This window comes from Kitasatospora sp. NPDC058048 (genome assembly GCF_042885555.1).
GTDB classification, from domain to species: Bacteria; Actinomycetota; Actinomycetes; order Streptomycetales; family Streptomycetaceae; genus Kitasatospora; species Kitasatospora lactacystinica.
The window spans coordinates 149,267-205,619 of sequence record NZ_JBHVRT010000009.1 but is presented as its reverse complement, the minus strand read 5'-3'; the positions used below and the strand labels follow the sequence as shown (position 1 = coordinate 205,619).

The following is a 56,353-nucleotide window of genomic DNA, read 5'->3' as shown; positions in this document are numbered from 1 at the left end:
TTGCCTAGGTTTCGCCGGGTGGCCCCGTCGGGCCGCGATCAGTCAGTGGAAAGGCAACAGCCCATGCAGTTCGGGATATTCAGCGTCGGCGACGTGACGGTCGATCCGACCACGGGACGGGCGCCGAGCGAGCGCGAGCGGATCAAGGCGATGCTGGCGATCGCGCTCAAGGCCGAGGAGGTCGGCCTGGACGTCTTCGCCATGGGTGAGCACCACAACCCGCCGTTCGTCCCGTCCTCGCCGACGACCATGCTCGGCTGGATCGCCGCGAAGACCGAGCGGATCGTCCTGTCCACCGCGACCACGCTGATCACCACCAACGACCCGGTGAAGATCGCCGAGGACTACGCGATGCTGCAGCACGTCGCCGACGGCCGCGTCGACCTGATGCTCGGCCGCGGGAACACCGGCCCGGTCTACCCGTGGTTCGGCCAGGACATCCGCCAGGGCATCCCGCTCGCGATCGAGAACTACGCGCTGCTGCACCGGCTCTGGCGCGAGGACGTGGTCGACTGGGAAGGCCGCTTCCGCACCCCGCTGCAGGCCTTCACCGCCACGCCGCGCCCGCTGGACGGCGTGCCGCCGTTCGTCTGGCACGGCTCGATCCGCAGCCCCGAGATCGCCGAGCAGGCCGCGTACTACGGCGACGGCTTCTTCCACAACAACATCTTCTGGCCGCAGGAGCACACCCGGCGGATGGTCGAGCTCTACCGCGAGCGCTACGCGCACCACGGCCACGGCACGCCCGAGCAGGCGATCGTCGGCCTCGGCGGGCAGGTGTTCATGCGGAAGAACTCCCAGGACGCGGTGCGCGAGTTCCGTCCGTACTTCGACAACGCGCCGGTGTACGGGCACGGGCCCTCGCTGGAGGAGTTCACCGAGCAGACCCCGCTGACCGTGGGCAGCCCCCAGGAGGTCATCGAGCGCACCCTCGGCTTCCGCGAGGCCGTCGGCGACTACCAGCGCCAGCTGTTCCTGATGGACCACGCCGGCCTGCCGCTGAAGACGGTGCTCGAGCAGCTCGACATCCTCGGCGAGGAGGTCGTGCCCGTCCTGCGCGAGGAGTTCGCCAAGGGCCGGCCCGCGACCGTCCCCGACGCCCCCACCCACGCCACGCTCCGGGACGCCGTCCCCGCCGCCTCCTGACCAGGATGGAGTCCCCCATGGAACCGAACTCGCCGATCACCCTCGCCGTGATCTCGGGCGGGCTCAGCCTGCCCTCCTCCACCCGCCTGCTGGCGGACCGCCTCGCCGAGGCCACCTCCGCCCACCTGGCCGACACCGGCCGTGAAGTCCGGGTGCGCCTGCACGAGTTGCGCCCGCTGGCCACCCCCATCGCGCACCACCTGCTCTCCGGCTTCCCCTCGCAGGCACTCGGCGACGTCCTGGAGGAGGTGGGCACGGCCGACGCGCTGATCGCCGTGTCCCCGATCTTCTCCGCGTCCTACAGCGGCCTGTTCAAGTCGTTCTTCGACCTGCTCGACCCCGGAGCCCTGGCGGGCAAGCCGGTGCTGATCGGCGCGACCGGCGGCACCGCGCGCCACTCGCTGGCCCTGGAGCACGCGCTGCGCCCGCTCTTCGCCTACCAGCGCGCCTTGGTGGCCCCGACCGCCGTCTTCGCGGCCTCCGAGGACTGGGGCGGGGCGGGCGACGCGCGCACCGACAGCCTGCCGGCGCGGATCGAACGGGCCGGGGGAGAGCTCGCGGCGCTGACCCGCTCGGCCCTGGCGAATCCGCGGCCCGCCGACCGGCCGGCGGTGACGCCCTCCGCGCTCGGCTTCCACTGACCCGGCGCACGCCGGTCCCCGCGCGCCTGCGAGTCGGCGCGGCCTTGCGTCCGGGGCGTCGCCTCGTCGCGCCCGCGTTGTCGCGTTCTCGTGCCCGTCGTCGTCCGACTCCCGCCGTCACCTTCGCGACGGCGGGAGTGTCGGCGCCCGGTGCGTTCCACCTGGCCGGACCGGTCCGGGACGCGGTCCCGGGTAGGGGTCCGGGTGGCGTCAACGCTTCGTGAGGATTGTCCGGGTGCGTCGCGACGGACTGTCGGATATCGCTTTTCCCTTGATGGCGGCGCCCGGTGGTGGGTGCCGATGACGGGGGACTCGTCGTGGGCGAACCGGTGAACTCGCGGTTCCCCCGGCGCTGCCGGGCCGGCGGTCGAAAAGCGGGCCGGGGGAATCGATCGGTATCGGTGCGAACCGGTGCGTGCGCGGTGGCCGGCGGGCGCGGGTGACGGTCCGCCGTCCCGGCCGCTGCCTGCGCGGGGCCGGTCCCGGATGCGGCCGGGCGGGTTCGGGGTCGGTGCACTCCGTTGTCGCGGGCGGAAAGTTCGTGCGTGAAACGTGATAAAAGCGGCTGGATCAAGCTCTGCCACAAACGTGATCGCGCCGTTTTCCGCGCGGTGAGTCGGTTCGTGTCGCTACTGGGTGAGGATCGGACCGGGACGGGAACGTCACGGTATTCCCGCGGAAATGCGGATCCGGTGGCCCCGGGCGGCGATGCCCGGGCGGGGGAGGCGGGCCCGGGCCGGCGCCGCGGGTGGACAGGACGAAGGGACGGGATCGGATGCTCCTGGAGCGCGACGAGGTTCTTGGCATGACTGCGACAGCAGCGGCGGCCGTACGGGCGGGCAGCGGGCGCTCGGTCCTGCTCTCGGCGCCCGTGGCCGGCCGGGGCCGGACCGCCGCGTTGGAGGCGATCGTCCGGCAGCAGGCCGACGGCGACGCCATGCGCGTCGGACGGGCACGCGGCGTACCGGAGGAGACGGCGTTCCCGTTCGGCCTGGTCCGGCAGCTCTTCGCGGACGACGAGGCCGTTCCCTTCTCGGCACCGGGCGGACCGGACGAACAGCGGCTGTTCCACCGGCTGGTGACGCGCCTGGCCCGGTCGGCCGCCGAGCGGCCGGCGCTGCTGGCGGTGGACGACCTCCACCACGCCGACGAGCCGTCCCGGCGCTGGATCGGCTACCTCGCCCGCCGCATCGCCGACATCCCCGTCCTGCTGGTGGCCACCGAGTGCGCCGACCGGTCCGGTCCGGCCGCCTTCCCGCCCGCCACGGGCGTGTCCGTCGCCCTGCACCCGCTCAGCGTGTCGGCGGTCATCCGCATCGCCCGAGCCGCGGGCCTGGAGCAGAAGGCCGTTGTGACCTGCGTCGAGGCGGGTGTCGGCAACCCGGCCCTGGTGCGGGCGCTGGTCGCCGACCTCGGTGACGGGCCGCTCCCTCGCCCGCCGTCCGCCCGGTCGCACAGCCGCTACCGCGACACGATCGCCGACTGGCTGCGGAGGGCGGACCCCTGCCTGCGCCACGCCTGCCTCGCCGTCGTCGTCGCGGCCGAGGAGGGGATGCCGGCCGGCCCCGGCCTCCTCCGCCGGCTCTCCGGTCTCTGCACGTCCCGGCGCCCCCCGGGCGAGCGGTCGGTGCGCCGCCTGAGCAGGCTGCTGAGCCACCCCCTCGCGAGGGAGGCCGTGCTCGCCGCCGCCGAGCCGGAGGAGGTCGCCGAACTCCACACGCGCATGGCGGAACTGCTCGACGAGAGCGGTGCGCCGGCGACGGCCGTGGCCTCCCGGCTCCTGCGGGTGGACCGGCCCAGCGAGGTGTGGATGGCCCGTTCGCTGGCCGACGCCGCCGAGGAGGCGATGCGCGCCGGCCAGGTCGCGGAGTCCGCCGCGTATCTGCGCCACGCGCTGAGCGGCCCGCTCGATCCCGACCGGCGTGCCGCCCTCTGCCTGCGCCTCGGCGCCCTGGAGCTTCCGAACAACGCGACCGCCGGCATCCGCAGGCTCCACACCGGGCTGGAACTGCACACCGATCTGCGGGAGCGGGCGACCGCGGCGACCGCCCTGAGCGCGGCCCTCGTCGCGGGCCGGGATCCCGACACCGCCCTGCGGGTCCTTCACCAGGTGAGCCGTGCCGCCGACGACGACGAGCTCGTCCAGGTGCTGCAGGCCCTCGGCGCGCTCGTCTCCTCCCACGACAGCGACGCCTGGCGCGGCGCCGTCGCGGGTCTGCGCGCGCTGGCCCCGACGGTGCCCCCGGCCATCGAGCCGCTGGTGTGCGGACTGATCACCGAGTACGAAGCCGGGGCCGGCCTCCGTTCGGCGGCCGAGGTGCTCGCCCGGGTCCGGCCGCGCCTGGCGGTGCCGGTGGACCCGCGGCTGCGGACCGCCTGGCTCGGCAGCGCGGCCACCCTGCTGCAGTGGGCGGACCGCCTGGAGGAGGCGCGTGAGCTGACCGGCCTGTGCCTGCCCGTCCCGCCCGTCCCCCCGGACCTGACGGACGTGGGTCTGCAGTGCCTGCTCAGCGTCCGGGCCGAGGCGGCGCTCTGGGCGGGGGAATTCGACCGCGTCATCGCGGAGAACGCCGCCCTGGTGGCGGCGACCGCGGGGCAGGGCGTGCGACTGCCGCATCTGGCGGCCATGGTGGCGACGGCCCTGTGCGAGACGGGCCGGCGCGCCGGGGCGTGGGAGGCCGCGGCCCTCGCCGGCCCGTCCGGCAGCGACAGGTCCTGGGAGTGGAACGAACTCAGCTACACCCGGGCCCTGCTGCACGCGGCGGACGGCGACTGGCAGGCCGCCCTCGACGACTACCTGCGCTGCGGAGCCGGCCAGAGCGCCCGTGACTTCGTCAGTCCGGTCGCCACACCGTGGCGTTCCGGGGCGGCGCTCGCCCTGGTGCGGCTCGGGCGGCGGGAGGAGGCGCGCGAACTCGCCGAGGAGGAGCTGCGCCACGCCCGGACCTGGGGCACCGCGCGTACCGTCGGCCGGGCGCTGCGGGCGTACGCCGCGACCGTGGGCGGCAGGCTGGCCCTGTGTTCGCTGACCGAGGGCGCCGAACTGCTCAGGCCGGCTTCCGCGCCCGTGGAACTCGTGGAGATCCTGGTCGATCTCGGCCGGGCCCAGCTCGGAGCGGGCAACGGCCGCAAGGGGCGTGACACGCTGCGCGAGGCGCACGCCGTGGCCCGGCGACTGGCCGCACCCGCGCCGCAGGCCGGGGCGTCGGCCGCCGTCGGCCGTCTCCTCGGCCTGACGCAGGAGGCGTTGCGCGAGGGCGGGGTGCGGAACAGGGACGGCGGACACGCCCTGACCCCCGCCGAACGGCGCGTGGCCGAACTGGCGGCGGCGGGGCACACCAACGCCCAGATCTCCTCCGCGCTCTGCCTCACCCGCCGCACCGTGGAGACGCACCTCACCAACGCCTACCGGAAGCTGCGGATCGCCCGGCGCACCCAGCTGGTGGCGGTGTTGGAGCGGTAGCGACCGGGTCCGGGTCCGGGGCCGCGGCGGACCGGGGACCGCGCCGCCCCCGTCCGGGGTGCGGGTGCACCCGGCCCGGACGGGGGCGGCGCCGGTTCATGCGGTGCGATCAGGACTTCGACAGGGTGAAGGACACCGCGGCGTTGTCACCGCCGCCCCCCTGCCAGGTGCACTTGTACCCCGCCGGGGCGTCGCAGCTGTAGCTGTTGCTGCCGGTGTAGGGGTTGTTCCAGTGCACCTTCACCTTGTTCTGCTCCCCGAGCACGTCGAAGGTGACGTCGCCCTCCGTGCCGGTCATGAAGCCGTCCGACTCGCTCGCCCACTTCGCGGTGACACCGGACTGGACCATGGACGGGGGCATCCCGCCGTCGGACCAGATCCCCCACTGCAGGCTCGCGCCGGAGCGGGTGAGCAGCTTGCCGGAGTTGTTGGTCAGGTTGACGGAGGTGCTCCGGGCGGCGGAGAGGAGGCTGGGCGACTCCGCGGCGGCCGGGGACGCGGCGGCCAGGGACGCCCGCCCGATGCTGAACGTCACCGAGGTGTTGTCCCCGCTGCCGCCGCTCCGGGAACAGGTGTAGCCGTACGGGACGGAGCAGCTGTAGTCGTTGCTGCCCCAGTAGGGGTTGTTCCAGTGCAGCTTGACCTCGCCGCCGTCGGCGAGCGTGTACGTGATGTTCCCCTCGGTCCCGGTCGCGAAGCCGCAGGACTCGCTCTGCCAGCTGGAGGACTTGGTGTTGGGGACGTAGTCGGACGGCAGCATGTCGTTCGTCCAGCAGCCGTGGTCGAGCTTCTCCCACGTCTTGGTCAGGCCGGACCCGCTGTTGTTGGAGAGGGTGACCTTCGTGGAACGGTCCGCGGTGATCCGCGGCACGCTCGCCGACTCGCTCTCGGCGGCCGGGCGCTGCGCCGCGGACGCCTGCGGCCCGGTCTGTCCGGCCGCGGCCTGGGCGGACGGGGCGAGGGCGACCGCTCCGGCCGCCATCAGCAGGGCGGTGAGGGCGCCGGCGGCCGTGCGGCCCAGACCGGTGATGGACGTCGTACGCTGCATGGGTCTACCAACTCTCTTCGAGGCCGGGCGAGCGGACGTGTCTCACGCTCGCCTTGTTTCCGTCCGGAGGGCGTCTCGGCTCGATGCCGGCGCCGGGGGACTCACTGGATGTAGAGGTCCCACCGGTACGCGCCGTCGACCACGACCTGCTCGATCTTGTCCTTGATGGCGCTTCCGAGGCCGTAGAGCACCCAGTAGGCCGCCTGCGCCGCGACGAACGAGTCGTACCGGCCGGCGTAGTGCCAGATCTCGATCGCCTGCGTCGAGGTGCCTTCCTGGACGGCGGGCGTCGCGGCGGCGTGCGCCGGGGCGGGGGAGGCCGCGGCGGCGTAGGCCTGGGCGGTGCCGCCGACGAGAACCGCGGCGGCGAGAGCGGCGCAGAGCGAAGCCGCGCGAATTCGCCTGTTCATGACAAGTCCCTCCTGGTGTTCCACGTGAACGGCCGGTCACCCGTGGCGGATCGGTCCCGCCCCGGCCCGGCCGTGGGGTGCGGTGGTGGTCACAGACTGGCACGCGACCGCCACGCTCGGGCATCGTGGAAAACCGCGAACTTGGCACGGAGCGCGCCCCCGGCCGCCGGCGCGGACGGGGCGCGGGTCGGTCGGCGTGGGCCGGGGCCTGTCCCGCACAACAGGCCCCGACGGCGGGGTGGAGGTCAGGCCGCGGTGTCCAGCCGCCGGCGCTGCTCCTCGTCGAGGACGAGGTCCAACGCGGCCAGGCTCTCGTCCAGTTGGGCGACGGAGCCGACGCCGACGACCGGCACGGTCGGGACGGGATGGCCGATCAGCCAGGCGAGCACCACCTGGTTGACGGTGGCGCCGGTCTCCTCGGCCACCTCCGCCAGCGCGGCCAGCTGCGCCCGCGCCGCCGGCCATCCGTACTGCTCGGGCAGCGGCCGGTCGGGGCGGCAGTACGAGCCGCCGAGCAGCGGGGAGTAGGCGAGCAGTGTCAGCGCCGGCCGGGCCGCGAGGTGGGAGAGCAGGGCCTCGTCGGCGTGCCGCTGGATGCCGAAGTCCGCGCCGGGCCGCGGCCGCAGGTAGCTGTGGCGCTGCTGGACGTACCGGTAGCCGGGCCAACTCCGTTCGGCGGCGAGGTCGTTGGCGGCGGCCAGGTCGGCGACGCGGTGGTTGCTGCAGCCGAGGGCGGTGACCTTGCCGTCGGCGACCAGCCCGGCGAAGGCGCCCATGGTCTCTTCGAGCGGCGTCGCCGGGTCGGTCACGTGCGCGTAGTACAGGTCCAGCCGGTCGGTGCCGAGGCGGCGCAGGCTGCCCTCCGCGGCCTCGCGCAGCGTGCGGGCGGACAGGCCCTCGACGTGTTCGGGGAAGGGCAGCCCGGGCACCGGGCGGGCGCCGGCCTTGGTGGCGAGCACCAGGTCGTCGCGGTTGCCGCGCCGCGCCAGCCAGCGGCCGAGCAGTTCCTCGCTCTCGTAGCCGTTCGCGCCGGGGGCCCAGAAGGCGTAGTTGTTTGAGGTGTCGATGAACGTTCCGCCGGCTTCGGTGAACCGGTCGAGGATCGCCGTCGCGGTCCGCTCGTCGACGGTGGTGCCGAAGGTCATCGCGCCGAGACAGATCGACCTGACGGGCCGTCCGTCGGGTCCGGGGCTGCGATCGCGCATCAGTCTTCCCTCCAGGGTGTCGTCCAAGGGGTCGCCGGTGGTGACCCGGTCACCGGAATCATGACGCGGCGCGGCCGCCGGGCGGCCGCCGGTCCGCCGCGACCGGACGGCGGCTGCCCGGCGGCCGCATCCCGGCGGTCACCTCGCGGCCGCTCGGAGGTTCACTCGGCGCGGGGGAGGTAGGCCAGGCCGTGGGCGCCCGGGTCGGCGAGCTTGGGGACGGTCAGGCGGGAGACGGGGGTGAGGGTGGCCAGGTCGACGACGTCGACGGTGGAGGAGACGACGCTGGCGACGTAGGCGAGGCCGCCGTCCGGGGAGGAGGTGATGGTGAGGGGGAAGAGGCCCACCTCGACGGAGCCGAGGCGGCGGTGGTCGTCGGTGGCGAACACGGTGAGGCGGCCAGGGAGTTGGCGCCCCAGGGCGGAGCCGGGGGCGGGGGCCGGCCGGACCTCGCCGGCCAGGAGCAGGCCGGTCGGGGTGAGGTGGACCGGCAGGGCCGGGGAGTCCGTGGGGAGGACGGCCGTGACGGTCGCGGTCGGGACGTCGATGACGCGGATGCCCGGCGCCGCGGCGGGGGCGGCGGAGGTGGAGAGGTACGGGCCGGCGGCGTAGACCCGGGTGCCGTCGGGGGAGACGGCCAGGCCCTCGCTGCCGGGGACCTCCACCTTGGCGGTCAGCGTGCCCCGTTCGAGGTCCACCACTGAGACGAAGGGTGCCTCCTTGTTGGTGGCGAAGCCGGTCCGGCCGTCCGGGGAGACGGCGAACCAGTGCGGGCCGGGGGCGTCGGTGTCGATCCGGCCGAGCGGGCGGCGGGTCGCGGTGTCGATGACCACGACGCCGCCGGGGCGGTCCTCGCCGCCCTCCACGCTGACGTAGAGGCGGCCCCGGGCGGTGTCCAGTGCCAGCCCGTGCGGACCGTGCTCGGGGGCGAGGTCGATCACCTCGACGATCCGGCGGGTGTCCGCGTCGATGACGGTCAGCTCGGTGCGGCGGCCGCTGTTGGCGTGGTAGTAGCCCGAGTGGTACGCGCTGCTGCACCAGAGCAGCCGCTGGGTCGGGTCGAAGCACAACTCGTGTGGCTCGGCGAGGACTTGGAGGGTGTCGAGGTGCCGGTCGGTGGCGGCGTCGAAGAACGAGACGGTCGGGCCGCTCTGGCTGACGACGGCGAGGACGTCGCCGGCGCGGGCGGCGCGGGAGGGCTGGGACACGAGGGCTCCGAGGGGTGGTCGTGGAGGGGCAGGTGATCACCTGTCACCTCCACCTTCGGGGGCCGGCGCCGGCAGGAACAATGCAAGGATCGGCATCGGATAGTTGCGCGGAACGCAAAGACACAGCTCAGGAGCGTGTGATCGATGGACCTCAACCTGCTGCGGGCCCTGGAAGCCCTGCTCCAGGAGAACAGTGTGACCCGTGCGGCCGAGCGGCTCGGCACCTCGCCGGCCGCGGTCAGCCGGATGCTGGCACGGCTGCGCCGCGCCGTCGAGGACCCGCTGCTGGTGCGCGCCGGGCAGGGGCTGGTCCCGACCCCGCGGGCGCTCGAACTGCGGGAGGAGGTCGGCGCGTTGCTGCGCGGCTGCGACAGCGTGCTGCGCCCCGGCGCCGGGTTCGACCCCGTGCACCTCGACCGCTCCTTCACGGTGCAGGCCGGTGAGCTGATGCTGGCGCGGACGGCCGGCGCGCTCGCGGAGCGGATGCGGGCCGAGGCGCCGCGGGTCGACGTGGTGTTCCTGCCGGAGACCCTGGAGGGCGGCCCGGCGCTGCGGCAGGGCCTGGTGGACGTCGAGCTCGGCGTGCTCGGCCACCTGGACCCCGAGGTCCGCACCCGTCGGCTGATGAGCGTCCCGCTGGTCGGTCTCGCCCGCGGCGGCCACCCGCTGCTCGACGGCCGTCGGATCACCGCCCGTCGCTTCGCCGCCGCCGACCACATCGGCGTCTCCCGGCGCGGCAAGCGCCTCGGCCCGATCGACACCGCGCTGGCCGCGCTCGGGCTGAAGCGCCGGGTGGCGGTCGTCGTGCCGAGCCACACCGGTGCGATGCTGCTGGCCCGGGACAGCGACCTGATCACCCTCGCCCCGGCGGACTGGCTGCCGGACACCATCGCCGCGCTGGGCCTGCGCACCTTCCCGATCCCGCTCGAACTCGCCCCGCTGGAGCTGGGGATGGCCTGGCACCCGCGCAACGCGGCCGATCCGGGCCACCGCTGGTTCCGCGAGCACGTGGCGGCGGCGGTGCTGGGCGCGGACCAGCACGCCACGGAGTGAACAGGAGGGCGGCCCGGCCCGGCCCGGCCGGGCTCGGCCGGCGGCGTAAGGTCGGGATACCCTGCGGGGGTACATATGGCGGGCGTCGGGGACGGGAGGCGGAGGATGGCGCGGTCGCGGCCGTTCGGTCCGCCGGTGCCGTGGGCCCTGCGCCTGCTGCTGCTCGCCGCGCTGCTGCTCGGCGTCGTGACCATGCACACGCTCGGCCATCCGGTCGGCGGGCACGGCGGGTCCGCCGGACACAGCGGACAGAGCCGAGCGATCGGCCACGGCGGGCAGAGCGGGCACGAGGGCGCCGGGACGTTGGCCCCGCCGCCGCACCCGTCGGGCGCCGTCCGGCACGGACCGGCCGCCGGGCCCGCCGCCGGCCGGCCCGACCCGGTTCACCTTGCCGCCGACCACCTCGCCCCCGTCCACCGGGCCGCCTCCGCCGTCGGCGCCCTCGACCCCGCCGCCCCCGGCGGCATGGACCCGATGGCGGTCTGCCTCGCCGTGCTGGCCGGCTGGACCCTGGTGCTGCTCCTCACCGGCCCGCTGCTGCGCCGCAGCGGCGACGCCGCCGCCGAGGTGCGGGCCCGGCTGCTGCGGGCCGTCCGCGCGCTGCCCCCGCCCGGAGGCGGACGGATCCTCCTCGCCCGGCTTTCGGTGCTGCGTCAGTAGGCGCGCGCCCGCCGTCCCGTGCCCGCGCCCGCTCGGGAGCGCCCGCGCACACCTCCATGTGCCCGCTCGCGCCCCGCGGCACCCGCGCACGGAACGGCCGACGCGACGCCCTGTACACCCACCCACCGCACGAGGTGCACTCCGTCATGCGCACACCCACCCGTCGTACCGTCCTCGGCGCCGCGCTCGCCGCCGCCGGGACCGGCCTGCTCGCCGCCTGCTCCTCCGACTCCATGCCGGGCATGGACCACGCGTCCATGAACCACGGCCCCACCACCGGAGCGACCGGCCCGAGCGGCTCGTCCGGCCCGTCCGCCGCCCCGGCCGGCTACCTCACCCCGAACGGCCCCGAGGTCGCCGCCGCCGAGGCCGCGCGCAACCCCGGCCCCGAGCGCAGGATCGCGCTCACCGCCACCGAGGCCACCCTCGACCTCGGCGGCCGCACCGTCCGCAGCTGGGCGTACGGCGACCGGCTGCCCGGCCAGGAGGTGCGCGCCACCCTCGGCGACACCCTCGCCGTCACCCTGGCCAACCACCTGCCGCAGTCCACCTCCCTGCACTGGCACGGCCTCGCCCTGCGCAACGACATGGACGGCGTGCCGGGCGTGACCCAGTCCGACATCAGGCCCGGCGGCTCGTTCGAGTACCGCTTCGCGCTCTCCCACCCGGGCACGTACTGGTTCCACCCGCACTCCGGCGTCCAGCAGGACCGCGGCCTCTACGCGCCGCTGATCGTCGAGGACCCCAGGGAGCCGCTGGTCTACGACAAGGAGTGGGTCGTCGTCCTGGACGACTGGGTGGACGGCGTCGACGGCAGCACCCCGGACGCCGTCCTCGCCGAACTCGCCAAGGGCATGGGAGGGATGGACCACTCGGGCGGCTCCGGACACGACATGCCGGGAATGCCGGGAATGTCGGGGACGCCCGGGACGGGAGGAAGCGCCCCGAGCGGCGCGGCCCCCGGCCGGATGCTGATGGGCGCCCGGAGCCCGCTGCTGGGCGGTGACGCGGGCGACGTCGCGTACCCGTTCCACCTGGTCAACGGAAGGCTCGCCACCGCGCCCGAGACCTTCGCCGCCAAACCCGGCGACCGGATCCGGATCCGGCTGATCAACGCGGGCGGCGACACCGCCTACCGGGTCGCCCTCGGCGGCCACGAGCTGACCGTCACCCACACCGACGGCTTCCCGGTCGAACCGGCCACCACCCAGGCGCTGCTGCTCGGCATGGGCGAGCGCTACGACGTGCTGGTCACCGCCGGGGACGGCGTCTTCCCGCTGACCGCGCTGGCCGAGGGCAAGAACGCCACCGCCCTGGCCGTGCTGCGCACCGGCGGCGGTGCCGCCCCCGGGGCCGCCGTCCGCCCGGCCGAGCTGGACGGCCGGCTGGTCACCGCCGGGCAGCTCAGGGCGGCCCCGGGCGTGCGGCTGCCCGCCAAGGCGCCGGACCGCACGGTGAAGCTGGAGCTCACCGGCGGGATGGCGAAGGCCGACTGGGCGTTCAACGGCCGCAGGTACGACCCGGCGCAGCGCCACCCGGTGGCGGCGGGCGAGCGGGTGCGGCTGGAGTTCCGCAACAGCACGACCATGTGGCACCCCGTCCACCTGCACGGCCACAGCTTCGCGCTGCCCGGCGACGGCCCGCGCAAGGACACCGCGGTCGTGCTGCCGGGCGCGACCCTGGCCGTCGACTTCGACGCGGACAACCCGGGTCTGTGGATGGTGCACTGCCACAACGTCTACCACGCGGAGACGGGCATGATGACCGTCCTCGGCTACCGGGCCTGACCCGGGGCTCCCCCCCCCCGAGGAAGGGGACGCCGGACTTGACCCCCGAAATGACCCCGAACCGGCGGAACGGTTCGGGGTCATTTCCTCCCCGGGCACCCCTCCGGTCGCACCGTGCCACCCCGTGCCACCCCGTGCCACCTCGGCCACCCGCGCCGACCTGCGCCGTAATGACGTTTTCTTAACGCGGCCCGATGACGGATCCTTAACGGCCGTCGCATAGCGTTTCGCACGGCCGTCGCCCGACGGCGTTTTACGGGGTCTTTAAACAAGAGGTGCAAGGTGGTTTCGTCGGGTACGACGGGGACGGCGGAGACGGACGCGCCGTCGGCGCGAATACGCCTCCGCAGCTGGCTGCTGGAGGACGTGACCGCGGAGAAGCCCGCGCAGCCGACCGCGGCGGAGGACGGCCCGGAGGCGTTGCCCGAGGGCCCGGCGGCGGGGGACTCCGCCGGGCACGGCGCGCAGGCCGGCCAGCGCTGGTGGCGGGTGATGTGCCTGACCGGCCTGGACTACTTCTCGACGCTCGGCTACCAGCCGGGCATCGCCGCCCTCGCCGCGGGCGTGCTGTCGCCGATCGCCACCATCGTGCTGGTGGTGGTCACCCTGCTGGGCGCGCTGCCGGTCTACCGGAGGGTGGCCAAGGAGAGCCCGCACGGCGAGGGCTCGATCGCGATGCTGGAGCGGCTGCTGTCGTTCTGGAAGGGCAAGCTGTTCGTCCTGGCGCTGCTCGGCTTCGCGGCCACGGACTTCCTGATCACCATCACGCTGTCCGCCGCCGACGCGAGCGCGCACCTGGTGGAGAATCCGCACCTGACCGGCTTCCTCGGCGGCAAGCAGGTGGTGATCACGCTGGTCCTGGTGGCGCTGCTCGGCGCGGTCTTCCTCAAGGGCTTCAGCGAGGCGATCGGCCTGGCGGTGTTCCTGGTCGGGACCTACCTGGTGCTGAACGTGGTCGTGGTGGCCGTCGGCCTCTGGAAGATCGTCGAGGCGCCGCACGTGGTCACCGACTGGTCGCACGCGCTGACCCTCCAGCACGGCAACCCGATCGTGATGGTCGGCGTGGCCCTGGTGACCTTCCCGAAGCTGGCGCTCGGCCTGTCCGGCTTCGAGACCGGTGTCGCCGTGATGCCGCACATCAAGGGCGACCCGACCGACACCGAGGCCGAGCCGGCCGGCCGGATCCGCGGCACCCGCAAGCTGCTGACCACCTCCGCCGTGATCATGAGCTGCTTCCTGATCGCCACCAGCTTCATCACCACGCTGCTCATCCCGGCCGACCAGTTCAAGCCCGGCGGCGACGCCAACGGCCGCGCCCTGGCGTTCCTGGCGCACGAGTACCTGGGCGGCGCCTTCGGCAGCGTCTACGACCTCTCCACCATCGCGATCCTCTGGTTCGCCGGCGCCTCCGCCATGGCGGGCATGCTCAACCTGCTGCCCCGCTACCTGCCGCGCTACGGCATGGCCCCGCACTGGGCGCGCGCGGTGCGGCCGATGGTGATCGTGCTGACCCTGATCGGCTTCCTGGTCACCTGGATCTTCGACGCGAACGTGGACGCCCAGGGCGGCGCGTACGCGACCGGCGTGCTGGTGCTGATCAGCTCCGCCGCCATCGCGGTGACCATCGCCGCCTACCGCAAGCGCGAGCGCGGCTGGACCGTCGCCTTCGCGGTCATCTCGGCGATCTTCCTCTACACCACCGTGCTGAACGTGCTGGAGCGGCCGGACGGTCTGAAGATCGGTGCCTGCTTCATCGCCGGGATCATCCTGGTCTCGCTGCTCTCCCGGCTGCGCCGCGCCTTCGAGCTGCGTGTCACCAATGTGGCCATGGACGATGTGGCGGAACGTTTCATCAGGGACTACGCGCACCGCCCGCTGCGGCTGATCGCCAACGAGCCGAGCCACCGCGACGTCGCCGAGTACCGCGACAAGATCCGCCAGATCCGCGCCGACAACGACATCCCGGGTGAGGACGACCTGGTCTTCGTCGAGGTGACCGTCCGCGACGCCTCCGACTTCGAGGCCGAGCTCACCGTGCGCGGCGAGGTGCTGCACGGCCGCTACCGGGTGCTCACCCTGGAGAGCTCCAGCATCCCGAACGCGCTCGCCGCGCTGGCGCTGAACATCCGGGACCGCACCGGGCAGCAGCCGCACCTCTACTTCGAGTGGACCGAGGGCAGCCCCTTCGCCCAGTTCCTGCGGTTCTTCCTGTTCGGGCAGGGCGAGGTCGCGCCGGTCACCCGCGAGGTGCTGCGCGAGGCCGAACCGGACCGCTCGCGCCGCCCGCGCGTGCACGTCGGCTGACCGGGGCCCGTCCGCCCGGTCCGACACGCCGACGGCCCGTCCGCTCCGAGTGAGCGGGCGGGCCGTCGGCGTTTCGCGCGGGAGCGGCGTGAACGACGGACCGCCGCCCGCGCCGGGGCGGGCGCGGGCGGCGGGTCGGTGGGGCGGTGAAGGGGTCGCGGGCGGGGGCGGGGTCAGGAGGGGAGGTCGAGGACCAGACCGGGCTCGATGAGGTCCGGGTCCTCGCCGACGGCGGCGGCGTTGAGCTCGTACAGCGCGGGCCAGCCGCCGGGGACGCGCAGGACCTCGGCGATGCCACCGAGGGTGTCGCCCTCGCGGACGGTCCAGGTGCCGTCCTTGGACACGGCCCTGGCCGGGGCAGCGGTCGGCGCCGGCAGGACGCCCTCGCGGCCGTGGCCGCGGGTGGCGCGGGCGCCGCAGACGGGCCAGGGGGAGAGGCCGCGTTGGCCGGCCAGGTGCTCGGCGACGGCGATCTGCTGCTCGCGGGTGGCGAGGTCCGCACGCGATGCGTAGGCGAGGCCGCCGTTCTCCCGCCACGTGGGCCGGTCGAACTGGAGGCCGCCGTAGTAGCCGTTGCCGGTGTTGATGCGCCAGTTGCCGCTGCTCTCGCAGGCCGCGACGCGGTCCCAGTCGTAACTGCCGCCGTCCGCCCTTCCGGGGTCGGACCCGCCGTCGCGGCCCGGTGGCGCGGCGTGGGCCGCCGGGGCGACGGCGAGGGCCACGGTGAGGGCGCAGAGCGCGGTCGGGACGATGCGGCGCAGACAGACGGTGGGAGGCATGGGCGGCTCTCGGACTGGGGGACAGAACCTGCGCCGTCCGCGGACGGCGCCCTTCCACCCATGCACGCCGGACGGGGTGTTCCGGCGCCGACACGTCGGGCAGGTCACCCGCACGGCGGCCCGGTACCACCTCGGTGGCCCGCGGCCGATCGGCCGTCGTCCTCGTCGTCCGCCGGTAGCGGGCCTGCCACCGCTGCCCACCGAGGGCCCGTCGCGCACCGTGCGCAGCGGGCCCGGGCGGGCTCTCCAACTCGCCTGCGGTGCAAGGGAATCGAAAATACATCCGGTGGTGTCGGGCCTCTTGTCGAAGGTTAGGGAAGTTTCCTAACTTGATGTCATGTCCGAGACCGAGACCCCACGGCACTCCCGGCGCGACCTCCTCCGGGCCGGCGCGGCGGGCGGCGCCGTCCTCGCGACCGGCGGCCTGCTGCTGCCCGGCACGGCCCTGGCCGCCCCGCGCCCGACCACCCTCGACGCCCCGACCGCCCGCGCCGCCACCACCGGCCCCGCACCCCGGAGCGAGCGGACCGCCGGGTCCGCGCTGCGACCCTTCGGCCGTCACCTCGCCTTCGGGGCCGACCCCTCCCAGCAGGTCGTCGTCTCCTGGCAGGTGCCGGACGCGGTGACCGCGCCCTTCGTCCGGATCGGCGTCCAGCCCGGCGACTTCGGCGCCCCGATCGCCGCCGAGGTCCGCACCCTGGTCAGCAAGCTCTCCTGGCAGCACCCGGTCGAGGACCAGCCGCTGATCAAGCCCACCACCGTCACCCAGTACTACCTGCACGCGCAGCTGGACCAGCTGATCCCGGACACCACGTACTACTACGTCGTGGGCCACCAGGGCTACGACCCGGCGGGCCAGGGCGCCCGGCTCGGCGACGTGGCGAGCTTCCGCACCGCACCCGCCCCCGGCCGCGGCGGCGGGTTCACCTTCACGGCCTTCGGCGACCAGGGCATCGGGTACAACGCGGCCGCCACCGGCAACCTGATCGCCGGCCTCGACCCCGCCTTCCACCTCCACATGGGCGACCTGTCCTACGCCAACGCCGGCGGCAGCGGCAAGACCAGCGACGCGTACGACGCCCGCCTGTGGGACTCCTTCTTCGTGCAGAACGAGCCCGTCGCCGCACGGACCCCGTGGATGCCGGCGATCGGCAACCACGAGATGGAGCCGTGGTACGGGACGGACGGCTACGGGGGCATGCGCGCCCGGTTCACGACGCCCGACAACGCCTGGAGCCGGTCCACCGGCATCTACTCCTGGCGGTACCAGAACGTCGGGCTGATCAGCCTCGACGGCAACGACGTCTGCTACAACACCCCGGCCAACCTCGACTACACCAAGGGCAAGCAGAAGAAGTGGCTGGAGAGCCGGCTCACGGTGCTCCGCGCCGACACCGGCATCGACTTCATCGTCGTCTACCTGCACCAGTGCACGTACTCCACCTGCCACGACAACGGCGCCGAACTCGGCGCGCAGCAGGACTGGGCCCCGCTGTTCGACAAGTACCAGGTGGACCTGGTGCTCAGCGGTCACAACCACGTCTACGAGCGGACCGACCCCATCCGGGCCGGCAAGGCCACCCGCAAGGCCGCCTCCGGCGACACCGTCGACCCCGCGAAGGACGGCACCACCTACGTCGTCGCGGGCGGCGGTGGCGGCGGGCTCTACTCCTTCCCGGCCGCCGACACCTACCTCGGGCACGAGAGCGCCGACGACAAGCCCGTGCCGATGGTGGTCGCCGACCGGAGCGGCCACAACCAGACCGTCAAGGTCACCTGGTCCAGGGTCCGCTACACCGGCTACTGCCTGGTCGCGGTCGAGGTGACCCCCGCCGCCGCGGGCCGGCCCGCCCGGATGGAGGTGCGCTCGCTGACCGAGGACGGCACGGCCGTGGACCGGGTCACCGTGCAGCGCGGCTGACCCGGCCGGCACCCGGCCCGGTCTGAGTACGGCTACTCAGGCGGCCGGCGGCGGCGCTCCGCGAGCATGGAGGTGTCACTTCGCCGCGGGACACGGGGGAACAGCCATGCTCAGCACGATCGCCGCCGCCCTGGTACCCGTCCTCGGCCGGCTGTCCGTCACCTCCGAGACGGCCGGCCCGGTCACCCCGGGCAGCATCGTCGCGGCCAACCACAGCTCCCTGGCCGACCCGGGAGTGGTGCTGGCCGCACTGCGCCGGCTCGGCGCCGAACCGGTGGTCATGGCCGCCGCCGGGCTGTGGCGGGTACCGGTGCTCGGCAGGGTGCTGCGGTCCGGCGGGCACATCCCCGTCCACCGCGGCACCGCCCGGGCGGCCGAGGCCCTCGACGCGGCCGCGGCGGCGCTGGCGGCCGGCCGGGTCGTCCTCATCTACGGCGAGGGCGGCCTGCCGAAGCACCGGGACTCCCGCGACGCGGAACCGCGCGCCTTCCGCACCGGCCTCGCCCGGCTCGCGGCGGCGACCGGCGCCCCGGTGGTGCCGCTCGGCCAGTGCGGCGCCCGCCGCCTCAGCTCGGGCAGCACCGCCAAACAGCTCGCCGGCTTCGCCACCGCCCCCCTGCGCCGCCCCGCCCTGCACGTCCACCTCGGCACCCCGCTCCACCTGCCCGGCGACATCCCCGAGGCCACCGCCGCCGCCCACCGGGCCGTCACCGCCGCCTGGCGCATGGCGGCGCGGCACTGCGGCCGCCGGAGGTGACGGGGTGTCGGTGCGGCGTGAGACCGTACGGGGCCTGGGTATTCCACGCAGCGAACGGGTGATCGGGGAGGCGATTGTGAGCGGGGAACCGACCATCGACTGGGAGCCGCAGTACCGGGGCGCCTCCTCGAATCTCCAGGTCGCCGAGTGCTACGAGCGGTTCGTCGCCACGTCCGACCCGGGGTGGCTGGCCGCCCTGAAGGAGCTGGCCCGGGCCGAGGGCGCGCAGGTGGGGGACCTGCACGCGCTGGCGTCGGCCCACCTGCTCGCGGGGCGGCCGGCGGAGGCCGTCCCGCTGCTGGAGTTCCTGGCGTTCCTGGAGCCGGACGATCCGGCCGTGCGGTACGACCTGGCCGGAGCCTACGTCCGGATCGGCAGCGTGGACCGGGCGGGGCGGGAGCTGGAGCGGATCCTCGCGGACCGGCCCGGATGGGCCCCGGCCGTTCTTCAACTCGCCGAGGTCCGGGCCTGGTTGCGGTGGCACGAGGACGCCGTGCACCTCCTGCGGCAGCAGGCCGAGGTGCTCTTCTCGCTGACCGCCGACGGGGCCGGCGGCCCGACCGGCCACCTCGCCCTCGGCAAGGTGCTGTACCAGCTGGCCGCGGTCCCGCGCAGCGGCGTCGACTGGCCGGACGTCGTGGGCGCCCTGGAGCGGGCGCACCACCTCGACGACGGCAACGAGCAGGGGCTGGAACTCCTGGCGGCGGCAGCTCACCACGCGGGCGCCGAGGCGCGGTGGCACGCGGCGCTGCTGGCGCTGGAACGGGTCGCGCCCGGATCCGAGCACCTCGATCACTGGCGTTCGGCCCCGCCCGCCGCGCCGCCGAATCCGGACCGGCTGCTCGCGATCGCCGCCTCCGAAACCGAGGACGCCCACGGCGCCCTCCGCGACCTCCGGGCGCAGTACCGGACGGCTCCGAACAACCCGGACGTCCAGCGCTGTCTGGCACAGGTGGAGGTCGGCATCGGAAACGTGGCCGAGGCACTGTGGCTGGCCGAGGGCCTCGCCGCCACCGAGGGGCTCGACTGCTACGGGCACGGCGCCCTGATGGTGGTCTACGGGATCCTCGGCGACGGACGGGCACGCCGGCACCTCGCCGCGGCCCTGGAGCTCGCGCCGGACCAGGCCACGACGGCAGAACTCCTCGACCAGTACGACCAGTTGAGCGCCGGATGACGGCGGATCGAGCCCTCGGTCCGGGTGATTCCTCCGCCGGCCCGCGGACTGCGCCGGCCGGCATGGACTGGCTGGATCGGGTGGCGCGGCTGAGGCGCTGGACGAAGGGCGGCGAGCGTGCGCCGCACAAGCCGCTGCTGCTGCTCTACGCGCTCGGCGGGTACCAGCGGGACGCGGAGGGCGAACTGCGGTACAGCGCGGTCGAGGAGGAGCTGAAGCGGCTGCTCGCCGAGTACGGGCCGCCGCGTCCGACGACCCCCGCCTACCCCTTCCACCACCTGGTCAGCGACGGGGTGTGGGAGGTCCGCACCGATCAGGGGACGGGAAGCCCCGGCAGCGGGGTCGGGATCCTCCGGTCGAGCGGGGCCGCGAGCAGGCTCGCGCCCGCGCTGCGGGCGGCGCTCGGCGAGGAGCCGGCCCTGCTGGGCCGGATGGCCAGGGTGCTGCTGGACGCCCACTTCCCGTCGTCCCTGCACACCGACCTCTGCGAGGCGGTCGGCCTCGACCCGGAGCGGGCCGAGGCCGGGGCCGTGGGCGGGCCCGAGGCCGCGGCCCGGCGGCAGCGGGACCGGCGGATGCGTGAACTGATACTCACCGCCTACGAGTTCCAGTGCGCCTTCTGCGGATACGACGGCGCCCTTGGCGGGAGACCGGTCGGGCTGGAGGCCGCGCACGTGCGCTGGTGGTCGCACGGCGGGCCGGACGAAGTCGACAACGGCCTGTGCCTGTGCTCGCTGCACCACAAGCTCTTCGACAAGGGCGTCCTCGGCCTGGGCGAGGGCCGTCGCATCCTGGTCTCCGACCGCTTCGTCGGCCGCAGCGAGGCCAGTCGCCGCCATGTGCTCGCGCTGTCCGGACGGCCGGTCATCGGCCCGCAGCCGGGCCGTCCGCCGGTCGCGGACCGGCACCGGGAGTGGCATGCGGACCAGGTGTTCCACGGCGTTCCGCGCCAACCCGTGGAGTCGGGGGCCTTGGCCTAGACAAGAGCGGATCCGAGGTTCCGGCCCGCCGAAGGGTCGAGGGTGCTGCGCGTCGCACCGACGGGCACCCTGCTGATCGGAGCCTCGGTTGCCCGGGGCTCGTCGCCCATGGCCATGGGCAGCAACCAACGGCCCGTTCAGTGGATCGGCATGCCTCCGTGCGGACTGTTGACCACCATGAGATCCACTTCGCCGTACACGGGGTCGCGGACGAGTCCCACGCGGTCGGCACTCCTTCAAGATCGGAATCCCTGATGCCAGTGAACCTGAGCGGGTGATGTCGGGGGAGCGGTGAGTGTGCCGGTGCCCCGGACTGTTCCGCGGGCGGCTGCTGCGTCAAGATGAGCGTATGGCCGAGAGTGAAGCGGATCTGCTGGCGTTGCTGCGAAAGCTCGATGATCCGGCGTGGCTGGAGTGGCCGCAGCGCTACAGCCGTCGCGAGACCGCGGTTCACTTCGGTGCTCTGGTGGCTCGGCTCGAAGGCGACTTCGCGGTTCCCTGCCCGGCCGAGCAGGACGCCCAGGACTCCAGCGAGTACGGACGCGTCGTCGTTCCCGGGGACGCGACTGTCTGCGGAACCCGGATCGTCGTCTGCGTCAGCAAGTTCGGCTCACTGGCTCTGGTCTGCGCCGAAAACCCGGGCGTCTTCCTCGGAACGGAGGAAGCCCAGGTCGAGGGCGAGTTGGACGGCGCGGACCTCGCCAAGGTCACCCGGGCGCTGGTCGAACTCGGCTATGTCGTGGTTGCCGAGGAACTACTGGAGAGCGACTACGACGGGCCGAGCCGACTGCCCTCGTACATTCAGCGGCCCACCTGGTCGGATCGTTTCTTCGGCTACTTCTGACGACCACGTCGACAGGGCCGGTCCGGCACCCGTCGGGCGACCGTCGACCACCTCCGGCCGGTACCACCGTCGAAGCGATTCACAGCCCGGAACCGGACAAGCCCGGGAAGAGCCGCCCGAGGTGGTAGCGCAGGACGGCGGTCGCCTGGTCCGCCGTCCGCTGGTCGAGCAGGACGCTGAGGCCCAGGCCGGCGGAGACGGCGAGCAGGACGACGGCCTCGTGGCGCGCGTCCAGGCCGGGTTCGGCGGCTCCGGCCTGCTGGGCGGCGGTCAGCTGGGCGGTGAGGAAGGCTTCCATCTCGTCGGGCGCGGCGAGGAACTGGGGCCCGCCGAGCGCCGGATCGGTGACGGAGAGCACCGCGTACTCGGTGTGGATGAGGTGGAAGGCCCGGCTCTCCTCGTCGGTGGGGACGGCTTCGAGCAGGACGGCTTCGATGATGCCGCGCGGGTCGGCGGCGCCGCTCGCGCGGACGCGCCGCTGGACCCGTTCGCCCATGCGGGCCGTCAGCCGGGTCATGGCGGCGAGCAGCAACTGCTCCTTGGTGTCGAAGTAGTACTGCACGAGGCGCACCGAGACGCCCGCCTCGACCGCCACTGAACGCATGGTGACGGAGTGCAGGCCGCTGCTCGCCGCCGAGCGGAGCAGCGCGTCGATGATGTGGGCCCGCCGTTCCTCGTGATCCACCAGCTTCGGCATTGGGTTCCTTCCGGATATTTTTGTGGTACAACCATACCATCAAACAGGGGAGGGATCATGACCAGGACCAGCGTCGGACACTTCGTCAGCGAGGCCGCCCGGGCGAAGTTCCTTGCGGCGTACGACCGGGCGATGGAGCTGTGGCCCGGCCCGCGCCAGGAACTCGACGTCGAGACCGGGTACGGCAGCGTCCACGTCCACCGCTACGGCGCCACGACCGGCGAACCCATCGTGCTGCTGCACGGCCACGCCGGACACCCGTCCAACTGGTGCCCGCAGATCGCGGCGCTGGGCGAACACCACCCCGTCTACGCCATCGACACCCTGGACGACCCCGGCCGCAGCGTGCAGCGCGCCGTCGCGGCCGGGTCGCAGGAGAACGCGGCCTGGCTGGGAGAGGTCCTGACCGGCCTCGGCCTGGAACGGGTCCACCTGGTCGGCGTGTCGTACGGCGGCTGGCTGGCGCTCAACCAGGCGATCCACGCGCCCGAGCGGCTGGCCTCGATCACGCCGCTCGACCCGGGCGGGATCGAGAAGGTCCCCGCCCGGTTCTACGCCCACATGATCGGCGGCCTGTTCGGGATGCTCGCCCCGCGCCCGCTGCGCCCGGCGGTCGGCCGACTGCTCGCCAACCCCGCGCTCAGCGCGCCGCGCGAGATGATCACCCCGCTGATGCTCGCCATGCGGAGCTACAAGCCGGGCAGCCGCCCGCCGGCCCGGCCGTTCACGGACGAGGAGCTGGCGTCGATCGAGCTGCCGGTGCTGGTCCTGGTGGGCAGGCGCAGTGCGCTGCTGCGGCCGCGCCAGGTGGTGGAGCGGGTCACGAGGCTGGTGCCGGGCGTGCGGGCGGAGATCCTGGAACGCGCCGGGCACGGGCTCAACCTGGAGCGGCCGGAGGCGGTCAACGAACGGCTGCTGAGCTTCATCGGCGCCGTCGGGCGGTAGCTCGGGAAGGCCCGAAGGGCCCTCGCGTGGAGCGGAGGGCCCTTCGGGTTTCCGTGCGGTGTGTCAGGAGAACAGGCGGGCGTCGTTGTTCGCGGCGCTGTTGAGCGAGCCCGCGTACCCCGATCCGAAGGCCACCCAGAGGCCGTCGCTGATCCTGCTGACCCACACCGTGTGGTCGGTGTTGTTCACGATGGAGGCGGCGTTGTTGTACATCGTCACCCCGTAGCCGGAGCCGTTCGCGTAGCGGGCGAACGTGTAGTTGTGCAGGTCGAGGTTCTGGTTCGGCGAGAAGTTGTCGAACGATCCCCAGCCGACTCCCGGTGAGTTGTAGTACAGGCAGACGCTGCCGTTGGGGCAAGCCTCCACCCCGCCCGGCCCTGCGGCGTAGGCGCTCCCGGTGGCCATGGCCACCGCGCCGGCCGTCATCGTGGCCACGGCCGCGATCGCGGCCGTGCGCCGTCCGATCTTGATGCGCATTCCGTACTCCCGTCCCAGTCGACAGTGCAGGAAGGCCGGGCGGGCCGAGTCCCGTGCGGACCACTGCCCCCGAGGCCTCGAACAGGCTGGCACGGGGGCCCCGTTCGCGCTACGGTTGCGCGCGGTTCCGCTTGTGAACAGATCTGGAGGGCGCCGGCTCGGGCTCAGGCGGCTTCGGCCCGGCTCGCCGCGGCGGCCTCCGGCCGCGCGAGCCGGATCAGCCGGGCGGTGACATCCGGCCGCCTGGAGAAGTGACGTACGGCCCGCTCGGGTGACGCGAGGGTCATGCGCGTCCGCCCGTCGACGCCGATCACGTGGGTCCGGCCGTCCGAGTCGGTGAGCCCTCAGGCCGCGACCCACCCGTCAGCGTCCTCGCCGCACACCTGGACGACGGCGAACAGTCGGGACGCGGTGTCGATCACGAGCCCGCGCAACTCCTGGTCGAAGGTCAGGCCGACCGGCGGGCGGGCCGTGGCCGAGTGGGATCTCATTGCCTGCATCGAGAAGGACATCTGAGAGGAAGCGCGCATGGCATCTCTCAACCGGCAGAATTCCATTTACAGTTCCGAGTCGGCCAACTGCATCTACCTTGTCGTAGCCCCCGAAGGCGGCATCAAGCTCCGTGAGAGCGATGACCCCGACACCGTCCTCACCGCCTCGCCCGGCGCGCTCGGCGCGTTCCTGTGCGGCGTCAAGGCGGGGGAGTTCGACCACCTGACGACGTGACCTGTGCGGTGTGCATCTCTCGGCCCGTGCCCCAGGCGTCCTGGGGCGCGGGCCGCCGTCATCTCCCGGTACGCGTGGGAAGTCGGCCGGGTCGACTTCTCACGCACACGCAGCAAACTGCCTCTCATGCTCCAGCTGCAGATCGTGATCACGTAGCGAGACCGCATCGCGGGCAGTCCGCCATGTGATCGGTCGGGTCAGCGGATCACGTCCGAAAGATCCAGTTGCTCCATGCGGTCCAGGCACCGGCCGATCTCGATGCCGAGATCGTCGGCGCTCAGGGGAAACTCCTCGGGCCCTGTGGACAGCAGTTCCGCGATGTTCCCCGCATCGTCCTCGACGGAGACGCCGGCCAGCATGTCCGTGCCACTGGCCCTGAACCTGATGGACAGCTCGAAGACCACTGTGAGGTTGCCCGCCAGCCCGAGCACGTGGCCATCGGTGTAGGAGGCATCGTCCGGGGCGTCCGAGTACTGCCAGAGCGGCCCCAACGACTCACGCCCGCGTGCCGCACCGGCCGGTGCGCGTTCCTCCCAGGCCTGGGCCAGCCGTTTCAGCCTGAAGTGGGCATCTCGAAGGGCCACTGCCAGTGCGACGGCACCCTGCCCCGTGTCATCCATCACGTTCCGCTCCCCGCCCGGCACTGTTGGCCGAGTCTTCGACAGCCCGCCTCGCGCCCCCACGGTTCTGTCTGCTGGGCGCTTCCGGAGGTGGAGACGACCACCGTTGATCATCGTCGGTTGTGTGGACAGACGAAGATCAGCCGGTGGCCGTGGGCGACAGCGTAGACCCCGCCCGGTGGCAGCACGTCTTCGAGGGCCTGATGAGCCGGGTGGCGGGCCGGTTCTCCCGAGTGGAACCGCGCCGCCGTGCACGGGCGTTCGTGCTGGGCCTGCTCGCGGACCTGCCAAGGAAGAACTGCTGGACGAGTTGAAGATCAAGATCTGCAGCTGGAGTACTGACTCGCGGCTGCTCCGGACAGCACTGTCAGGATCCGTGAGAGCGATCACCCCGACACCGTCCTCACCGCTTCGTCCGGCGCGCTCGGCGCGCTCCTGTGCGGCGTGAGGGTTGGGGAGTTCGACCACCTGACGACGTGACCTGTGCGGTGTGCATCTCTCGGCCCGTGTCCCCAGGCGTCCTGGGGACACGGGCCGCCATCGTGATCCCGGTGTGCGTGAGAAGTCGGCCGGGTCGACTTCTCACGCACATCCTTGGGGTGAGACCGGTCGGTCAGGCGGCCGACCGCACTGCCATGGCTGTCCGGGCCTCGTCGTAGCGCTGCAGGACCAGGCGGGCGACGGACGGGTGGGCGCCCAGCGGGCGCTGGTCCAGGTGGCCGTCGTGGCGGCGGCGCGGCGGGCGAAGTGGCCGGGGGAGAGGAGGTGGCTCGCGAGGGCGATCTCGGGGTGGTCGGCCCGCCGGAGGTCGGCGACGGCCTGCCGCGGGGTCGGGGCGGCGGCCGACAGATGCGACGGGGTGACCGGGCGGCCGAGGTGGGCGGCCAGCATTTCCGCCATCCGGGTGGTGTCGGCGAGGGCCGTGGGGTCGGAGGAGCCGGCGCCGGCCAGTACCACGGGGGCGTGCGGTGGGGCGCCGGCTTCGGCAAGGCGGTCGGCGAGGGCCTCGGCGAGCAGCGGGTGCGGCCCGAGGGCGCCGGCGAGGTGGGTGGGCGGGAGACCGGCGGCGGAGAGGGCTGCGGGCAGGTCGACCCGCAGGTGGTAGCCCGCGCCCAGGAACAGCGGCGCCAGGGCCGGTCGCGAGTCAGCGAGTTGGGAGAGAACCTCGGGGAGGGATGGCCGGGCGAAGTCCAGGAAGCAGCAGCGGACCGGATGTTCGGGCCGCAACGAGCGAACTGCCCACAGCAGCGCACGAATCGAGGTGACAGTCGCCGGATCGCGGCTGCCGTGCGCGACGGCGAGCAGTATCAGCCCGCCGCCAGCCGGTAGCCGCGCTTGGGGACGGTCCGGATCAGCCCCGCGTGCGACCCGAACGCTGCCCGCAGCTGGCCGACCGCCGCTTCCACCGCGTGTTCGTCGGCGCCCGGTTCGAGCCAGGCGGCGCGCAGGAGTTCGGCGCGACTGAGCACCCGGCCGGGCCGCTCGGCGAGTGCCCGCAGGACGGCGGCGCCGCGCGGGCTGAGCCGGTGGCTCTCGCCGTCGACCAGGGCGGCGTTCCCCTGGAGAGCCAACAGGTGCCCGGACAGCGGGACTTCCCGCCGGGATCGGCCTGGCAGGGTGTACTCCAGCAGTCGTACCAGAGTGCCGAGCCGTCCGCGTTCCTCGCCTTCCGGCAGCCCTTCCTGGCCGGCGGCAACGGGGACGCGGCGTACACGGGGTTCCTGGTGGCGTACGCGGGCTGCTCGGCGCTGACCTGGGCGGTCTGGCTCCGGTGGCGGTGGCGGTGGCGGTGGGGGTGACGGGGCGGGGCGCAGGGCGATGGGCTGTTGGTATGACGGTCGGGATGGCCGGGCGAGCGGGCGAGCCGCCGGGCGGTTAGCGTCGGCCGCAACACGTTCTCGGACCGGGAGGTTGCAGTGCAGCGGTGGATGATCCTGACGGTACTCACCTCGGCGCTCACCGGACTCACCGGCGCCGCCGTACCCGCCCTGGCCGACGATCCGACACAGACCCCCGACACCGCGGCCACCAGCGTCACCATCGGCGACGCCAAGATCGACCCCAGGCTCCCCGGCCGGATCCGGGTGGATGTCGACTACCTCTGCACCGTCGCCGACGACGCCCGCTCGCTCACCGTCACGGCGGAGCAGAAGGACCCGGAGGACACCTCGTCGATCGCCTTCGGCTCCAGCCGGACGGCGGAGACGGACGTGATCTGCGACGGGACACCGCAGAAACGGCAGATCGTCGTCCAGTCCAAGACCACCAACTGGCTCCCGGACGTCGACGCCGTCCTCACCGCCACCGTCTCCAACATCGGCGCCACCCCGTCGGCCGCCGCCGACGCCAAGCGGGTCAAGCTGGCCACCACCGCCTGATGCGGTCGCCCGTCCGGGCCGCCGCCCTCCTGCTGCTCGCAGCCGGCCCCCTACTGACCAGCTGCATCAGCTCGTTCGTCGTACCGGGGCCGGAGGAGACCACCAGCCCGGTTGTGGCGCCGTCCGCGCCGTCGTCTCCGGCCCCGTCGCCCACCCCCTTCACGGGAACGGTGACGATCCGCGACTTCTCCTTCGAACCCGACAACTTCACCGTCAGCCCGGGCATGGTAGTGACCGTGACCAACACCGGCACCACCACCCACACCCTCACCGCCCAGGACGGCACCTTCGACACCGGCCCCATCGCCCCGGGCGCCGGCGCCACCCTGACTGCCCCGAGCGAACCGGGCGCCTACTCGTACCTCTGCACCTTCCACCACTTCATGCGCGGGATCCTGACCGTGGCGTGAGGGGCGATTGCCCTACGCTCGTGCCCTGCACACGGGGAGGGCACGAGGGATGGCGGACCACACGGCGAAAACGGCGAACACGGTGAACGGCCCGGTGCACGGGACGGTCGTGCAGGCCGGGAGCATCGGGGCTGTCTACGTGGGCGGGAATCAGCCCCCGGCGGTGCCGGACGGGGCCGACGAGTGGGTGCGGGCCGCTACGGACTCGCGCGTCTGGAAGCACGTCCGCGAGGGCACGGACCCTGAGCCGTATCAGCGGGTGGTCATCGCGGCCGTGGGCGAGCTGGCCCGGCTGCGGGACGCGACGATGCTCGCCGAAGACCCCTGGCAGGACCCCGGGATCGCGGAACGGTTCACGAAGCGAGTCGGCTGGCTGCTCGGCGAGGAGTCGCTGAAGCTCTACCCGGCCGAGGCCGCGCTGCTGGCCGTGCTCCCGTTCCTCTACCGGGTCCGTTCGCTGAGGCTGGCGATGGCGCGGTCCGCTGTCGGCCCGACCGACCTCGCGCCGTCACCCGAGCCCAATGCCGACCGATCGGCCTACGAGCAGTTCATCGAGTCCTACGACCTACTCGTGGGCCGCACCCGAACCCGCCCCGCCTCCGCCGCACCGCTCGGCTGGTGGCTCTTCCACCGCTGGCTCGACCAGCACGAGGACCTTGCCGACCCCGACGGCGTCCAGGAGATCCTCGACCAGCTGCCGGCGCTCGCCGAACTTGAGGAGACCTTCTCCCTCAAGCGCGTCTGCGCCCTGCTGCACGGCCTGCGCCGGGGCCCCGACGTCGGCAACCGCGACTACCTCGCCGGCCTGAGCGCGGACAACCACTTGCGGGCCCCCGGCGAACAGCACGTCCGGGAGCCACGGTTGGCCCTGCTGCTCGCGCTGGCGTACGGGACGGCGATCGAGATGACCGCCCTCCCGGAGATCGTGGCTGAGCACCTCGGTATCCCGGACGAGGTCGACCTCGCCGACCTGCGCCGGACACTCGAACTGGCGGTCTGGGGCGGCTCCTACGACCTTCCCGTCCTGCGTGCGGAGTGCCACCACGAGGCGGTGGTCGAGGGCCTGCGCGAGTACACGGCCAGGGCCGACGAACTCCTCCACGCCGTCCGCCGCATCCTCCCGTCGCACCCACTCCCTACCCGGCTCACTTCGGACGAAGCCGCCCCCGCCGCTGGCGCCTTCACGGGCTGGGCGCGCTTCCGCATGGACGAACGCCGGGTCCGCAGCCTGCTGATGGGGGTCGAGCTCTACCGCGACCGGGACCTGGCCGTCCGCGAGCTCTACCAGAACGCCCTCGACGCCTGCCGGTACCGCCGCGCCCGGACGGAGTACCTGGACCGGACCAATCCCATCGCGACCTTCACGTATGACGGTCGAATCGAGTTCCGCCAAGGCGTGGACGAGGACGGCCGCGCCTACCTGGAGTGCCAGGACAACGGCGTGGGAATGGGCGAGGAGGAGTTGCGGGGAGTCTTCTCCAACGCCGGTGCCCGCTTCGCCGAGCAGTTGGACTTCAAGCTCGAACGTGCCGAGTGGCGCAAGGTGGATCCGCCCGTCGAGCTGTATCCCAACAGCCGCTTCGGCATCGGCGTGCTGAGCTACTTCATGCTCGCCGACGAGATCCGGGTGACCACGTGTCGCCTGGACGCCTCCGGCCGGTTGGGCCCTCAGCTTGAGGTCTCCATCTATGGTCCGAGTCACCTCTTCCGCATCGCCGAGCAGCAGGATCGAGGCCGCGAGCCGGGCACCACCGTACGGCTGTTTCTACGGGACGACATCGAGACGGCGGAGTCGTGGTCATGCCTGGACGTTCTCGAACGCCTCCTGGCCGTCGCGGAGTTCACCACCTTGGTGGTCCACGGCGACGATCGGGAATCCGCGTGGGAGCCCGGTGTGCTGAAAGCGCGGCAGGCGCCGCCGGGTGAGACCTTCGGTTTTAACGCCTGGGGCCGGACGACGCCCTGGGCCGAAGCGCCGGAAGGCGCGCAGGTGATGTGGTGCGAGCGCGGCGGGGCCCTGTTGGTGGACGGCCTGGTGGTCGAGCCGGAGTTTGTTCGCGGGGTCATCTCGCCCGGCGGTCTGTCAGGGGTGGTGGTGAACCTCGCAGGACGGTTCTCGCCTGGCAAACTGTCGGTGGACCGCCGCCGAATCATCAGCGACCCGGCGGCGACTGTGAGGGAACTGCTGGAAGGAGCGGTAGCCGAGTTTGTGAGTGGCGACTCGGCCGTTCTGAGCATGGACTGGATCCACCGTGTGACGGAGGGAAGCTGTCAGCTCGCGGATCTGGTGGCCACGGAGGCCATTCGGCAGGGGCGGCGGTTCGAATTTTTCGGACTCGAATGTGAAACCAGCCGCACAGGCTGTTTCTGGGCCGATGAAGAAATCATCACGCGGCTCCAGAGTCATGGGGAATCCCTTGGTAGGAAGGTGACCGGTGGAAGCCTGCCTGATCACATCCTGCTCTGGCGGATGATGGCCCACGGACTGGATCGATGGGTCCCGGAACTCGCCTTTCTCTGCCCGGAGCTGCTCACACCTCAGGCGACTCGTCCGGCGATGCCGTCCGACATCGAGGTGTTGGCGCCGGTGATTCATGCCGTTGGCTTTAGGGCATGGGACTTGGAGCGCCAGGGTGAGGAATGGCTTCTGAAGCTCGCCTCGCATCTCGGTGTCACGCCGGACCGTGCTCGGTCCCGTGCTGCTGGGCTAGGTGTCGGTCCCAGTCGTTCATTGGCATCCGATCTTGCGGTAGCGGATGTCAATGTCAGCCACACCACGGTGGATTGGGACGAGACCTCGGTGGGGGAAGCGGCGAGCTCCGGAAGCGAGGACCTGGATATCCGTCAGGCGGTGGACATGTGGCGGATGTTTCCCATGGCGCGGACCTTCGTCCAGATCTTCTCATTGACGCGATGGGGTGGGCGCTCGCTGCATGAAGTGATCGACCGCCTCCGAGCCCATGGCGTGGCGATCTCGATTGATGTGCCGAAACAGCTCACCAGGTTGGACGAGGAACTCCTCTCGCTCGACAGCGCGCTGCAGTGGGGCGATCTGCGAACGGGGGACCCGGTTCCGTTCGCTCGCTTGATCACCGCGGCTCGTACGCTTCAGCGGCACCCCAGGGAGATGGCCAGCCATCTGAGGAGCCGTGGGATCGTCACATCCAGTGATGACTTGCCGCCCGGGCTGACGTTGGACGACGCAGTGGCCCTTATCCGGCGCGACCACGCCTGGCCCATCGTCTGGTCGTCGGTCGGGAGTATCGGCCTGATGGACCTGTTGAATCTGTCGATGAGGACAGGGCGCTCGATGGCCCAGATCACCGAGTGGTACCAGGATTGGGGTATCACGGTTCCCGACGCCGCCGAGCTGATCCGTGCAGCCCTCGCCCGCGTCCCCATGGCCGACCCGTCCTGAGCACCGAATCCACCCGTGAACAGGGCTGCTGTGTTCCGCCTCCTTGTTCTACAGTTCTGTAGAACTAAACGAACGGTGATCGGGGACGAGCATGGACAGGTCGCTTCGGCTGCCGCAGCAGAATCGGGCGGACTTCGAGACGGAGCTGGGACGAGCACTTTCCGCTCCGCAGGTGCGGGCGGCGCTGCGGGCGGGCGGGGACGAGGCTCGGGGTGCGGAGCGCTTGCGGCGGGCGGCGCGGGAGAACGCGGAGTTCGTGCTGGCCGCGGCGGCGCCGGAGTACGAGCGGTATGCGGCGTTGCGGGCGGACGCCGATGCGGTGGCGCGGCTGCCGGTGGCGGCGCCTCCCCGGGAGCGGGCGTCGGGGTGGTGGGGGGTGCTGGGGGTGGTCGTGCCGATCATCGCGGTGACGGCGGCGGTGATCTTCCTGCTGCTGGGCCTCGTGCTGGGGCTGGTGGAGGACCTGGAGGTGCTGGCGCACGCGCTGGTGGAGGCCGGGTGGGTGTCGGCCGGGGTGGCCGCGGCGAGTCTGCTGGTGGGCGGGCTGGGGCTGCTGGGGGCGGCCCGGGCGAGGGGCGCGGAGGCCGGGGAGGCGGCGGACGGGCCGGGGGAACTGGTGCTGGCGCGGGATGCCTGGCGGTCGGCGCTGGCGGAGCGCGGGCTGGTGCCGTACCTGGTGGCGCAGGCGAACGCGGAGACCGGTCGGCGGCGCTGATCAGGCCCGGTCGAGTCTCGTCGAGCGGGCGGCCTCGACCAGGAGCTGGGCGGCGTCCTGGGGGATGGCGAGGCGGCGGGCGATCCAGGGGGCGGGGCGGCCGGCCCGGGCGAGCATCCAGGCGGAGTACAGGTGGCCGAGCTGGGGTGCGTTCTCGGCGAGCAGCAGGGGGCGGACGGCCTCCATCGGGAAGCCTTCGAGGGCGCGGGCGCTGTACTCGCGGCCGTTGGGGCCGGGTGGGGGCAGCGGGAGCGGGCGGCGGAGGTCGATCCAGCGGCTGAGCAGTACCGCGCCGACGACCAGCAGGCCGGTGCCGGAGGCGCCGATCAGGATGCCGCCGATGACGGGGCGGTCCTCCTCCTCGGTCATGCCGAGGGCGATCTCCTCCAGGACGAGCAGGCCGAGCACGGTGAGCAGTACCGCGGCCTCGGCGGGGCGCGGGTGGGTCCGGGACGTCGTCATGCGGAACCTCTTCCTCGGCGGGGCGGCCGGGGGTTTCGGGCGGGCGCGGCGATTCACCTTCCGTACAACGGCGGTGGGCGGCCCGGGGCACGCGTCACGGCTCAGGCGGTGAAATCGCGGATCATCATTGACGGACCGTCAAGTACGCGATGCGGGCGGCAGGTTGGCCGCGGCAGGTCGGCCGTCCTGCGGAGGTCGGGACCGCGCCTCCTTCCGGTCGGGAGCGCCTGGGTGGCGTGTTCGTCGACGGGGCGAGGGGCCCGGCTGCGGGCGGGCTTCGGGCCAGCATAGCCCGGGCATGTCACCTTCGACAGGCTTGTCGAAGGTGCGGAACCCGGGCTGCCGGTGGGCATGTCGAGGGGTGGCGGCCCGGCTACTTTGAGTGCGGAGCTCCGCTTCCGCGGTCGGGGCCGCAGGGGTGGGGAGGCCGGGGCCGGTGGGGCTCGCAGGCCGGTTCGACACTTCCAACTCGGCCGCGAGGAAGAGTACTTGCTCCGCCTGCCCCCTGCATGGCCGAGCGCCCACCCGCGCGCCCGGGTGTGATGGCCGGGGCGTGCGGGTGGGCGCTGGGGCGGGGCGCTCGCAGGTGGGGCGGCTGGACGGCTGGGCGGCTGGGCGTTCGGGCGCGGGGAGGCGCGTCGTCAGCGGGCCAGCAGGGGGAGCGGGGCGCCGGTGCGGGCGGGCAGTTCGAGGCGGGTGAGCAGGGCGGAGGGCGAGACCTCGATCACCCGGCAGCCGGCCCGGTGGCGGCAGTGGCGGGCGACGGAGCCGTGCCGCAGGCGGTCCAGGCGGCGGCGGGTGGCGGCGCCGAGGACGAGCAGGTCCTCCGGGCCGGTGACGGCGCCGATCAGGGCGGGGCCGGGTTCGGCGTTGACCACCAGCGGGTGGATGACCAGGCCGGACGGGTAGCCGCCGTAGGCCTGTTCGAAGGCGATGTCGAGGCGCCGGCGGGCGGCGTGCTCCAGCTCGGAGGGCGGGCGCCGGCCGTCCCGCTCGATCGCGGTCCAGGCGGCGACGGGCACCAGCGTCGCTTCGTGCCGGGCGGCTTCGCCGACGGCGTGGTAGAGGGCGGCCAGACTGCTCAGTGACCCGCTCAGGCCGACGATCACTCGGGTGGTCCCGGTCATGGCCGTTCGCCTCCGTCTCTCCGGCGGCTCTCTCCATCGGGCTCCGCCGGTTCGGCACTCCTTGCTTCGGATGAATCAAGTGAACCCCGGAACGGACTCCTCCGTACCGCCGCTGACACCACCATGACGCAGGTCGCACACATCTTGACGGCCTTCTGACAGGGCGCGTCGGCGGTGGTGCGGCGGGGCCCTCCGGCCGGTGTCTCCCGGCACGTTCGGCCGGTGTCGTCCGGCCGGTGTCTCCCGGCACGTCCGGCCGATGTCTCCCGCCGGTGTCTCAGCCCAGCCCCGGGACGAACTGGATCAGCAGGTCGATCGCCTTGATGCCGAGGAACGGCAGCACCAGCCCGCCCAGTCCGTACACCCGCAGGTTGCGCCGGAGCAGGTCGGTCGCGGAGGCCGGCTGGTAGCGCACGCCGCGCAGGGCGAGCGGGATCAGGGCGACGATGATCAGGGCGTTGAAGATGATCGCGGAGGCGATCGCCGAGGTGGGGCTGTGCAGTTCCATGATGTTGAGGTGGTGCAGTCCGGGGTAGGCGTTCGCGAACATCGCGGGGATGATCGCGAAGAACTAGGCCACGTCGTTGGTGATCGAGAAGGTGGTCAACGCGCCTCGGGTGATGAGGAGTTGCTTGCCCACCCGGATGATGTCGATCAGCTTCGCCGGATTGGAGTCGAGGTCGACCATGTTGCCGGCCTCCTTGGCGGCCGGGGTGCCGGAGTTCATCGCGACGCCGACGTCGGCCTGGGCGAGGGCGGGGGCGTCGTTGGTGCCGTCGCCGGTCATCGCGACCATGTTCCCGGCGGCCTGCTCGCGCCGCAGGTGGGCGAGCTTGTCCTCCGGGGTGGCCTCGGCGAGGAAGTCGTCCACCCCGGCCTCGTCGGCGATGGCGCGTGCGGTCAGCGGGTTGTCCCCGGTGACCATGACCGTGCGGATGCCCATCCGCCGCAGCTCGGCGAAGCGTTCGGCGATGCCCTCCTTCACCACGTCCTTGAGCTCGACGACGCCCAACGCCCGTGCGCCGTGCCGGTCGTGGACGGCGACCAGCAGCGGGGTGCCGCCGGACCCGGCGATCCGGTCCACCAGCGGCTCGGCCTCCATCGGCAGCCGTCCGCCGGAGTCCACCACCCAGCGGGCGACGGCGCTCGCGGCGCCCTTGCGGATCAGGCAGGTGGTGCCGTCCGACCAGGTGAGGTCCACGCCGCTCATCCGGCTGTGCGCGGTGAACGGCACGGGCCGCTGTTCGCCGAGTTCGCCGGGGGAGCGCGGCGGCACCCAGTACTGGCGGTTGGTCAGTTCGACCAGTGACCGCCCCTCCGGCGTCCCGTCCGCGACGGAGGCCAACTGGGCGGCCTCGGCGAGCTGTTCGGTGGTCGCGCCGGGCAACGGGTGCAGGGCGACGGCCCGGCGGTTGCCGTGGGTGATGGTGCCGGTCTTGTCGAGCAGCAGCACGTCCACGTCCCCGGCGGCCTCCACCGCCCGGCCGGAGAGCGCGACCACGTTGCGCTGCACCAGCCGGTCCATGCCGGCGATGCCGATGGCGGAGAGCAGGGCGCCGATGGTGGTCGGGATGAGGGCGACCATCAACGCGACCAGCACGATGGTGGTTTGCGGCGCGTGGGCGTAGATGGCCATCGGCTGGAGCGACACGACGGAGAGCAGGAAGACGATGGTCAGCGAGGCCAGCAGGATGTTGAGCGCGACCTCGTTCGGCGTCTTCTGCCGGTCGGCGCCCTCGACCAGGGCGATCATCCGGTCCACGAAGCTCTGCCCGGGCCGCGAGGTGACCCGGACGACCAGGTGGTCGGAGAGGACCTTCGTCCCGCCGGTGACGCCGGTGCGGTCGCCGCCGGACTCCCGGATCACCGGCGCGGACTCCCCGGTGATCGCGGACTCGTCGACGGCGGCGACGCCTTCGACCACCTCGCCGTCCCGCGGGATCACCTCGCCGGCCGGCACGAGGACGATGTCGTGCAGCAGCAACTGCTCGGCGGGAACGGCCTCGTGGCGCAGGTCGCGGGTGCCGACCCGCCAGTGCAGGAGCCGTCGCGCCGTGGTGGTGGACCGGGCGCGGCGCAGCGATTCGGCCTGCGCCTTGCCGCGGCTCTCCGCGACGGCCTCGGCCAGGTTGGCGAACAGCACGGTCAGCCAGAGCCAGAAGGAGATCACCCAGGCGAAGACGCTCGGGTGGAGGACGGCGCTGACGGTGGTGAGCGCGGAGCCGCACTCGACCACCAGCATCACCGGGTTGCGCGTCATGGTGCGCGGGTGGAGCTTGCGGACGGCGGCGGGCAGTGCCTCGGCCAGCTGGCGGCGGGTGATCAGCCGGCGGCGGACGCCCGGCGAGGTGGGCCGGTGGCCGGGCGGCGGCCCGGGCGCACGGTCCGGGCGCCGGAACAGGTTCTGCTGGTCGGTGGTGTCCGGGGTGGTGAGGGCCGAACGGCGCATCGTCTCGGGGACCTTCCGGGCCGCCCGGTCGGGTGGGGCGGCGGTTCGGTGGGGCTGCGGGGACGGCGGACAGCCCACCACCGGAGCACCGGGGGACATGCCGGCCTTGACGAGGCCTTGGCGGCGCGGCGGCCGTCCTTGACAGACTCCTGACACCGCGGACGGGCCGCCGCAGGGCCACTGTCAGGAGGGCGTCAAGGACCGGGCCCGGGACGTACGTCATGCGTCAAGGACGGGTGCGGTCGGTGTGCGGAGGGTCTCCACTGGAGGTGTCCGGCCGTACGGGCCGCCGCTGGAAGGGACCTGCCATGACCACTGTCACCGCCGTCATCGACGTCGACGAGCCGCTGGAGCGGACGGTCCGCCCGGTGCCCGTCGCCTGGCGCCGGGACCGCCCCGAGCCGCCGGAACCGGCCCCGGCGGCCGACCGGGAACGCACCCGTCCGGCGCACTGCCGGTTCGCGATGCACTACGAGGACTGACACCCGGACCGATACCCGCCGGAGCATCCCGCCGCCCACGCGCCCGCCCACAGGAGTAGCCGCCATGACCCAGCTCGCCGCCCGGCCCGTCACCGCCCCCGCCCCCGTCACCGCCCCCGCCTCCGTCACCACCTCCGCCGACGCGCTCGGCGGCCCCTGGCCGGCCTCGGCGCGGCCCGGCCGGGGAGGCGAGGTGCTGGTCGGCGGCGTGGGACTGGCGGAGGCCGCCGAGCGGTTCGGCACCCCGCTGTACGTGCTGGACGAGGCCGAGGTCCGGGGCCGGGCCCGGGCCTACCGGCGGGCGCTGCCGCACGCCGAGGTGCTGTACGCGGCCAAGGCCTTCCTGTGCAGCGCGATGGCCGACTGGGTGGAGCAGGAGGGGCTGGGGCTGGACGTCTGCTCGTCGGGCGAGCTCTGGCTGGCCGTCTCGGCCGGCTTCCCGGCGCAGCGGATCCTGCTGCACGGCAACGCCAAGTCCCCGGAGGAGCTGCGGCTGGCGCGCCGGCTGCGGGTCGGGCGGATCGTGATCGACGGCCCGGCGGAGATCGCCCGGCTGGCCGCGCTGGTGGCGGCCGACACACCGCAGAAGGTGCTGGTCCGGGTGGTTCCCGGGATCGCCGCCGGGCACCACGCGGCGGTGCGCACCGGGGTCGGCGGGCAGAAGTTCGGTTTCCCGATCGAGGGCGGTGACGCGGCGGACGCCGTCTCCCGGGTGCTCGACCAGCCGGGCCTCGAACTGGCGGGACTGCACTGCCACCTGGGCTCGCAGATCACCTCGGTCGACCCGTACCTGCTCGCGGTGGACGCGCTGGTGCGGCTGCTCGCCGAGGTGCGGGAGCGGCACGGCGTGGAGCTGCCGGAGCTGGACCTCGGCGGCGGCCACGGCATCCGCTACCTGGCGGGTGACGAGGCGCTGGACCTCCCCGAGTTCGCGGTGCGGGTGACCGACCGGCTGGCGGTGCGCTGCGCGGAGGCCGGACTGGAGGTGCCCCGGCTGATCGTCGAACCCGGTCGCGCCGTGGCCGGTCCGGCCGCGGTGGCCGTGTACCGGGTGCTGTCCGTCAAGCACTCGGCCGACGGCCGCTGCTTCGTCGCGGTGGACGGCGGCATGAGCGACAACCCGCGCCCGGCGCTGTACGGATCGCCGTACGCGGTGCGGCTGGTCGGCCGCCGCTCGGAGGCGGGGGAGGCGAGGGTGGACGTGGTGGGCCGTCACTGCGAGGCCGGGGACGTGCTGGTGCGGGACGCGGCGCTGCCCGCAGACCTGCGCCCGGGCGACCTGTTGGCGATGCCGGCGGCCGGTGCGTACCAGCTGTCGATGGCGTCCGGCTACAACCTGGTCGGCCGCCCGGCCGTGGTGGCGGTGAAGGACGGCCGGGCGCGGCTGCTGATCCGGCGGGAGACGGTCGAGGACTTCCGTCTGCGCGAGGTCGGCCGCTGACGGCTGAAGGCTGAAGGCTGAAGGCTGAAGTCGGACGGCTGACGGCTGACGGCGGACGGCGGTTGCGCGGGAAGTCGGCCCGGCCGACCTTCCCGCGCCGAAAAAGCAGGTGGGAGGCCGTGTCCGCCGTTGATAGGGTCCCGCCCCGTGACGAACTGGCGAGAGATCCATGAGAACGACTGCGCACTCCCCCCGGGGCGCGGGCTGGACGACCTGACCGCGGAGCTGGCGGAGGCTCTGGGGAGCCCGGACCCCGAGATCAGGGACGGTTACCCGTACGCGGTGCTGGACACCTGGATACGGAGCGGGGTGATCGACCGCGAGCGGTGTCTGGCGCTCGGCGACCTGATGGCGGGGCGCTTCACCGATCCGCGGATCGAGGCGCGGACCTTCGCCCCGCTCGTCCTGAGGATGATCGTGAACCAGGGCGGCACCAGGCCCGGGTGGCTCGACGCGTTCGCCGCCTGGTACCGCGCGGAGGCCGACCTGCGGGGCCGTGACGACACGCTCGGCTGGCTGCACGCGGTGGCGCACGGCGCGGACCTGCTGGGGGCCTTCGGTCTGCGGCCCGAGGTCGACCCCGGACCGCTGCTCGTGCTCGCCGCCGAGCGCCTGCTCGCCCCGACGGAGTACCTGTTCGCGGAGCGGGAGGACGACCGGCTCGCCAAGGCCGTGGCCCTCGTCCTCACCCGCCCCGACCTGACGCTGGAGCGGTCGACCGCCTGGCTGGCACCGATCGCCGAGGCCCTCGCCCCGCACGAGTACGGGCCGATGCCGGTCTGGGCCTCCAACACCGTCCGCACCCTGCGGGCCCTGTACCTGCTGGCGGACCTCGGGGTCTGCGCGGAGCGCGGCGGCCGCCCCGTCCCGCTCGCCCACGGCGAGGTGGTCAAGGCCCGGGTGGCCGAGGTGCTGCGCCTGTCGCCCCGATAAGCCGGGGACGGGATCCCGACCCGGTCCACGGTGCGCCGAGCGTCCCCCAATGTGAGGGAACAGGACCGCTTCTGTCGGTTTGTCATCCCTGACGCCTGAGGTAATTGATGCGAACTCGACCATTTGTGGCGGGCCGCTGTTAGGCTGCGCGACTGAATACGAACTCTCCACGATGTAAAAGGACTTGGAAGAGAGGGTGAAGGATCGCTCCTTCGCCGCCGCCGCCGACGCCCGAGGAGCCATGTGAGACCCGAAGACGTCCCCCTGCTGTTCCAGGAGTTGGCCCGCGAGTTCGCCGACGTCACCGACATGTCGGTGGCGGCGACCGGTTCCCTCGCCCGCGGCGACCACCGCACCGGGCCGGGCGGAGACGTCGTCTCCAACCTCGACCTGGTCCACGTCGTGGCCGAGGACGCGGACGTGCCGGAAGTCCGTGACCTGGTGGGACGGAGGATGCGGCGGATCTCCGACACCTTCCGGATCGAGACGACGTCCGTCATCGCCAGGCTCCCGGCGTTCCGGCTGGCCGGCCACGCCCACTACCGGATCAGCATGAGGCCCGAGTGGTTCTGCGACGGCCTCGCACTCGGCCCGGAGGGCTTCGACCTGCCGGGCCGCGACGACGGCGACCCGCACGGGGCACTGGCCTGGATGATGCAGCCCGTCCCCTACTACCTGGCGAAGGCGACGGCCCTGGACCCGACGACCAACCTCGCCAAGGCCCGCAGGGCCGCGACGCGGCTGGCCGACCGGTTCGATCTCAAGGAGGTGCGCGACGGCCTCGACAACCTCCCGCACGCCCTGCGCGCCCTGATCGCCGAGCGCGGCATCACCCCGCTCGAATCCACCGCGCGCTACCTCGCCACCCCCACCCACCCCGCCGTCGCGCAGCTCGTCCGCGACGCGGTCTTCGTCGAGAGCATGGGCCTGTCGTCCGCCGACTCGATGGTCGTCCTGCTGCCGTCCGCCCCGAACTGACCACCACCGGAGAGCACCCCATGTCCACCCGGCAGCACGTGGAGATCCTGCCCCCGCACCCCTTGCGGGCCGGCTACGACAGGTCCTTGGAACGCGGGTCGATAGCCGACGACTTCCAACGGCGCCTGGAGCCCGCCAACTTCAACCCGGGCTACCTCGGCGCCCTGACCGAGCGGGTCGAACTGGCCCTGGGCCGGGACCCGTCGGACGAGACCATGCGCTGGCGCCTGGCGTTCCTGCTGCTCCAGAACAACGCCACCGCGGCCGCCGTCGAACGGGCCGAGGACCTGCTCGCCGGAGCCGTCCTCCCGCAGAGCCGGCGGCTGGCCCACCTGGTGGCCGGGATCCGGAGCCGGGCCGACCGGCCGCGCACCGGACGTGGCGTCCGGCGGGTCAACTGGTCGATCAACAACCGCTGTCCGATGTCCTGCCAGGGCTGCTACAACCCGTTCGCCGCGGAGCAGATCGACCTGGCCCAGGCGGACCGGATCATCGCGAAGCTGGCCGCGCACGGGACCACCGACCTGGTGCTGGCGGGCGGCGACCCGCTGCTGTGGCCGCCGATCTTCGACGTGGTCGACCACGCGATCGCCGCCGGCCTCAAGGTCGGCCTCGACACCACCGGATACACGCTCACCGCCGAGAAGCTCGACCGCCTCCGCGGCCTGTCCTCGCTGCGGCTGCCGCTGGACGCCGTCACCGCGGACGTGCAGCGGGCGTTCCGCCGCAGCCCGGACGCCGACCTCCTCCGGGCGCTGCTGGAATCCCTCGCCCTGTGCGACGCCGAGGGCTTCGACCGGGTGCGGGTGCACACCGTGGCGAGTGCCGAGAACCTCCACCAACTGCCGGAGCTCGCAGACGAGATCATGTCCCACCCTTCGGTCGCCCAGTGGGTGATCTTCCAGTGGTGGGGCCGGCGGGCGTCGCCGGCCACGGTCCGCAGGCTCGGGGTGGCGGTCGAGGACGTCCGCGCGGTCGTGGACGGGATCCGGCGCGACCACCCCGGCCGGGAGGTCCACCTCGCGGAGAGCAGCGAGCGGGAGCTGCTGAACTGGATGATCCAGTCGAGCGGGCAGGTCGTCACCTTCGGGTCGGGCGCGGAGGAGGAGTTCATCCTGGGCAACCTCCTGACCGACGAGGTCGAGGAGATCCTGACCCACCCGATCCTGGACTTCGAGGCCATGTCCCGCGGGATCCCGGTCACCCCGGGAACGCGCTTCCCCGGCGCCGACGGGGGCGCCCCGTCGGCGGACGATCGGACCTGACCCCTCGCCGGCAGGTACCGGGTGCTGCGCGGTGCCCGCCGGCGGCGATCGGATCAGGCGGCGAGCAGGTACCAGCCCCCGAGGCCGCTGCACATGCTCGCGTTGTAGGTGCCCGCGCGGAAGCCGGCCGGAACGGGCTGGTAGGGGCACATGTACTCGCCGACGCGGGCCAGTTGCTGGTACCACGAGCCGATGTTGCCGCAGCCGGAGTTCATGTGGCCGGTGAGCACGTAGCCGGGCGGGATCGGCGAACCCGCGCAGGTGTACTGGCCGTCGCGGGGCAGCTCCAAGTACCAGTAGTCGATGCCGCTGCAGCCGGTGGCGTTGTGGAGGGTGATCACGTAGCCGGGGGGAATCGGAGAGGTGGCGCAGGTCCAGATGCCGTTCTGCACGGGCTGGATGTACCAGGCGCCGGCCTTGTTGCACCCGCTCGGCTGGCGCTGGGTGATCACGTAGCCGTCCGGTACGGGCGTGCCGGGACAGACCCACCCGGGGGAGGCCTGGGCGGCGGCGACCGGTGCCGCCGCCGGTGCCGCACCGGCCGTGCCGGCGGCCGTGCCGGTGAGGACGGCCACCAGCAGGGTGACAACCCCCACCGCGGCGGCGAGCCGGCCCCGGACTGCCGCCGTCCATGAACGACCGGGCACGTGGCGATACTTGATGTTCACTACTCACCAGTCCAATCGACGGGTCCGCGAAGCGCCGCGCGATGGCCGTACGGCGCCGTGCCGCGGAGCTGGACCGACCCTAGTCGGACGAACGGTGGGACCGGTCGACACTGGGCGAATACATGACAAACCTGGCCGGAAACCGACCCGGGACTCTCCCGCCGGGTCGAGTCACCCGCTGATAACGGAACGGTTGCGGAGCCCGCCGTTCCCCTCGCCAGGGCTTGACGGCACGGGGAGGGCGGGCGTTTGCTGTGTCCGCTCGTTCGAACCTGTTTGGTTCTGGTCTGTTTTGTGTGTTTGAACGTTCAAACCGACCCGAGCTGCCCCCGCCTCATCTGCCACACCCACCACCCCCTGCGCATCACAGCCTTCCGGCGCCACCCCACCGAGAGGAATGCAATGTCACACCTTTCTCGTCGCGACCTTCTCCGCGCCTCCGGAGCCGGCCTGCTGGCCGTCGCCGCCGGCGGCACCCTCGCGGCCTGCGGCGGCGGCTCCGGCTCGGGAGGCGCCGCCGGCGGGGACGCCGACACCGGCACGATCACCGTCTGGTCCTGGGCCACCGCCGCCGACGCCCTGCGCGGCATCGTCCCGGCCTTCGAGAAGGACAACCCGGGGATCAAGGTCGACGTCCAGGACATCGGCGAGCCGGCCATCTGGGACAAGATCACCGTCGGCCTGGCGGCCGGCGGCCAGGGACTCGGCGACGTCCTCCACATCGGCTGCGACTACCTGCCCGGCTACCAGGAGAAGTTCCCCGGCGGCCTGGCCGACCTCTCCGCGCTCGGCGCCGACGCCCACAAGGACAAGTTCGCCAAGGGCCTGTGGCCGGTCGTCACCGGCAAGGACGGCCACGCCTACGCGCTGCCCTGGGAGGTCAACGCGCTGGGCTTCTTCTACCGCAAGGACTACTTCGACAAGGCGGGCATCGACCCCGAGACCTTCGCCACCTGGGACGACCTGCTCGCCGTCGCCGACCGCTTCAAGGCCGCCAACCCCGGCGTCGCGCTGATCGGCGTCAACCGGGCCGCCAACCCCACCCCCGACCTGGACTTCCTCCAGGGCCTGATGCAGCTCCAGGGCGCCTTCTACTTCGACCTCCAGGGCAAGATCACCGTCGGCTCGGAGCCGGCCGTGCGCGCCCTGACCATCATCAAGCGGCTGGACGAGGCCGGGCTGATCGGTGACACCCCCGGCGTCCAGAGCTGGCCGCCGGTGATGAAGAGCGGCAAGCTCGCGGTGGCCGCGATGCCCACCTGGGTCGCGCACTACCTGGAGAAGAAGTTCCCCGACCAGAGCGGCAACTGGCGCCTCACCAAGCCCCCGGCGGTCACCCCCGGCGGCAAGCGCACCGCGCTGGTCAACTCCACCCACCTGGCCGTCGCCGCCTCCAGCCCGCGCCGCCGCGCCGCCTGGAAGTTCGTCGAGTACGCGCTCACCCGCACGGCCTCGGTCAACACGATGTTCAACGCGGGCGGCGTCTTCCCGGCCCTCACCGAGGCCTACGCCGACCCGATGTACGCCGCGCCCAGCGCCTTCTACGGCGGCCAGGCGGTGCTCAAGACCTTCACCGACCTCGCCACCGAGGGCGGCGACCCCACCAACTACTCCGGCGACTACGCCCGGGCCCTCAAGCTCGTCAGCGACGCCCAGACCAAGGTGCTCCTCAAGGGCGCCGACCCGGCCGCCGTCCTCCAGGACGCCGCCAAGCAGCTCGCCCAGCAGACGGGGCGCGGTATCGCATGAGCGCCGCCAGCCCGACCTCCGCCGCCCTCACCGGGAAGGCCGGGCGGAGCCGGCGGCGGCGCACCGCCCTGCCGTACCTGCTGCTCGCCCCGGCCCTGCTCACCTTCGGCGTGTTCAAGGCCTACCCGATCATCGAGTCGCTGTGGCTCTCCTTCACCACCGGCGCCGGCACCGCGACCCGCAACGCCGGCATCGCCAACTACCGGCGGCTGCTGGACGATCCGCTGTTCTGGACGGCCCTGCGCAACACCGGCGAGATCCTCGTCGTCCAGGTCCCGCTGATGCTCGGACTGGCCCTGCTGATGGCCGTCGGCATCAACTCCGCCGTGGTGCGCTGGCGCACGGTGTGGCGGCTCGGCGTCTTCATGCCCTCGGTCACCGGCCTGGTCGCCACCGGCGTGATGTTCGCCTACCTGCTCAAGTCCGACGACGGTGCGGTCAACTGGGTGCTGAACGCCGTCGGCCTGCCCTCCGTCGACTGGCTGGGCCAGCCGGTCTGGGCCCGGATGGCCGTCGTGGTGGTGCTCACCTGGCACTACACCGGCTACAACGCCGTCATCTACCTCGCCGGACTCCAGTCCATCCCGAAGGAGTTGTACGAGGCCGCGATGGTCGACGGCGCCGGCCCGATCCGCCGCTTCACCTCGATCACCGTCCCCGCGCTGCGTCCGGTGCTGCTGTTCACGGTCGTGCTCTCGACCATCGGCACGCTCCAGCTCTTCGACGAGCCGTACGTGCTGACCGGCGGCGGGCCGGACAACGCCACCCTGACCGTCTCCATGTACCTGTACCAGAACGGCTTCCGGTACTTCGACTTCGGCTACGCCTCCGCCATCGCCTACGCGCTCACCCTGATCGTGTCGGTGCTCGGCGCCCTCCAGATGCGCCTGATGGGAGAGCGCGACAAGTGACCTCCAAGACCACCACCCCCCAGAACACGACGCCCCGGACCACGATGCCCGGGAGCACGACGCCCGAGGGCGCGACAGCCCGGAGCGCTACGCCCGGGAGCACGACCCCCAGGAGGGCGAACCCCCTCAACAAGCTGCGCGGCTGGCCGCTCACCTTTTTCCTGGCCGGCATCACCGGGCTGTCGATCGCCCCCTTCTACTGGCTGGTGGTCTCCGCCACCCGCAAGGACACCGAGGTCTTCGACTGGCCGCCCAAGCTGCTGCCCGGCGGGAGCCTCGGCGAGAACCTGAGCCACCTGCAGCAGAAGATCGGCCTGCTCCGGGTGATCGGGAACTCCGTGCTGGTGGCGGGGGTCCAGACGCTGGGCGCCCTCGTCGTGGCGCTGCTCGCGGGCTACGCCTTCGCCAAGTTCCGCTTCCGCGGCCGCACCCTGCTGTTCGCACTGCTGCTGTCCACCCTCGTGGTGCCCGAACAGGTCACGCTGGTACCGCTGTTCAAGATGATGACGGACTTCGGCCTGCTGGACACCTACCAGGCGCTGATCCTGCCCGGGCTGTGCGTGCCGTTCGCCATCTTCCTGATGCGGCAGTCGCTGAGCAGCCTGCCGGACGAACTCCTGGACGCCGCCCGGGTCGACGGCGCGGGCGAGATCCGGGTGCTGTTCAGCGTGGTGGTGCCGGTCATGCGGCCGGTGCTGGCGGCGCTGTCGATCTTCCTCTTCCTGGGGTCCTGGAACCAGTTCGTCTGGCCGCTGATCGCCCTGCGCAGCCCCGAGATGCACACCCTGCCGGTCGCCCTGGCGACGCTGCACGGCAACAAGTCCAACACCGACTACGGCGCCATCCTCTCCGGCACCGCGCTGTCCACCCTGCCGATGATGGTCCTCTTCCTGGTCCTCCAGCGGCAGTTCATCTCCGGCCTGCTGGCCGGCGCCACGAAGGGCTGACCATGACCGAGAGCACGATCGAGAGCAGGAACGAGAGCGCGACCGCGAGCGCCACCGCGACCGCGACCGGGAGCACGGGCGGGACGACGACCGGCGCCGACGACGTCTGGGAGCCGCACGCCCCCACCGCCGCCGGCGGCCTGCGCCGGCTGTACGCCGACGGGCTGGACCTGCGGGTGAGCGGCACGGGTACGGCCCGGGGCATCGCCGACGGGGTGGTGGAGGTGACCGCCGAGGGCGCGGGCGAGGTGCGGATCGAGTGGCGCGTACCCTGCGTGGACGCCACCGCCCTGTGGACCCCCGAGCCGCGCGGCACCGGCCGGCTGCCCGCCGCCTGGAGCGCCCCGCGCCGCACCTCGCTGGCCAACGGCGCGCCGATCGCCGCGCTGGTCGGCACCGGGGACGTCGCCCTGTGCGCCTTCGCCGCCGGGCGTCCGGACGTGTTGACCGGGGCCGGAGTGGTCGAGGAGACCGGCGAGTTCAGGTTCTGGGCCCAGGCCACCGACCGGCTCACCGTCCGGATCGACACCTCCCGCCGGCACTTCGGGCGCGCCCTGGCCGACCTCGCCGCCTGGTGGGGCGAGGGCCGCACGGCCGACATCCCGGAGGCCGCCCGCCGCCCCGCGTACTCCACCTGGTACTCGATGCACCAGGACATCACCCCCCAGGGCGTCGAGACCCAGGCCGCGCTCGGCAAGGAGCTGGGCCTGGACGTGATCATCGTGGACGACGGCTGGATGACCGCCGACCGCACCCGCGGCTACGCCCACTGCGGCGACTGGGAGCCGGTCTCGCTGCCCGACACCGCCGCCCACGTGCGGCGGGTGCACGACCTCGGCGTGCGCTACATGCTCTGGTACGCGCTGCCGTTCATCGGCAAGGACAGCGCCGCGTACCGGGAGATCGGTCACCTCGCGCTGGCCGACGCCGCCCACATGGGCGCGATCGTCGCCGACCCGCGCCACCCCGAGGTCCGGGCCTTCCTCATCGACCGGCTCGCCCGGGCCGTCGAGGAGTGGGGCATGGACGGCCTCAAGGTGGACTTCGTCGACTGGTTCGCCCGCGCCGCCGAGAGCGACGACGCCCCGCCGGCCCGCCCCGGCGCGGACTGCGCGACCGTCGACGAGGGCGTGGAGCGGCTGCTCGCCGGGATCCGCGGCCGGATCACCGCCGCCGACCCGGAGGCGATGATCGAGCACCGCCAGCCGTACGTCAGCCCCGGCCTGTGGCCGTACGCGACCATGATCCGCGCCACCGACTGCCCGCTCAGCCCGCAGGAGAACCGGCAGCGGACCGTCGACGTGCGGCTCGCGGCCGGGCCCGTCCCCGTCCACGCCGACATGCTGATGTGGCACCAGGGCGAGCCGCCGGAGCAGGTCGCCTGCCACCTGATCAACGTGCTGTTCTCGGTGCCGCAGGTCTCCGTCGACCTCGCCGCGCAGAGCGAGGCCCAGCGCGAGGCCATCGCCTTCTGGCTCGGCGTCTTCCGCGAGCACACCGCCACCCTCCAGCTCGGCGAACTGCTCCCGGCCCGCCCGGACCTCGGCTACCCGATGGTCACCGCGCGCGGTGCCGGCACCGTGGCGGTGGCCCGCTACGCCGCACTGCCGGTGGACGTCTCCGGCGGGGACTGGAACACCCTGCTGGTCGCCAACGCCGACGCCGACCCGGACGTCCGGCTCACCGGCGGCCGCGGGCAGGTGGCGGTGACGGTGCAGGACGCCCGGGGGCGTATCGTCCGGCAGGGCGAGGTCGAGCTGGACCGGGCGGACGCGATCGTGGTGCCGCGCGGCGGACTGCTGACCCTGCGCCGGGCCTGACCCCGCGCCGGTCCTGACCGTGCGCCGGGCCCGACCCCGCGTCGGGCCCCGGTCCCGCGCAGGGCCCGACCCGCTCGGGGCGGCGGACCGGCGCCGGCCCCGTCGTCCCGAGCCCCGACCACCCCTGGAGGACCGCATGCCCGAGGGACCGCACCGGCCGCGCCGTGGCGCCGCCACGATCGAGGAGGTCGCCCGGGCGGCCGGGGTCTCCCGGCAGACCGTCTCCAACACGCTGAACGCGCCGCAGCGGGTCCGCCCGGAGACCCTGGAGCGGGTGAACGCCGCTATCCGCGAACTCGGCTACCAGCCCGACCAGTCGGCCCGCTCGCTGCGCAGCGGTGCCCGCCGCACCATCGGCTACCTCGCCCCGGTGGACGACCCGCTCGACCCGAACCCGTTGATGGCCGGCTTCCTGGAGGCCCTGGTCGACGCGGCCGGGGCGGCCGGGCAGCGGGTGCTGCTGTTCCGGCCGGGGCAGGGCACGGCCGACCCGGCGGCGGCGATCGACGAACTGGTGGCGGCCCGCCAGGTGGACGGACTGGTGCTGGCCGACGTGCTGCACGAGGACGTCCGGATCGCCCATGCGGCCCGGCTCGGCGTCCCGTTCGTCAGCTTCGGACGGACCGGGCCCGGGCAGCCGCAGCACTGGGTGGACATCGGCAACGAGGCGGCGATGGCCGAGGTGGTGCGGCACCTCGCGGCGCTCGGCCACCGCCGGATCGGCTACCTCGGGGCCGCCGAGGAGCTGCCCTGGATGGCGGCGCGTCGGGCCGGGTTCCTGGCCGAGGCCGACCGGCTCGGCCTGTCCGCGGTGGCGACGGGCGTTGATCGGGCCGGGGCCGTTGACGGGGCCGGAGGAGAGGCCGAGGGCTCCGTGACGGCCTCCGTACGGGCGCTGCTGCGCGGGCCTGACCGGCCGACCGCCGTCGCGGCCGGCAGCGACCTGCTGGCCCTGGACGTGTACGAGGCGGTCCGGGCGGAGGGGCTGGTGATCGGGCCCGGCGGGGTGGCGGTCACCGGGTTCCACGACACGCCGCTCTGCCGGCACCTCCATCCCGGGCTGACCTCGGTGCGGCTGCCGCTGCGGGCGATCGCCACGGCGCTGGTCGGCCGGCTGCTGGACCAGGTGCGCGGGCGGGCGGTGCCGGGCGAGGGGCTGGAACTGCCCACCGAGCTGGTGGTGCGGGGGAGTTCGGGCCGCTCCGGCGGGGCGGAGCGATCCGGCTGGTCGGGCTGGTTCGGCGAGCCGGGGCGGTCGGGTGAGCCAGGGCGGTCGGGGAGGTCGGGACGATCGGGTGAGCCGGGCCGGTCGGGCCGGTCGGGGCGGTCTGGCTAGCCGGGCCGGTTCGTGTGGTCCGCCGTCGCCGCCACGATCAGCTCGCCGACCATGCCCGCGGCGGCCGCCCGCTGCTCGGCGGGCAGGGCGTCGTCGGTGACCAGGACGTCCAGCTGGTCCAGGTCGGCGAAGGTGGCCAGGCCGACCGCGTTCCACTTGGTGTGGTCCGCGACCACGACCACCCGGCGGGCCGACCGGAGGAAGGCGCGGTTGGTCTCCGCCTCGGCGAGGTTCGGGGTGGTCAGCCCGGCCTCGGGGGAGAGCCCGTGGCAGCCCAGGATCAGCAGGTTGACGTGCAGGGAGCGGATCGCCCGGTCGGCCACCGGCCCGACCAGCGCGTCCGAGGGGGTCCGCACGCCGCCGGTGCGGATCACCGTGGCGCTGGCCGGCGTGCCGTCCTCGGCGGGCTGTTCCAGCAGCTCGGCGATCCGCAGCGAGTTGGTCACCACGGTCAGGCCCTCGACCGCGCGCAGGTGCCGGGCGACCGCGAAGGTGGTCGTCCCGCCGGCCAGTCCGACCGCCGAACCCGGCGGGACGAGCGCGGCGGCGGCCCGGGCGATCGCCTCCTTGGCGGGCAGCTCCCAGTGCGCCTTGGTCTCGAACCCGGGCTCGCCGGTGGCCGGCGCCTCGACCCGGACGGCGCCGCCGTGCACCTTGTGGACCAGGCCCCGGCGCGCCAGCGCGTCCAGGTCGCGCCGGACCGTCATGTCGGAGACCCCGAGGTCGCGGACCAGCTCGGTGACCCGGACCCCGCCGCGCTCGCGGATCTGCTCCAGGATCAGCACGCGGCGCTGTCCGGCGAGCGGTTGGGCGCTGTCAGCCATCGGGAGGCCTCCTTCGAGCACGTCGGTCGCGTGCCCATGGTGGATAATGTTTGAGATTGTAGCTTTCTGTTGATTTACCCATGTCCAATGGCTTCACTCGGAGGAAGAAGGGCCATGCCCGGTACGTCCCTGACCCAGCCCACCGTCAGGACAGTGACCACCCTCGCGGACGGTCGGCAGCTGATCTACTACGACGGCGGAACCGCCGCCCCCCGGACCGCGGTGGACGAACGGCCGCTCGACCCGCAGGCCCCCGGTTCCGAGGTCCGGCTGGACCCGGCCACCGGCGACTGGGTCACCATCGCGGCCCACCGCCAGGCGCGCACCTACCGGCCGCCGGCCGAGGAGTGCCCGCTCTGCCCGTCCCGCGACGGGCGGCTCAGCGAGATCCCGGCCGAGGACTACCAGGTGGCCGTCTTCGAGAACCGCTTCCCCTCGCTGGCCGGCCCGCCCGCGGAGCCCGTCCGGGCGGCCGGGGGCCTGTGGACCAGTGGCCCCGGCGCCGGGCGCTGCGAGGTGGTCTGCTTCACCGCCGACCACGAGGCCTCCTTCGCCGACCTCACCCCCGAGCGTGCCCGGCTGGTCCTGGACGCCTGGACCGACCGCACCGCCGAACTCTCCGCCCTGCCCGGCGTGCGGCAGGTCTACTGCTTCGAGAACCGGGGCGCCGAGATCGGCGTCACCCTCGCCCACCCGCACGGCCAGGTCTACGCCCTGCCCTTCACCGCCCCGCGCACCGCCCGGATGGCCACCCGCGCCGCCGAACACCGCGCCGCCACCGGCCGCAACCTCTTCGAGGACCTGCTCGCCGCCGAACGCGCCCACGGCGACCGCGTCGTGCTCGCCGGGACGCACTGGACGGCCTTCGTCCCCTTCGCCGCCCGCTGGCCGTACGAGGTCCATCTCCACCCGCACCGCCGGGTGCCCGACCTGACCGCGCTGGACGCCGAACAGCGGGACGAATTCCCCGCCCTGTACCTGGAGTTGCTGCGCCGCTTCGACCGGCTCTTCGGCACCGGCCGGACCCCGTACATCTCCGCCTGGCACCAGGCCCCGGCCGGACAGCGGGACGAACTCGCCCTGCACCTAGAGCTGTTCACCATCCGCCGCACCGCCGACAAGCTCAAGTACCTGGCCGGGGTGGAATCCGGCATGGACGCCTTCGTCAACGACGTCACCCCCGAGGACGCGGCCCGCCGGCTGCGGGAGGTCGCCGCATGAACACCTTCGAGCAGCTGTACGGCCGCCCCTCCGAGGGGGAGTGGGCCGCCCCCGGCCGGGTCAACCTGATCGGCGAACACACCGACTACAACCTCGGGTTCGTCCTCCCCATCGCCCTGCCGCGGACCGTCCGCGCCCAGGCCGCCCGGCGGGAGGACGGGCTGCTGCGGCTCTGGTCCGCCCAGGGCGGTGACCTCGTGACGCTGAAGGTGGACGACCTCGCCCCCGGCTCGGTGCCCGGCTGGGCCGGCTACCCGGCCGGGGTGGTGTGGGCGCTGCGCGAGGCCGGCCACCGGGTCGGCGGGCTCGACCTCCGACTGGACAGCGACGTGCCCGGCGGCGCCGGGCTCTCCTCCTCGGCCGCCCTGGAGTGCGTCGTCGCCGCCGTCTGCAACGACCTGTACGGGCTGGGCCTGGCGGGCCCGGAGCTGGCGGTGCTGGCGCAGCGGGCCGAGAACGCCTTCGTCGGCGTGCCCTGCGGAATCATGGACCAGATGGCCTCGATGTGCTGCCGCCCCGGAGTCGCCCTGTTCCTCGACAGCCGCGATCTGACGATGCGTCAGGTGCCCGTCGACCTCGCGGGCGCGGGCCTCGCCCTGCTCGTCCTGGACACCCGGGTGAAGCACGACCTCGGCGACGGCGCGTACGCCGCGCTGCGGGCCGGCTGCGAACGCGCCGCCGCCCTGCTCGGGCTGCCCGCGCTCCGCTCGCTCCGGCCGGCCGGGCTGGCCGACGCGCTCGCCCGGCTCCCCGAGGACCTGGTTCCCCTGGTGCGCCACGTGGTCACCGAGAACGCCCGGGTGGAGGCCGCCGTCGCCCGTCTGGACGCCGGCGACCTCGCCGCGCTCGGCCCGATCCTCACCGCCGGGCACGCCTCGCTGCGCGACGACTACCGGGTCTCCTGCCCGGAGACCGACCTCGCCGTCGACGCGGCCCTGGCCGCCGGCGCCCACGGCGCGCGGATGACCGGCGGCGGTTTCGGCGGCTCGGTCATCGCCCTGGTGGACACGGACACCGCCGAGCGCGTCGCCGCCGAGGTCACCGCCGCTTTCCGCGAAGCCGGGTACGCCGAGCCGCGCACCCTCACCGCCGTCCCGGCGGAGGGGGCGCGCCGGCTCCGCTGAACCGCTCCGCCGGGCGGGGGCCCGAGGACAGGCCCTACGCCCGGTGGGCGGCCGGGCGCTCCGGGGAGGCCTCCGCGAGCGCTCGGGTGACCGCCTCGACCCCGGCCCGCAGCCCGTACACCGGGGTGGCCGGCTGCTGGCGCCAGGACTCGTCGATCCCGCCCGCGTCCACGGTGTCGAAGCCCAACGCGTCGACCAGCTCCCGCACCACCCGCTTGGCCGCCTCGTCGTCCGACGCGACCGGCACGGCGAGCCGCTCCGGGTCCCCGGCCGGGCGCGGGCGCTCCAGCAGGTCCTGGGCGTAGGTGCCGTTGAACACCTTCACCACCCGGTGCCCGAGGTGCTGCTCCGTCCACCGGCTCTCGGTGAGCCCGCCGTCCTCGATCGCGTCGATCCGGCCGTCGCGCTCCTTCGGGTAGTAGTTGCCGGTGTCGATCACCGCGACGCCCTCGGCGGCGCCGTCCAGCAGCCCGGAGGGCAGGTCCGGCACGCTCTTCAGCGGCACCGTCACCACCACGACCTGCGCGCCCCGGGCGGCCTCGGAGACCGTCACCGCCGTCGCGCCGGTCTCCTCGACCAGTGCCTTGAGCGTCTCCGGGCCACGGGAGTTGGCCACCGATACCTCGTGCCCCAGCGACGTCAGCCGTCGCGTCAGGTTGCCGCCGATGTTGCCCGCGCCGATGATGCCGATCTTCATGGGAAGTCCCTCTTCGCGAGTGCCGTATTTGGACCGTCGCCCTGGCCCAACCGTCCGGTGATCGCGCCGATTCCCGGTTCGCAGGGTGGTTTTCCGGGACCCACGGTCGAGGCGGGCCTGGTGCCGGCCCGGCACCCGTCGCGAAGGTGAACGGCATGAGTCACCCTTCCTCCGACGCCGCCGTTCTTTCCGGCGCCACCGTCCCCTCCGATGCCGCCGCTCCCTCCGATGCCACGGTCCTCGGCGATGCCACGGTCCTCGTCACCGGCGGCACCAGCGGCATGGGCCTCGCCACCGCCCGTCACCTCCTCGCCACCGGCGCCCGGGTCGTCGTCACCGGCCGCGACGACGCGCGGCTCGCCCGCGCCGCGGCACGCCTCGACGCCGGCGACCGGCTGCTCACCGTCCGCGCCGACGCCTCCGTGGCGGCCGACCTCGCCCGGCTGGCCGACACCGTGCGGGAGCGGTACGGCCGGCTCGACGGGGTCTTCGCCAACGCCGGCGTGGCCGGCTTCCAGCCGGTGGACGAGGTGACGGAGGCCGAGTTCGACCGGATCGTCGCCGTCAACCTCAAGGGCGTGTTCCTCACCGTCCAGCACGCGCTGCCGCTGCTGGACGCCGCCGGCGGCGGATCCGTCGTCCTCAACGCCTCCTGGACCCCGCACCGCGGCCTGCCCGGCGCCGCCGTCTACGCCGCCACCAAGGCCGCCGTCCTCAGCCTCGCCCGCACCCTCGGCAGCGAACTGGCCGGCCGCGGCATCCGGGTCAACTCGGTCAGCCCCGGCTACATCGTCACCGAGATGTTCCACGCGGCCGTCCCGGACCCGGCCGACCACGAGCCGATCCGCGGCCACGTCCCGCTCGGCCGGCTGGGCACCGCCGAGGACGTCGCGCAGACGGTCGCCTTCCTGCTCTCCGACCGCTCCTCGTACATCACCGGGCAGGACATCGTGATCGACGGCGGGCTCGTCCCGGCCTTCCCCTCCCTGACCGGCTGACCGCCCAGGCCCCGCCCCGGCTGACCGCACCGCCTGACCGCCCAGGCCCCGCCCAGGCCCCGCCGTGCCTGGTCCTGACAGGGCCAGGCACGGCGGCACCCGTCCGGGTGACAATCCATGACGTGAACCCGAGCAGCGCCCTGAGCGAATTCCTCCGCACCCGCCGCGCCGGCCTGCGGCCCGAGGACGTCGACCTCCCCGACTACGGCGGCCGCCGCCGCGTCGCCGGGCTGCGCCGCGAGGAGCTCGCCCACCTCGCCGGAGTCAGCGTCGACTACTACACCCGCCTCGAACAGGGCCGCGTCGGCAACCCCTCGGACGCCGTCCTCGACGCCGTCGCCCGCGCCCTGCGGCTGGCCCCCGACGAGTCCGGCCACCTGCACCGCCTCGCCCGGCCCGCGGCCCGCCCCCGCCGCCCCGTCGAGCGCCAGCGGCCCCGCCCCTCGCTGCTGCGCCTGCTGGAGCAGCTCCCGCACACCCCGGCCCTGGTGATGGGCCACCGGATGGACGTCCTGGCCTGGAACCACGCCGCCGTCGCGCTCCTCGGCGACTACGGCGCCCTGCCGGCCGAGGAACGCAACATCGCCCGGATCACCTTCCTCGACCCGGCCTCCCGCGAGCTCTACGCCGACTGGGCCGCGTGCGCCCGGGAGAACGTCGCCTTCCTCCACCTGGAGGCCGGCCGCCGCCCCGACGACCCGCTGCTCGCCGAGCTGATCGGCCAACTCTGCCTGGGCAGCGAAGAGTTCCAGCGGATGTGGGCCGACCACCCGGTCGCCGACAAGACCTCGGGCCGCAAGGCCTTCCGCCACCCCCTGGCCGGCACGCTGGACCTCGTGTACGACACCCTGCGGCCGGCCGACGACCCCGGCCAGGCGCTGGTGACCTACACCGCCGACCCGGGCTCGGCGTCGGACGACGGGCTGCGGCTGCTGCTGTCCTGGGCGGCCTCGGGCTGAGGTTCCCCCGCCACTTCGAGCAGGTTCTCCCTGGCCAGGACGGTCGACGGATGGTCCGGCCCGAGGACGCGGTCGAGGTCCGCCGCCGCCCGGCGGAGCATCTCCAGCCCTCGCTCCACGTCTCCGGCGTGCAGGTACATGACCGCGAGATTGTTGCGGGACGTGAGGGTGTCCGGGTGGTCGCCGCCGAGGACGCGCCGGCGGTCGGCGAGGACCTGCTCCTGGAGGCCGACGGCGTCCTCGACCCGTCCGGCCTCCAGGTAGGTGGCGGCCAGGTTGTTGCGGGACGTGAGGGTGTCGGGGTGGTCCGCGCCCAGCTCGTGCCGGCGGTCGGCGAGGACCTGCTCCTGGAGACCGATGGCGTCCTCGATGCGTCCGGCCTCCGAGTAGGTGGCGGCCAGGTTGTTGCGGGCCATCAGGACGGTGGGGTGGTCACTGCCGTGGAGGCGTTGGAGGTCGGCGAGGACCTGCTCCTGGAGACTCATCGCCTCGTCGGTGCGTCCGGCCTCCCAGCACGACTGCGCGAGGTTCCCGAGGGCCGCGAGAGTGTCGGGATGGTCGCCTCCCAGGACGCGCTCGCTCGTGGTGGCGAGATGCGTCCAGTACTGGATGCCGGTGGCGTACAGGCCCGCCTCCACGAGGCTCGCGCCGCAGCGGAACAGCAGCAGGTGCATCCCCAGCGGCCGCTGGATCAGGCCGGTGGGCCCGTGCCGGGTGAGCACGTCGGTGTTGGCCCGCAGCGTCGCGGCCAAACCCTGCACGCCGTAGTCCGCGGTCGGCCACAGTTCGAGAAGGGCCTCGGCGACCACGATGCCCGCCCGCGTCGAGTCGGGAGCCGTGTCGAGGGTGGCACGGGCGGTGAGCGCATGGAGGGTCACCTCCCGGTGGGAGGTCTCGGTGAGAGTGACGAGGCTGTAGTTGTGCAGCAGCGCGAGCGCCTCCATCGCGTCGTCGGCCGTGACCGGCGTGCCGCGGACCCTGCCGAGATGCTCCAGCACCGGCCCGGTGCCCCACAGCTCCTGCGGATGCCCGGCCGGGTCCAGCAGCGCCGCCAACCGGAGGACCGGCCCGGCGAGCCCGACCGGCTCCTCCTGCTGCGCCGCGTCGAGGGCCAGCAGCAGCGCCGCCGCGACCGGCCCCCGGTAGCCGTCGGCACCGGAGCGGGCCGGCAGCACGGCGTCCAGGCTGCGCGAGCGGTCGCGGAAGAGCTCCAGGTACCGGCCGCAGCCGCGCCGGGTGTTGACCATGCAGGCGGCCGCGTGGGCCAGCGCCAGCGGCAGGTGGCCCAGCGCCTCGGCGAGCTCCTCCGCTTGCTCGTCGAGGAAGCGGGCGCACTTGGCCCGCTCCAGCCGCTCGCCGAGGTAGGCGGCGGACTCGGCGGGGGAGTACGTGGTGACGTCCACGAGGGTCCGGTCGCCGCCCGTACTGGCCGCTCCCCGGTGGCGGGTGGTCGCGATGACCCGTCCGCGCCCGCCCCGGCTGGTGACGGGCCAGAGCTCCTCGGGCGTGTGCTCGGTGGTGTTGTCGAGGACGACCAGCCAGCCCCGCTCGGTGGCGGCCAGCCAGGCGAGGAAGCGCTCGGCGTCCTGCTCGGCCGCCTCGCCGCTCGCCCCGGGCACCCGGAGCTGCACGGCGGCCCGGGCGTACAGCTCGGTCACCGCGGAGGGCTCGGCCGCGTCGGCCCACAGCACCAGGTCGGTGCCCGCCTCGACGGCCGCGCGCGCGTAGTGCGCCGCGAGCTGCGACTTGCCGACGCCGCCACCGCCCGCCAGCACCTGGCTCAGCACGACCGTCCCGTACTCCCCGCGGGCCTCGTCGATGGCCCGCCGCAGCTCCGCCCGGGGCTGGAAGGCCGTCGCCCTGGGCGGGATCCGCCCGATCACCACCGGCCACCGCACCTCGGCGGCCGGCGCGGCGTACTGGTGGACGGTCAGCTCGCGCGCCTGGAAGGTGCTGCCGTTGACCGTGCTGTTCTCGATGCCGTTGCGGACCTGCCACCCCTGCTGCACCTGCTCGCCCCCACCGCCCCGCGTGTCGTGGCCTCCATTATGGGAGCCGGAAACGGCGCTGCCGTGCCGCCCCGGGGACGTGCGGGCCCGCACCCGTTCGCACGGTGCGGGGCCCCCCCCGGGGCAGCCCCGTGACTACGCGGTAAAGTGCGGGCACACCCTGTACTCAACCCCCGTGTTGGAG

Annotated in this window: 50 protein-coding genes and 1 pseudogene; 33 read left to right on the top strand and 18 right to left on the bottom strand. The window is 73.4% G+C overall.

All coding sequences use genetic code 11. The features are described 5' to 3' along the window. The first annotated feature begins 63 nt into the window (after window positions 1-63). The 3 genes from ACFVVA_RS12715 (at window position 64) to ACFVVA_RS12705 (ending at window position 5,250) form a co-directional block, all read left to right on the top strand. Window positions 64-1,146 carry an LLM class flavin-dependent oxidoreductase gene (locus ACFVVA_RS12715; protein ID WP_387688613.1) on the top strand — a complete coding sequence of 361 codons (1,083 nt, stop codon included), beginning with the start codon at window positions 64-66 and terminating at the stop codon, window positions 1,144-1,146. A gap of 17 nt (window positions 1,147-1,163) precedes the next feature. Beyond that, a complete protein-coding gene (locus ACFVVA_RS12710) occupies window positions 1,164-1,787 on the top strand; it encodes an FMN reductase (protein ID WP_387688611.1) in 624 nt (207 codons plus the stop codon). Between the two features lie 775 nt (window positions 1,788-2,562). Then, window positions 2,563-5,250, top strand: a complete 2,688-nt coding sequence (locus ACFVVA_RS12705; protein ID WP_387688609.1) for a LuxR C-terminal-related transcriptional regulator — start codon at window positions 2,563-2,565, stop codon at window positions 5,248-5,250. Between the two features lie 109 nt (window positions 5,251-5,359). Here the strand turns inward: ACFVVA_RS12705 and ACFVVA_RS12700 are convergent, their stop codons facing one another. From ACFVVA_RS12700 to ACFVVA_RS12685, 4 genes are all read right to left on the bottom strand, one after another. Beyond that, window positions 5,360-6,298, bottom strand: coding sequence for an aegerolysin family protein (locus ACFVVA_RS12700; protein ID WP_387688607.1), 939 nt, complete (start codon window positions 6,296-6,298; stop codon window positions 5,360-5,362). A gap of 101 nt (window positions 6,299-6,399) precedes the next feature. Further along, a complete protein-coding gene (locus tag ACFVVA_RS12695; protein WP_387688605.1) occupies window positions 6,400-6,708 on the bottom strand; it encodes a hypothetical protein in 309 nt (102 codons plus the stop codon). A gap of 245 nt (window positions 6,709-6,953) precedes the next feature. After that, window positions 6,954-7,913 carry an aldo/keto reductase gene (locus ACFVVA_RS12690; protein WP_387688603.1) on the bottom strand — a complete coding sequence of 320 codons (960 nt, stop codon included), beginning with the start codon at window positions 7,911-7,913 and terminating at the stop codon, window positions 6,954-6,956. 161 nt (window positions 7,914-8,074) lie between these two features. Continuing rightward, a complete protein-coding gene (locus ACFVVA_RS12685) occupies window positions 8,075-9,121 on the bottom strand; it encodes a YncE family protein (RefSeq protein WP_387688601.1) in 1,047 nt (348 codons plus the stop codon). Between the two features lie 144 nt (window positions 9,122-9,265). On the opposite strand from ACFVVA_RS12685, the gene ACFVVA_RS12680 reads away from it, so the two are divergent. From ACFVVA_RS12680 to ACFVVA_RS12665, 4 genes are all read left to right on the top strand, one after another. Beyond that, window positions 9,266-10,174 (top strand): LysR family transcriptional regulator, encoded by a 909-nt coding sequence (locus tag ACFVVA_RS12680; protein ID WP_387688599.1) that lies wholly within the window; start codon window positions 9,266-9,268, stop codon window positions 10,172-10,174. 105 nt (window positions 10,175-10,279) lie between these two features. Further along, complete coding sequence (locus ACFVVA_RS12675; protein WP_387688597.1) at window positions 10,280-10,834, top strand: hypothetical protein; 555 nt, start codon at window positions 10,280-10,282, stop codon at window positions 10,832-10,834. Window positions 10,835-10,980: 146 nt separating this feature from the next. Further along, a complete protein-coding gene (locus ACFVVA_RS12670; RefSeq protein ID WP_387688595.1) occupies window positions 10,981-12,621 on the top strand; it encodes a multicopper oxidase family protein in 1,641 nt (546 codons plus the stop codon). Window positions 12,622-13,113: 492 nt separating this feature from the next. Beyond that, window positions 13,114-14,925: an amino acid transporter gene (locus tag ACFVVA_RS12665; protein ID WP_387688764.1), complete on the top strand. Its 1,812-nt coding sequence runs from the start codon at window positions 13,114-13,116 to the stop codon at window positions 14,923-14,925. A 173-nt stretch (window positions 14,926-15,098) separates the two neighbouring features. On the opposite strand, the gene ACFVVA_RS12660 is transcribed toward ACFVVA_RS12665, so the two are convergent. Then, window positions 15,099-15,704, bottom strand: coding sequence for a transglycosylase family protein (locus ACFVVA_RS12660; protein ID WP_387688593.1), 606 nt, complete (start codon window positions 15,702-15,704; stop codon window positions 15,099-15,101). 337 nt (window positions 15,705-16,041) lie between these two features. Here ACFVVA_RS12660 and ACFVVA_RS12655 point away from each other — a divergent pair, with 337 nt between their 5' ends. From ACFVVA_RS12655 to ACFVVA_RS12635, 5 genes are all read left to right on the top strand, one after another. Continuing rightward, entirely contained in the window at window positions 16,042-17,625 is a 1,584-nt protein-coding gene (locus ACFVVA_RS12655; RefSeq protein ID WP_387688592.1) for a purple acid phosphatase family protein, read from the top strand. A 106-nt stretch (window positions 17,626-17,731) separates the two neighbouring features. Continuing rightward, entirely contained in the window at window positions 17,732-18,382 is a 651-nt protein-coding gene (locus tag ACFVVA_RS12650) for a lysophospholipid acyltransferase family protein (RefSeq protein ID WP_387688590.1), read from the top strand. A 76-nt stretch (window positions 18,383-18,458) separates the two neighbouring features. Continuing rightward, window positions 18,459-19,559 (top strand): tetratricopeptide repeat protein, encoded by a 1,101-nt coding sequence (locus tag ACFVVA_RS12645; protein WP_387688588.1) that lies wholly within the window; start codon window positions 18,459-18,461, stop codon window positions 19,557-19,559. Between the two features lie 62 nt (window positions 19,560-19,621). Beyond that, window positions 19,622-20,539, top strand: coding sequence for a phosphorothioated DNA-binding restriction endonuclease (locus ACFVVA_RS12640; RefSeq protein WP_387688586.1), 918 nt, complete (start codon window positions 19,622-19,624; stop codon window positions 20,537-20,539). A gap of 349 nt (window positions 20,540-20,888) precedes the next feature. Beyond that, a complete protein-coding gene (locus tag ACFVVA_RS12635; protein ID WP_387688584.1) occupies window positions 20,889-21,383 on the top strand; it encodes a hypothetical protein in 495 nt (164 codons plus the stop codon). Between the two features lie 79 nt (window positions 21,384-21,462). Here the strand turns inward: ACFVVA_RS12635 and ACFVVA_RS12630 are convergent, their stop codons facing one another. Then, a complete protein-coding gene (locus ACFVVA_RS12630) occupies window positions 21,463-22,080 on the bottom strand; it encodes a TetR/AcrR family transcriptional regulator (protein WP_387688582.1) in 618 nt (205 codons plus the stop codon). Window positions 22,081-22,137: 57 nt separating this feature from the next. Between ACFVVA_RS12630 and ACFVVA_RS12625 the strand changes: the two genes are divergently transcribed. Next, the gene (locus ACFVVA_RS12625; protein ID WP_387688580.1) at window positions 22,138-23,025 is read left to right on the top strand and encodes an alpha/beta fold hydrolase; all 888 of its coding nucleotides are present in this window, start codon (window positions 22,138-22,140) and stop codon (window positions 23,023-23,025) included. Window positions 23,026-23,088: 63 nt separating this feature from the next. Here the strand turns inward: ACFVVA_RS12625 and ACFVVA_RS12620 are convergent, their stop codons facing one another. After that, entirely contained in the window at window positions 23,089-23,502 is a 414-nt protein-coding gene (locus ACFVVA_RS12620) for a peptidase inhibitor family I36 protein (protein WP_387688578.1), read from the bottom strand. Window positions 23,503-23,846: 344 nt separating this feature from the next. Continuing rightward, window positions 23,847-23,993 (bottom strand): hypothetical protein, encoded by a 147-nt coding sequence (locus ACFVVA_RS12615; RefSeq protein ID WP_387688576.1) that lies wholly within the window; start codon window positions 23,991-23,993, stop codon window positions 23,847-23,849. 37 nt (window positions 23,994-24,030) lie between these two features. Between ACFVVA_RS12615 and ACFVVA_RS12610 the strand changes: the two genes are divergently transcribed. Then, on the top strand, window positions 24,031-24,228 hold the full coding sequence (locus ACFVVA_RS12610; RefSeq protein WP_387688574.1) for a DUF397 domain-containing protein: 198 nt from the start codon (window positions 24,031-24,033) through the stop codon (window positions 24,226-24,228). Window positions 24,229-24,425: 197 nt separating this feature from the next. On the opposite strand, the gene ACFVVA_RS12605 is transcribed toward ACFVVA_RS12610, so the two are convergent. The 3 genes from ACFVVA_RS12605 to ACFVVA_RS12595 all read right to left on the bottom strand — a co-directional run bounded on the left by ACFVVA_RS12605 (window position 24,426) and on the right by ACFVVA_RS12595 (window position 26,419). Then, a complete protein-coding gene (locus ACFVVA_RS12605; protein ID WP_387688572.1) occupies window positions 24,426-24,851 on the bottom strand; it encodes a hypothetical protein in 426 nt (141 codons plus the stop codon). Between the two features lie 579 nt (window positions 24,852-25,430). Continuing rightward, window positions 25,431-26,153: a sirohydrochlorin chelatase gene (locus tag ACFVVA_RS12600; protein WP_387688762.1), complete on the bottom strand. Its 723-nt coding sequence runs from the start codon at window positions 26,151-26,153 to the stop codon at window positions 25,431-25,433. 2 nt (window positions 26,154-26,155) lie between these two features. Beyond that, window positions 26,156-26,419, bottom strand: a complete 264-nt coding sequence (locus ACFVVA_RS12595; RefSeq protein WP_387688570.1) for a transcriptional regulator — start codon at window positions 26,417-26,419, stop codon at window positions 26,156-26,158. A 3-nt stretch (window positions 26,420-26,422) separates the two neighbouring features. Between ACFVVA_RS12595 and ACFVVA_RS12590 the strand changes: the two genes are divergently transcribed. From ACFVVA_RS12590 to ACFVVA_RS12570, 5 genes are all read left to right on the top strand, one after another. After that, window positions 26,423-26,647, top strand: a complete 225-nt coding sequence (locus ACFVVA_RS12590) for a hypothetical protein (protein ID WP_387688568.1) — start codon at window positions 26,423-26,425, stop codon at window positions 26,645-26,647. A 129-nt stretch (window positions 26,648-26,776) separates the two neighbouring features. Further along, entirely contained in the window at window positions 26,777-27,226 is a 450-nt protein-coding gene (locus ACFVVA_RS12585) for a hypothetical protein (RefSeq protein WP_380549492.1), read from the top strand. Continuing rightward, window positions 27,226-27,636: a cupredoxin domain-containing protein gene (locus ACFVVA_RS12580; protein WP_387688566.1), complete on the top strand. Its 411-nt coding sequence runs from the start codon at window positions 27,226-27,228 to the stop codon at window positions 27,634-27,636. The genes ACFVVA_RS12585 and ACFVVA_RS12580 overlap by 1 nt, the downstream gene beginning before the upstream one ends. Window positions 27,637-27,685: 49 nt before the next feature. Further along, the gene (locus ACFVVA_RS12575) at window positions 27,686-31,054 is read left to right on the top strand and encodes a hypothetical protein (RefSeq protein ID WP_387688564.1); all 3,369 of its coding nucleotides are present in this window, start codon (window positions 27,686-27,688) and stop codon (window positions 31,052-31,054) included. Window positions 31,055-31,145: 91 nt separating this feature from the next. Beyond that, entirely contained in the window at window positions 31,146-31,769 is a 624-nt protein-coding gene (locus tag ACFVVA_RS12570) for a hypothetical protein (protein ID WP_387688562.1), read from the top strand. Here the strand turns inward: ACFVVA_RS12570 and ACFVVA_RS12565 are convergent, their stop codons facing one another. The 3 genes and pseudogenes from ACFVVA_RS12565 to kdpB form a co-directional block, all read right to left on the bottom strand. Then, a complete protein-coding gene (locus ACFVVA_RS12565; RefSeq protein ID WP_387688560.1) occupies window positions 31,770-32,231 on the bottom strand; it encodes a hypothetical protein in 462 nt (153 codons plus the stop codon). A 641-nt stretch (window positions 32,232-32,872) separates the two neighbouring features. After that, complete coding sequence (locus ACFVVA_RS12560; RefSeq protein WP_387688558.1) at window positions 32,873-33,358, bottom strand: universal stress protein; 486 nt, start codon at window positions 33,356-33,358, stop codon at window positions 32,873-32,875. Window positions 33,359-33,635: 277 nt separating this feature from the next. Further along, a pseudogene (gene kdpB / locus ACFVVA_RS12555) lies at window positions 33,636-35,807 on the bottom strand (potassium-transporting ATPase subunit KdpB). 308 nt (window positions 35,808-36,115) lie between these two features. On the opposite strand from kdpB, the gene ACFVVA_RS12550 reads away from it, so the two are divergent. From ACFVVA_RS12550 to ACFVVA_RS12530, 5 genes are all read left to right on the top strand, one after another. Next, entirely contained in the window at window positions 36,116-36,289 is a 174-nt protein-coding gene (locus ACFVVA_RS12550) for a hypothetical protein (protein ID WP_380549512.1), read from the top strand. Window positions 36,290-36,353: 64 nt separating this feature from the next. Continuing rightward, window positions 36,354-37,730, top strand: a complete 1,377-nt coding sequence (gene lysA, locus ACFVVA_RS12545) for a diaminopimelate decarboxylase (RefSeq protein WP_387688556.1) — start codon at window positions 36,354-36,356, stop codon at window positions 37,728-37,730. A gap of 147 nt (window positions 37,731-37,877) precedes the next feature. Beyond that, on the top strand, window positions 37,878-38,663 hold the full coding sequence (locus tag ACFVVA_RS12540; RefSeq protein ID WP_387688554.1) for a DUF2785 domain-containing protein: 786 nt from the start codon (window positions 37,878-37,880) through the stop codon (window positions 38,661-38,663). 243 nt (window positions 38,664-38,906) lie between these two features. Further along, on the top strand, window positions 38,907-39,641 hold the full coding sequence (locus tag ACFVVA_RS12535) for a hypothetical protein (RefSeq protein WP_387688552.1): 735 nt from the start codon (window positions 38,907-38,909) through the stop codon (window positions 39,639-39,641). Window positions 39,642-39,661: 20 nt separating this feature from the next. Next, the gene (locus tag ACFVVA_RS12530) at window positions 39,662-40,906 is read left to right on the top strand and encodes a radical SAM protein (RefSeq protein ID WP_387688550.1); all 1,245 of its coding nucleotides are present in this window, start codon (window positions 39,662-39,664) and stop codon (window positions 40,904-40,906) included. A gap of 53 nt (window positions 40,907-40,959) precedes the next feature. On the opposite strand, the gene ACFVVA_RS12525 is transcribed toward ACFVVA_RS12530, so the two are convergent. After that, on the bottom strand, window positions 40,960-41,553 hold the full coding sequence (locus ACFVVA_RS12525) for a hypothetical protein (RefSeq protein ID WP_387688548.1): 594 nt from the start codon (window positions 41,551-41,553) through the stop codon (window positions 40,960-40,962). 423 nt (window positions 41,554-41,976) lie between these two features. Between ACFVVA_RS12525 and ACFVVA_RS12520 the strand changes: the two genes are divergently transcribed. The 5 genes from ACFVVA_RS12520 (at window position 41,977) to ACFVVA_RS12500 (ending at window position 48,337) form a co-directional block, all read left to right on the top strand. Then, window positions 41,977-43,323: an extracellular solute-binding protein gene (locus ACFVVA_RS12520; RefSeq protein ID WP_387688546.1), complete on the top strand. Its 1,347-nt coding sequence runs from the start codon at window positions 41,977-41,979 to the stop codon at window positions 43,321-43,323. Continuing rightward, on the top strand, window positions 43,320-44,234 hold the full coding sequence (locus ACFVVA_RS12515) for a carbohydrate ABC transporter permease (RefSeq protein WP_387688544.1): 915 nt from the start codon (window positions 43,320-43,322) through the stop codon (window positions 44,232-44,234). Before ACFVVA_RS12520 ends, ACFVVA_RS12515 begins: the two co-directional genes overlap by 4 nt. Further along, window positions 44,231-45,181 carry a carbohydrate ABC transporter permease gene (locus tag ACFVVA_RS12510; protein ID WP_387688542.1) on the top strand — a complete coding sequence of 317 codons (951 nt, stop codon included), beginning with the start codon at window positions 44,231-44,233 and terminating at the stop codon, window positions 45,179-45,181. The genes ACFVVA_RS12515 and ACFVVA_RS12510 overlap by 4 nt, the downstream gene beginning before the upstream one ends. Window positions 45,182-45,183: 2 nt before the next feature. Beyond that, complete coding sequence (locus ACFVVA_RS12505; protein WP_387688540.1) at window positions 45,184-47,001, top strand: glycoside hydrolase family 36 protein; 1,818 nt, start codon at window positions 45,184-45,186, stop codon at window positions 46,999-47,001. Between the two features lie 136 nt (window positions 47,002-47,137). After that, entirely contained in the window at window positions 47,138-48,337 is a 1,200-nt protein-coding gene (locus ACFVVA_RS12500) for a LacI family DNA-binding transcriptional regulator (protein WP_387688538.1), read from the top strand. On the opposite strand, the gene ACFVVA_RS12495 is transcribed toward ACFVVA_RS12500, so the two are convergent. Continuing rightward, a complete protein-coding gene (locus tag ACFVVA_RS12495) occupies window positions 48,334-49,161 on the bottom strand; it encodes a DeoR/GlpR family DNA-binding transcription regulator (RefSeq protein WP_387688536.1) in 828 nt (275 codons plus the stop codon). The two genes, ACFVVA_RS12500 and ACFVVA_RS12495, sit on opposite strands and share 4 nt — an antisense overlap. A 114-nt stretch (window positions 49,162-49,275) precedes the next feature. Between ACFVVA_RS12495 and galT the strand changes: the two genes are divergently transcribed. Continuing rightward, the gene (galT, locus tag ACFVVA_RS12490) at window positions 49,276-50,382 is read left to right on the top strand and encodes a galactose-1-phosphate uridylyltransferase (RefSeq protein WP_387688534.1); all 1,107 of its coding nucleotides are present in this window, start codon (window positions 49,276-49,278) and stop codon (window positions 50,380-50,382) included. Continuing rightward, window positions 50,379-51,506 carry a galactokinase gene (gene galK / locus ACFVVA_RS12485; RefSeq protein ID WP_387688532.1) on the top strand — a complete coding sequence of 376 codons (1,128 nt, stop codon included), beginning with the start codon at window positions 50,379-50,381 and terminating at the stop codon, window positions 51,504-51,506. The genes galT and galK overlap by 4 nt, the downstream gene beginning before the upstream one ends. A gap of 34 nt (window positions 51,507-51,540) precedes the next feature. Here galK and ACFVVA_RS12480 read toward each other — a convergent pair whose 3' ends face one another. After that, a complete protein-coding gene (locus ACFVVA_RS12480; protein WP_387688530.1) occupies window positions 51,541-52,203 on the bottom strand; it encodes an NADPH-dependent F420 reductase in 663 nt (220 codons plus the stop codon). A 155-nt stretch (window positions 52,204-52,358) separates the two neighbouring features. Here ACFVVA_RS12480 and ACFVVA_RS12475 point away from each other — a divergent pair, with 155 nt between their 5' ends. Both ACFVVA_RS12475 and ACFVVA_RS12470 read left to right on the top strand, forming a co-directional pair. Next, the gene (locus tag ACFVVA_RS12475) at window positions 52,359-53,201 is read left to right on the top strand and encodes an SDR family NAD(P)-dependent oxidoreductase (RefSeq protein WP_387688528.1); all 843 of its coding nucleotides are present in this window, start codon (window positions 52,359-52,361) and stop codon (window positions 53,199-53,201) included. 122 nt (window positions 53,202-53,323) lie between these two features. Then, window positions 53,324-54,160, top strand: coding sequence for a helix-turn-helix domain-containing protein (locus tag ACFVVA_RS12470; protein ID WP_387688526.1), 837 nt, complete (start codon window positions 53,324-53,326; stop codon window positions 54,158-54,160). Here ACFVVA_RS12470 and ACFVVA_RS12465 read toward each other — a convergent pair. Then, the gene (locus ACFVVA_RS12465; protein WP_387688524.1) at window positions 54,088-56,169 is read right to left on the bottom strand and encodes a tetratricopeptide repeat protein; all 2,082 of its coding nucleotides are present in this window, start codon (window positions 56,167-56,169) and stop codon (window positions 54,088-54,090) included. The genes ACFVVA_RS12470 and ACFVVA_RS12465 overlap by 73 nt on opposite strands. Window positions 56,170-56,353: the final 184 nt, after the last annotated feature.

Coding starts and splice junctions, on each gene's coding strand:
- ACFVVA_RS12580 (WP_387688566.1), top strand. CDS start 27,226: ATGCGGTCGCCCGTCCGGGCCGCCGCCCTCCTGCTGCTCGCAGCCGGC.
- ACFVVA_RS12610 (WP_387688574.1), top strand. CDS start 24,031: ATGGCATCTCTCAACCGGCAGAATTCCATTTACAGTTCCGAGTCGGCC.
- ACFVVA_RS12515 (WP_387688544.1), top strand. CDS start 43,320: ATGAGCGCCGCCAGCCCGACCTCCGCCGCCCTCACCGGGAAGGCCGGG.
- ACFVVA_RS12665 (WP_387688764.1), top strand. CDS start 13,114: ATGTGCCTGACCGGCCTGGACTACTTCTCGACGCTCGGCTACCAGCCG.
- ACFVVA_RS12660 (WP_387688593.1), bottom strand. CDS start 15,704: ATGCCTCCCACCGTCTGTCTGCGCCGCATCGTCCCGACCGCGCTCTGC.
- ACFVVA_RS12620 (WP_387688578.1), bottom strand. CDS start 23,502: ATGCGCATCAAGATCGGACGGCGCACGGCCGCGATCGCGGCCGTGGCC.
- galT (WP_387688534.1), top strand. CDS start 49,276: ATGCCCGGTACGTCCCTGACCCAGCCCACCGTCAGGACAGTGACCACC.
- ACFVVA_RS12715 (WP_387688613.1), top strand. CDS start 64: ATGCAGTTCGGGATATTCAGCGTCGGCGACGTGACGGTCGATCCGACC.
- ACFVVA_RS12475 (WP_387688528.1), top strand. CDS start 52,359: ATGAGTCACCCTTCCTCCGACGCCGCCGTTCTTTCCGGCGCCACCGTC.
- ACFVVA_RS12650 (WP_387688590.1), top strand. CDS start 17,732: ATGCTCAGCACGATCGCCGCCGCCCTGGTACCCGTCCTCGGCCGGCTG.
- ACFVVA_RS12705 (WP_387688609.1), top strand. CDS start 2,563: ATGCTCCTGGAGCGCGACGAGGTTCTTGGCATGACTGCGACAGCAGCG.
- ACFVVA_RS12675 (WP_387688597.1), top strand. CDS start 10,280: ATGGCGCGGTCGCGGCCGTTCGGTCCGCCGGTGCCGTGGGCCCTGCGC.
- ACFVVA_RS12635 (WP_387688584.1), top strand. CDS start 20,889: ATGGCCGAGAGTGAAGCGGATCTGCTGGCGTTGCTGCGAAAGCTCGAT.
- ACFVVA_RS12690 (WP_387688603.1), bottom strand. CDS start 7,913: ATGCGCGATCGCAGCCCCGGACCCGACGGACGGCCCGTCAGGTCGATC.
- ACFVVA_RS12480 (WP_387688530.1), bottom strand. CDS start 52,203: ATGAAGATCGGCATCATCGGCGCGGGCAACATCGGCGGCAACCTGACG.
- ACFVVA_RS12520 (WP_387688546.1), top strand. CDS start 41,977: ATGTCACACCTTTCTCGTCGCGACCTTCTCCGCGCCTCCGGAGCCGGC.
- ACFVVA_RS12625 (WP_387688580.1), top strand. CDS start 22,138: ATGACCAGGACCAGCGTCGGACACTTCGTCAGCGAGGCCGCCCGGGCG.
- ACFVVA_RS12640 (WP_387688586.1), top strand. CDS start 19,622: ATGGACTGGCTGGATCGGGTGGCGCGGCTGAGGCGCTGGACGAAGGGC.
- ACFVVA_RS12575 (WP_387688564.1), top strand. CDS start 27,686: ATGGCGGACCACACGGCGAAAACGGCGAACACGGTGAACGGCCCGGTG.
- ACFVVA_RS12495 (WP_387688536.1), bottom strand. CDS start 49,161: ATGGCTGACAGCGCCCAACCGCTCGCCGGACAGCGCCGCGTGCTGATC.
- ACFVVA_RS12565 (WP_387688560.1), bottom strand. CDS start 32,231: ATGACGACGTCCCGGACCCACCCGCGCCCCGCCGAGGCCGCGGTACTG.
- ACFVVA_RS12570 (WP_387688562.1), top strand. CDS start 31,146: ATGGACAGGTCGCTTCGGCTGCCGCAGCAGAATCGGGCGGACTTCGAG.
- ACFVVA_RS12630 (WP_387688582.1), bottom strand. CDS start 22,080: ATGCCGAAGCTGGTGGATCACGAGGAACGGCGGGCCCACATCATCGAC.
- galK (WP_387688532.1), top strand. CDS start 50,379: ATGAACACCTTCGAGCAGCTGTACGGCCGCCCCTCCGAGGGGGAGTGG.
- ACFVVA_RS12615 (WP_387688576.1), bottom strand. CDS start 23,993: ATGAGATCCCACTCGGCCACGGCCCGCCCGCCGGTCGGCCTGACCTTC.
- ACFVVA_RS12560 (WP_387688558.1), bottom strand. CDS start 33,358: ATGACCGGGACCACCCGAGTGATCGTCGGCCTGAGCGGGTCACTGAGC.
- ACFVVA_RS12505 (WP_387688540.1), top strand. CDS start 45,184: ATGACCGAGAGCACGATCGAGAGCAGGAACGAGAGCGCGACCGCGAGC.
- ACFVVA_RS12695 (WP_387688605.1), bottom strand. CDS start 6,708: ATGAACAGGCGAATTCGCGCGGCTTCGCTCTGCGCCGCTCTCGCCGCC.
- ACFVVA_RS12680 (WP_387688599.1), top strand. CDS start 9,266: ATGGACCTCAACCTGCTGCGGGCCCTGGAAGCCCTGCTCCAGGAGAAC.
- ACFVVA_RS12655 (WP_387688592.1), top strand. CDS start 16,042: ATGTCCGAGACCGAGACCCCACGGCACTCCCGGCGCGACCTCCTCCGG.
- ACFVVA_RS12585 (WP_380549492.1), top strand. CDS start 26,777: ATGATCCTGACGGTACTCACCTCGGCGCTCACCGGACTCACCGGCGCC.
- lysA (WP_387688556.1), top strand. CDS start 36,354: ATGACCCAGCTCGCCGCCCGGCCCGTCACCGCCCCCGCCCCCGTCACC.
- ACFVVA_RS12670 (WP_387688595.1), top strand. CDS start 10,981: ATGCGCACACCCACCCGTCGTACCGTCCTCGGCGCCGCGCTCGCCGCC.
- ACFVVA_RS12700 (WP_387688607.1), bottom strand. CDS start 6,298: ATGCAGCGTACGACGTCCATCACCGGTCTGGGCCGCACGGCCGCCGGC.
- ACFVVA_RS12500 (WP_387688538.1), top strand. CDS start 47,138: ATGCCCGAGGGACCGCACCGGCCGCGCCGTGGCGCCGCCACGATCGAG.
- ACFVVA_RS12550 (WP_380549512.1), top strand. CDS start 36,116: ATGACCACTGTCACCGCCGTCATCGACGTCGACGAGCCGCTGGAGCGG.
- ACFVVA_RS12530 (WP_387688550.1), top strand. CDS start 39,662: ATGTCCACCCGGCAGCACGTGGAGATCCTGCCCCCGCACCCCTTGCGG.
- ACFVVA_RS12710 (WP_387688611.1), top strand. CDS start 1,164: ATGGAACCGAACTCGCCGATCACCCTCGCCGTGATCTCGGGCGGGCTC.